We start from the raw sequence: 57,671 nt of genomic DNA on the forward strand, positions 1-57,671 counted from the left end.
TTGCACCTTCATTTTCATCATGAACACCATGCTTATAATAATCAATATATTGTGGCTCTAAAGGCTTTCTGCCACGTATAATGTCTGCTGCTTTTTCAGCTAACATTAAAACAGGTGCGTGTATATTGCCATTTGTCGTACGTGGCATAGCTGATGCATCAACTACACGTAAATTTTCCATACCGTGGACTTTCATTGTTAACGGGTCAACTACTGCCATTGGATCTGAAGCAGGACCCATTTTAGCACTACAAGATGGGTGTAATGCTGTTTCACCATCTCTACGAACCCAATCAAGAATTTCTTCGTCTGTTTGCACTTCTGGTCCTGGTGAAATTTCTCCACCATTGAATGGATCCATTGCTTTTTGAGATAAGATATTTCTTGCTACACGAATTGCTTCTACCCATTCTTTTTTATCTTCTTCTGTTGATAAATAATTAAAGCGGATACTTGGTTTTTCGAATGGATCTTTAGATTTGATTTTCAAGCTACCACGAGAGTTTGAATACATTGGTCCTACGTGAACTTGATAACCATGTGCGACCGCTGCCTTTTGACCATCATATCTTACAGCTATTGGTAAGAAATGGAACATTAAGTTAGGATAATCAACTTCGTTATTTGAACGTACAAATCCGCCACCTTCAAAATGGTTAGATGCTGCTGCACCTGTACGTGTGAAAATCCATTGTAAACCAATAAATGGCATGCGCTTGATATCTAAGCTTGGCTGTAATGATACAGGTTCCTTACATTTATGTTGAATGTATACCTCTAAGTGATCTTCAAAGTTTTCACCCACACCAGGTAAATGAACACGTGGCTCAATGCCTTTTGATTTTAGGAACTCTGAATCACCGACACCAGATAATTGTAGTAATTGTGGCGTATTGAATGCCCCACCAGACAAAATGACTTCATTAGCATCGATGGTATGTAGTTTGCCATTTTTCTTATACGTAACACCAGTTGCTCTTCTACCTTCATAATGAATTTCAGTTACAAAGGCACGTGTTTCAACGGTTAAGTTTTTACGCTTCATCGCTGGATGTAAATATGCTCTTGAAGCTGACATTCGGCGACCACGATGTACTTGACTATCGAACGGTCCAAAACCTTCTTGTCTAAATCCATTCACATCAGGTGTTTTATGATAGCCTGCTTCAACACCTGCATCAAAGAATGACTGGAATAAAGGATTCGTTGCTGGCCCTCGTTTTAACTTAATTGGTCCATCATGGCCTCTAAATTTATCATAAGGCGCTGCACCGTATGTTTTTTCTAATTTTTTAAAATACGGTAAACAGTGCGCAAAATCCCAAGTTTCCATACCTTCTGGTTCTGCCCAGCCTTCATAGTCCATTGGATTACCACGTTGATAAATCATGCCATTAATCGAACTTGATCCACCTAAAACTTTACCTCGGGCATGTGCTACTTTACGACCGCCCATATGTGGTTCTTCATCTGTTGAATAAATCCAATCGTAAAATTTATTGCCTGAAGGGAACATTAACGCAGCAGGCATTTGGATAAATAAATCCCAAAAATAATCACTGCGACCCGCTTCTAATACTAAGACTTCTTTATCTTTATCTTCACTCAGACGATTACCTAGTACAGAACCTGCACTGCCTCCTCCAATGATGACATAATCATATGATTTGTTTTTGTTACTCATCGTTATGACCTCCAAAGTTTGTTGTATTTCAAAGTGAGTATTGCATGAAATATTTGTTAGTGGCTGATTGGTTATCGTTGAATTGCTAAACTTAGCTAACCAAAACACTCGCTTTTCCTTTTACGATTGTTACTAACAGTAATGAAATAATCTATGATTCATTTTGCGTTTAGTCCAAATTATCAATCAACATTTCGCCACTTATACAAAACAAAGTGAGTGTCTTGTGTTCTTACAATGGCACTCACCTTATCTAATTTTTATTTGCTAAACCAATTCACTAATTGTGGATTTGTATTTGTTAAAATGTGTTTTGAAACAAGGTACTCTTCTAAGCCTTCTTTGCCTAATTCTCTACCGATACCTGATTGTTTGTATCCACCCCATGGCGCTTGTGCAAAATATGGATGGAAATCATTAATCCACACCGTTCCAAGTTTCAACTTGTTAGCAACGCGTTGTGCTTTTCCAATATCTTTAGAAAATACAGCACCTGCTAAACCATATATAGAATCATTCGCTAATTGAATCGCTTCTTGTTCAGTTTCAAAGCCTTCTACAGTAACGACAGGTCCGAAAACCTCTTCTTGTACAATACGCATTGACGTATCACAATTTGTAATGACTGTTGGCTCGAAGAATAGACCATCTTTTAAATCATCTCTATCTGGACGTTTACCACCAACAGCAATTGTTGCGCCTTCTGCTTTAGCTACATCCATATAAGATTCGATCTTATTACGATGTTCTGTTGAAATCACTGGTCCCATTTCAGTATCAGCATCAAAACCATTACCTAATTTGATTTTTTTCACGCGATCAATAAGTGCTTGCTCAAATTTGTCTTTAATACTGTTTTGTACTAATATTCTTGATCCTGCTGAACAAACTTGACCTGCATGGAAATATCCACCATTTAACGCTTGGTCTACTGCCAATTCAAAATCAGCATCATCAAAGATAATGTTTGGATTTTTACCGCCAAGTTCCAAGGCAATATTCGTAACATTATTAGCAGCATTTTTCATAATATGCTTACCAGTCTCAATGCCACCTGTAAATGATACAAGGTCAACCTCTTTATGACCTGACATTACGTCACCAACTTCAGAACCTGCACCTAGAATAAGATTAATTGTTCCTTTAGGGAAACCAACTTCTTCCATTAATTCAAAAACACGTATTGTTGTTAATGGTGTAATTTCACTTGGTTTCATAACTAGTGAACAACCCGTAGCAAGCGCTGGCGCAATTTTCCATGATGCTTGTAATAACGGATAATTCCAAGGTGTAATTTGTGTAACTACACCTACTGGTTCTTTAACAATTTTGCTTTCTGTATCTGGAATTGGTGAATCAATCATTTCGCCACCGTCTTTATCTGCTAATCCAGCAAAATACATAAACACATTATGAATATCATCCATATCTGCATATGATTCTTCTAACGTTTTTCCAGTATCTAATGTTTCTAATCGTGCTAACGCTTCGCGATGTTCTTTAATCTTGTCCGCGATGGCACGTACTTTTTTACCTCTTGTTTCAGCAGTTTCTTGCGACCATTCACCAGACTCAAACGCACGTCTTGCAGCTAAGATTGCACGTTCTGCATCCTCTTTTGTCCCTTCAGAAACCGTAAATATCACTTCTTGATTGTAAGGATTGATAATATCTCTTGTATTTTTATTCGCGCTTTCAACCCACTCACCATCAATATATTGACGCTGAGATAAATGTTTTAAAAGTTCCATTCAACAACCTCCGTTAAATTTGTTAAATTTTTATTTAACGAATTTTACAAACTTATGTTAGCATAGAAATGAAAAATGTGTCAATTTACAAAACAACTCAAGAATTAAGTTTTGTAAGTTCGTTAGATTTTTATTTAACGAAACATTTAACTTTAATGCTTTAAATATTTTTAATGTCTTTTTTTAGAAAAGGTTTTATAATGTATTAGTATTTATTTTAACGTGACCAAAATGATGTACGGAGGTGCAATGATGACTCGTTCTCAGAACAAACAGCAACAATTAGAACAAGCAAAAGATATTGTAATTAATTCAATTGGACAGACAATGGATTTGTATGGCACTAATAGAAGTGTAGGAAACTTATATGGCACAATGGTGTTTGAAGGCAGTATGACGCTTGATGAAATGCGTCATCAATTGCAAATGAGCAAACCAAGTATGAGTGCTGGCGTTAAGAAATTGCAGGAATTTGATATTGTTAAACAACAATTTACGAGAGGAAGCCGCAAACAACATTTTATCGCCGAGAAAGACTTTTTCATCTTTTTCCGAAACTTTTTCACTAAAAAATTCCAGCGTGAAATTGACATCAATGTCGAAGCAGTAAAAGATGCTCAAGCTATTATCAATCCATTACTTGAAAGCAGTGATTTAACTGAAGCTGAAACACAAGAGGCACAAAAAATTAAAGCTCAGCTTGATCATACACATGTTTATTACGAATGGTTAGAACAGTTAACCGAAGCGATTGAAAGCGGTGAAATTTTCAAATATTTCCCAATTCCAGAACAGCCTTCTGATTCTGAAAATTAAAATTGACTCAAACAACGACAATGATGATTATGCATGATAAAAACAATGCAATAGGTCCACGAAATAAACGGTAATTTCTATCTCAATAAATAGAAATTACCGTTTTTGTTTTATATGACAATCAATTATGGAGGTATTTTCTAGGGCTTTCTTAGATTCGTTACATTGCTTCGCCAATATATTTCAATTAGCTATTCTCGCCCTCACGTACTCTATCAATAATATTTTGTATTTGTTCACGTTTTTCATATTCATTTTCTACAAAATAAACTAACGGTTCATCTTTGATAGTAACCCAAGGTACAAGTACATCAAAATCTAATTCTTTAACCATCTCTAAACTTTGAATAGATTTTTCTCTATCACTTGAACCTAATATAACTGTACGCCATCTCTTCCCTTCAAAACATATAAAATCTCCAGTAAATAAGTAACGGTGATGACCATCATCCCATAAAAATAGTGTCGTCCCTGGTGTATGTCCAGGCGCGGGAATAACTTCTAAATCCTTATCCAACATTACACGATTACTAAATTGTTTTTGAACAGAAATCTTATGTTTCAGTGCAGCCACATCATTTTCATGTATAAAGTAAGGGGCTTCAACTTGATTAGAACCTCCTATAGATTCATGATCATGATTCATCAATACTTTTGAAACACCACCTAATGATGCAATGTCTTGTTGGGAGTCACCTAAGTGTCCGGAATGATAGATAACAATATTACCTGTTTCACGTTTTAAAATAAAAGATTTAAATAGAAATCGATTATCAAAAGGCAGTTCCGAAGTAGGTGTCGCATATAAGTTTTTTGTGATGGATTCTAAACTGTCATGTAATTTGGACTGTTTATTTTTAAATTGATTAGTCATTTTATTTCATCCTTCGATTAATTTGAATTGTACATACGCAGTACCCTTTATTTAATTTAATAATCAATGAGAGTCTTTCAAACTTCGATTTAGAATATGCTTCATACAATAAATAAGTACTTGGAGCACTAAAAAATTAAATCTTTTAGTACAACATTAATGAAAACCTAAAAGTTCATCCTACAATGCTACTAAAAAAAGGGGAATGGAACAGAAATGATATTTTCACAAAATTCATTTCGTCGTCCCAGACCCGCTTTGAATTATAAATTATCGTCTTGTTCTTCTTCTGATACTTGAACGATTCGCAATGAACGACGTTCAACTTCTTTTAATTTTTCAGCACGCGTTTCAAGTTTAATTCTATCGCGCCCTAAAATGATTAAAAATGATATCATCATGAAAATAAAAATAACAATTAATGGCACACTTGCCAGTATTGAAGCAGTTTTCAATACTTCTAATGCACGTTCACCACCAACTAGCATCAATGAAAATGGCAATAAGCACAATGCAAATGCCCAGAATAAACGATTGGCACGTAATGGTTCGCCTACCACTTTTTTCTGAGATGCTGCCGCTAAAATATATGAACCCGAATCAAATGTTGTTGCTAAGAATAAGAAAGCAGATACTAAGAATAGTACAATCATCAATGATGGGAATGGTAAATGATGCACCACTTCAATAATGGTTGCCTCTGTACCATGTGTATTTAAATATTGTGTTACATTAAACTGTCCAGAAATTTGTAAATACACAGCATAGTTACCAAAAATACCAAAGAATAATACGCATCCAAGCGTTCCATAAATAATTGTTCCTAGCACGACTTCTTTAAGGCGTCGACCTTTTGAAATTCTAGCGATAAATAAACCGATAAATGGCGCATATACTAACCACCATGACCAGTAGAATATTGTCCAGTCTTGTGGGAAATTCGTTTCTTTTCGACCTTTAATACCACCGAATGGTTCTAACCATGTTGCCATATGAAAGAAATCTCTCAACATATTTCCGAACCCTGTCACTGTCGTTTCCATAATAAAAACAGTCGGTCCAATAATAAATATAAAGGCTAAAAGTACAAAGGATAGCCAAACGTTGATATCACTTAACTTTTGAATACCTTTTTTCAATCCTGTATATGAACTAATGGCAAATATAACCGTGATTGTTAATAAAATGGCCGAACGTAAAATCATATTTTTACCATCTAAACCAGTTAATCTTTCTATGCCTGCAGAAATTAATGGCACACCTAACGCTAGTGATGTTGCCGCACCACCTAGCAATCCAAAGATAAATAAGATATCTACAACTTTACCTACAAATTTATCTGTTTGACCTTTTAAAATCGGACGACAAGCTTGACTAATTTTATACACCGGTTGTTTTTTAACAAATACTAAATAACCAATTGGTAATGCTGGTAGAACATAAATAGCCCAAGCAATTGGCCCCCAGTGGAACATACCATATTGCGTCGCATATTGGAGTGCTTCATCACTCATACTTTTCGCGCCATTTGGTGGAACTTGATAGTAAAAAGCCCATTCAATAACGCCCCAGTATAAAATATCAGAGCCTATGCCTGCACAAAACAGCATTGCCGCCCATGTAAATGTATTAAATTCTGGTTTATCACTTGCTTTACCAAGTGTGACATTACCATATTTACCAAATGCGATATACATTACAAAGCAAAAAATCGCCAGCCCCATAAATAAATATATCGAACCAATTGAATCAGAAATGGCACTATTAATACCAGTGATGATATCTTCACTTGCTTTTGGAAAAGCCATCATAGGTATAACTGCAAAAAGAAGTACAGCTACTGTCCCTATAAAGGTCGTCCAGTCCATAACTTTCTCTTTTTTCAATTGTGCTCCCCCTAATTATTAATTTTATGAATCCTGTTTCGATTTATCTCAAAATGTAATAATTATATTGATTCACAAAATTGACAATAACTAACATTTAATAATAATGCAAATTTCATACAATTTGAAACTTGGCAATTATTGAATATTTATATAATTTTTCCCGTAATAAACAAAACCTTAATAGCGCTAAAATAACAGTGTTAAGTTACGATTTAACGAATTTAACAAATTTTACTAGAATGGCATTTAAGAATATTTATACGTTATTAACGAATATTTATTTATTGTAAAACGCTACCAAAAAGTTAGACTTCCTTCCCACTAAAATACCACTTTTCTCTTTCAACTTTTTTAAAAAACGGATATGCAACTTTTAGTATTGGTATCAAAATGATTGTTAGGTCATATTCTATCAATATATTTTTATAAAGAATTGCTTTTATTAACTTTCAATTATGTACCTAACCTAAAAAGAAGCCAAGGCAACGAATGTTACCTTGACTTCTAATACATATTCAACTAACTATATATTCAATCATACGCGCATGCGAGAGTGATTGTTGTACATCTATAATGCGTTGATTTAAAGAACCTTTATATGGTAAATCAGGTTTGAATAAGTGTTGTATAAATAGACCATCTACTAAAACGTCAATGTATGATAATAACTCTCGACGTTCTGTACAATCATTTGCTAAATATTCATATAAAAATCCAGTCCATACCCAAATTGTCTTTGTATTTCCAAAACGTGCTCGAAATGCTTTGACAAGATTTAATGTAATATCCAAATTACAAAATGGTTCGCCACCTAATAGACTTAGCCCAGATATATAATCATGATCGCAATCATCTAATATTTCTGCTAATATTTCATCAGTGTATTTCTCGCCATATCTGAACTTTTGTGAGGCTTTGTTATAACATCCAACACAATTAAATGGACATCCTGATACATAAACACTGCATCTTACTCCTTCACCGTCAACAAAGCTATTTGATTCTATTTTAGCAATATAACCTTGTCCTTGTTTAATGTCTAAAAGTATCATTCTTTAGGCGCTTTCATATGTTTTACTCGTGCGCAAATTTCTTTATGACGGCCTTTAATTACTGGACGTTGAACTGGATTGCCTAGGTAACCACATGTTCGTTTAACGACATCAACTGTTTTAGGATTATCATTGCCACAGTTCGGGCATTTAAATCCTTTTTCAGTTGCTTCAAAATCTCCATCGTAATCACATTCATAACAATGATCAATCGGAATATTTGTACCTAAGTAACCAACTTTGTCATAAGAGTAGTCCCATACCGCTTCTAGTGCTTTCAAATTGTGTTGCAATTTCGGATACTCACAATAGTGAATGAAACCACCACTCGCATAATAAGGATAATCTTTTTCAAAATCTAACTTTTCAAAAGGTGTAACATCTTTACGTACATCATAATGGAAAGAGTTTTGATAATATCCTTTATCTGTAATGTCTTTAATATCTCCAAATCTCTCTTGGTCTAAACGACAAAAACGATCCGTTAGCGATTCACTCGGCGTACTGTAAATACTGAACCAAATGTCATATAATTCTGTCCATTTCGTTTGATAACGTTTCATTTCTTTAAGAATTTCAAGCGTAAATGCTTTTGCTTCTTGAGATGTTTCCCAGTCTGGACCATAGAAAACAGTAGCTGTTTCATACAACCCTATATAGCCCATTGAAATCGTTGCACGTTTATTTTTAAATAACTCAGCAACATCATCTGTTTCTTTTAATTTATAGTTAAATGCGCCACTTTTATATAAAATCGGTGCGTTATTCGGTACAGCATCTTTCAAACGATTTATACGATAAAGTAATGCATCATGTAACACATCGATACGTTCATAAAAGATTTCCCAGAATTTCGTCATATTACCGGCAGATTCTAATGCCATTCTAGGTAAATTAAGTGTAACAACACCAAGATTACAACGACCATTATTTTCAAAATGACCTTCCGCATCTTTCCAACTTGGTAAAAATGAACGACAACCCATTGGCGCTTTGAAATCACCTAATATTTCTACGAGTTTGTCATAATTTAAAATATCTGGATACATACGTTTCGTTGAACACTTTAATGCTAGTTGTTTAATGTCATAGTTCGGATCTTGCGGACTAAAGTTGGTTCCTTTTTTAATTGAAAATACAAGTTTCGGGAAAATCGCTGTCGTGCGGTCTTTTCCTAAGCCTTTGATACGAGTATTTAAGATAGCTTGTTGAATTTTGCGACTTAAATGATCTGTACCTAAGCCGAATCCTAATGTTACAAAAGGTGTCTGTCCATTAGATGTATATAAGGTATTAATTTCATATTCTAAACTTTCAATCGCATCATTGATGTCTTTAGTGACTTGTTGATCAACATAACGATCAATTTCAGATTCTTTGACAAATTGCTTTGCGATATTCCTATGTTGTTCTTCATTATGTCGTGCATATGTACTAAGTAATTCGTCAACGCGGTCAACCGTACAGCCACCATATTGACTGCTAGAAACATTGGCTATAATTTGTACAAGCTGCGCTGATGCAGTTTGTATTGATTTTGGTGAAGTTACATTCGCGTTGCCTATTTCAAATCCATTATGTAGCATATTTTTAGCATCTATTAAACAACAGTTAGTTAACGGTTGGAATGGATGATAATCTAAGTCGTGAAAATGTATGTCCCCTCTTTGATGTGCATCTGCAACGTGCTTTGGTAATAAATGATTTAATGCGTAAGATTTAGAAACGATACCTGCTGTTAAATCTCTCATTGTTGAAAATGTATCACTATCTTTGTTAGCATTTTCGTTAACAATAGCAGGATCTTTAGAAATCAAACCCGTTAATGCTTCTTCGATTTGATTCATTTTACCCCTTCTTCCTATATATTGTGTCTACTCATTACGTTATACCACTATATATAGTATTTTCAAATTTTTATTAGTCTGTTAACTAAAACGTCACAAAGTTATTAACATTTAGTGAAATTCATATTTCTACACAATTATTTCATTAATTTTTAAAATTGTTTAAAGATTCGTCCGTCATTTCGACATGTTTATGCAACTATTATTTCATTTTGCAACGTGACCATAGTTTCTATTTTTTCATACTTAAATCGTCACAATGCCCATCAACATTGCAATTACTAACATAACGATAGCGAATCCCCAAATCCAAAAGAATGCATACTTAATATACGTGCCCATGTTTGCCTCTGCTAAACCAATTGCCAACCATAAGGCTGGTGAAAATGGGCTGACAAATGTACCTATAATATTCCCTATGACCATTGAATAAGCTGTTGATACAGACGGTACACCAAATTGCCCTGCTGTTTGTTCGACAATCGGTAACACAGCAAAATAATAAGCGTCTGTGCTAGTTAGTAAATCTAATGGTACGCCAAGTAAACCTACAATAATATGCAAGTATGGTCCTACTTCTGCAGGAATCACTTTGATTAAATTGGTCGCAATCGCTTTAAGCATACCGGTTTCATTTAGTACACCTAAAAACATACCTGCTGCAATAATCACTGCAGCCATCATTAATGCATTCGGCGCATGCGCTCTTAATCGTTCCATTTGTTCATCCACTGATTTAAAATTAATAACAAGTGCCAACGAAACACCTATCATGAATGCAAATTCAGGTGGCGCAATATTTATTAACATCGATAGAATAACAGCTAAAGTTAAAGCTGTATTCACCCATTTTATCCATGATTTTGTTCTTGCACGTCCTTTTACAGGAAACCTTACATCTTGATCTCGTTCATATACTTCAACTAATTTATGTACATCTATATCTTGTGTTTGCGGTAATTCATTTCTCTCTATTGCTTTTTTGATACGTTTCTGTTCTTTAAATCCAAGATATACCGCAAACAACATAACAAGAATGAAACCTATTATTTGAATAGGTATTAATCCATACCATAATTCATTGACACTTTTGGCTTTTAACACTGCAGCTACACGAGCCATTGGACCTCCCCAAGGTACCATGTTCATAATCGCCGCGCTTAATGCTAATAGTAAAATCAATAAATATTTATTCATATTTAACGCTTTATATAAAGGTAATAATGCAGGAATAGAAAGCAAAAATGTTACCGCACCGGCCCCATCTAATTGGGCTATTGTGCCAATTAAAGCTGTCATTGCACAGACAATGACGACATTGCCTCGTGTCATTAATATTAAGCGTTTGACAAGCGGCTTGAATAAACCACTATCGTTCATGATGCCAAAGAAAATAATGGCAAAGATAAACATAATAACAACGTTGATGACTTGATCTAACCCTTTAGCAAAAAATCCAACCAAATCTGTCACACTATATCCTAAAATCATTGCCCCTAAGCAAGGTATGATTGTCATACCTACAACTGGATTTATCTTTTTGGCAATGAGTAAACCTACAATTGAAATAATAATAATGAGCCCCATTACTGTTAACCACATATTATCACTATTCATATTATTTTCTCCCTCCACTTTTAATACAATTTACATAATCCCCCTCTTTAACTTAAATATTATAATTAATATAATTTTTTATATTTAAGTTATCTCATTTTATCAAAAAAATCTTTTTTGCGTAACTATCAATAGTGAAGTTTGATTTTCCTACTTGATAACATGGCATGACTAATCCTTGTATATCCTGTCCTGTATTTCATTTTGATCTATCATTTTTATTATTGCTTTCTATTGCACAAAAAATCTGGCTAAAGGTCGCTATGATAGTAACGACTTCAACCAGATTTCAATTTATCCACCTATTTTATTAAGTTTGTTCTACGTATCTTTTTCTCTATTGTAATATTCATATTTAAAACGCATATCATTATCGCTTAAATCCTTCATTATTAGACTATTCACAAAGCCGCCCATGTCTTAATTTCAATGATTAAGCGTTAAAGTTAAAATAAGAAGACTTACCTTAGACGGTTAGACGGTCCGCTATTATTATCTTACATCCAACCACGCTAAAAATTGAGCTTGTTTGTCATGATTTAAATATTCTTGTGACACAATTTGTGACAGTAACTGTTGCTTTTCGTTATATGTTATATCAAGTACTTTTATTTTCTGTCGGCAAGTATATAAAAAGTCGATATACGAACTGTATGATGGTGGATATAACGCCTCAAGCTCTGCCATAATTGATTTTGTCAACTTAGGACTCGCACCATCAGTTGATACACTGATAGTTAGCTTGTCGCGGTGTAGTGCACTTGGAAATACAACATTGCCATTTGATGCATCTCCAACATTATTAAAAAGGGCATGCTCAGGTAAGGCTTTTTTTACCGCTTCATTGACACGTGGCTCATTGGTTGCTGCAATAACTAGATACGCGTCTACAATATCGCTTGGTTCAAATTCTTTTTCTTTCCATATGACGACACCGTTATCTACCATATTTTGAAGTTTTTCAGTGATTGTCGGACTGATGACCGTCATATGTTCAACGTATTGATTTAATGTTTGTGCCCGACGACTTGCAACGACGCCTCCACCAACTATGACGACATTTTTATTTGTTAAATCTATCATTAATGGCATATTCATGTTGAGCAACATCCTTTATATCTTTTTACATCATTACACCTTAAAATATTTAACACCAATCGCTAATAAACATCACGTTGATAGCGTTGTTGTTGTTTCATTTGTCGCAATAATAACTCTGCTTCTTCTTGAGAAATATGACGTTCTTTTACCAATACATCTTTAATGGCTTGATGGACATCTTTCGCCATACATTTTTCATCGCCACAAATATAGATTGCTGCGCCTTGCTCAATCCATTCATTGAAACGTTTACTTTCTTCCATTATACGATGCTGTACATATTCTTTGTGTTCTTGGTCTCTTGAAAATGCTAAATCTACGCGTGTTAAGTTTCCATTTTCAAGCCATTCTTCTATTTCTTCTTCATATAAAAAGTCAGAACTACGGTGTTGATCACCAAAGAACAACCATGTTTTTCCAGTCATACCAAGTTCTTCACGTTCTTGTAAATATGCTCTAAAAGGAGCAATTCCAGTACCTGGTCCAATCATAATAACCGGTATATCTTGCTTCATCGGAAATTTGAAGTTCGGATTTTTCTTCAAATAAATTGGTACTATATCGCCTGGTTTAATTCGCTCAGCAAAATGAACCGAGCATACACCTTTTCTCTCACGTCCATGTGCTTGATAACGAACCGTACCAACGGTAATATGCACTTCATCTGGCGTTGCCATAAAACTACTAGAAATCGAATACTCTCTTGGTGGTAATTTTCTAAGGATTTGATACATATTCTCAGGTTGTAATTCTATAGTTGGAAAATCTGTTATTAAATCTATAAAGTCCCGATTTATAACATATTCACGCGCCCATGACTCATCTTGAATACGTTCAGATAATTCTTCATTGTCAAAATAGATATCTGCATTTTTCAATAATGGCAATGTTAATTTAGTAAATTCAAAATGTGATGTTAGTGCTTCAACAATAGGAACTGTATCACCATGATCATTAATTGGCACCGGAGATTGCGGATCCCAACCTAACATGGATATTAGTTTTTCAACCAATTCAGGGTCGTTTTGCGGTAATGCTACTATACAATCTCCTGGTTCATATGATTCACTAAAATCATCAAGTAAAAATTCTATATGTCGTGTTTCTTTATTTGAATCGGTACCATTTAAATTGATATTCGCTAATACTTCTGCTTGGTATGGATTTGATTTAGAATATTTCTTTTCTTTGGCAGACTTAATTGATTCACTTATCACCGATTCACTTTGAATACCTTCTGATGTGGTATCAATAATATTAATGATGTCTGCCATCCACTTTTCTGCGTCTTCTTCATAATCAATATCACAATCTACACGCTTACATATACGCTCAGCGCCTAGATTTTCTAGTAAAACATCTACATCTTTACCGGCTTGACAGAAAAATTCATATGTTTGATCACCTAAAGCTAGTACTGAATATCTCACATGATTTAAATTAGGTGCGTTATCGTCTTCTAAAAATTCAAAGAAATCCCATGCATTATCAGGCGGTTCTCCTTCACCATGAGTAGACGTAATAATAAATAAATCTTCTAACTGCGCGATGTTTGTCGTATCATATTCATCCATTGACATCAAAACAACTTGATGTCCGATATCACTTAAACGTTCTGAAAAAATTTCAGCTAAACGCATGGCATTACCTGATTCAGAACCATATAGCACTGTAACATGCCGCTGATTAGCTTCGATATGTGGCTCTTTATTTTGTAACATATACGTTGTTGAAGTTGCTTGTTCTTCTGATATTTGTGATTGTTGCCACACTTCTGTCTCTAATTGTTGTTGATTACTATCACTTGTCGTATCGTTACTATTAGCTAGTAAAAAACCACTAAGCCACTGTTGTTGGCTCTCTGTTAATGTTTGCAGCAGATTGTTAATCTCTGTGACTTGTTTTTCTGTAAATGGACTATTAGATGTATTTAATTTCAAATGTTTTCACCTCAATAAACTTGAAATAGATGATTGACTCTTTTTTTATCGATAGTTTAGTCAATTTTTTAATATGTATGGTATAAATTAAAACAAACTTGAGTTGTGTCTGATAGTTATACTTGCAAATATTTACAACCTTCATGTTGCTTGAATGACATTATCAGTAATTCAGACAAAACTTTGATTATGTCGTGTCAGTTATTAATGCATACAGTAATGCATCGTTGTTATTTTTTATTTATTTACTATTTATTATGTACCAAATCAGCCTTTCAGTAAAATAGGTCAAATTACTGATTTTCTAAATATAAAATGCCTCCTAATAACATACTATTAGTACATCATTAAGAGGCTCTTGTGTTATTTGCATACTAAGCGCTCAAATTTAAATTTAAGATGAAGATTCTTGCAATAATATTTCTATATTTGTCGATATATCCAATGGATCTTCCATTGGCAAGAATCGATTTACAACATTTCCTTGTCGATCGATTATAAATTTTGTGAAATTCCATTTTATTGGGGACCCAAAGATTCCTGGTTGTTCATTCTTTAAATGCGTAAATAACGGATGTTCATCGTTCCCGTTCACAGATATTTTAGCTAACACTGGAAATGTTACACCAAATTTCTCACGACTAATTTTCAAGATTTCTTCATTAGAACCTGGTTGTCGATTGTCAAAATTATTATTCGGAAAACTCAACACTACAAACCCACGATCCTTATATTTTTGAAATAAAGTCTCTAGTTTTTTCAATTGTTCGCTATATATACATTCTGTTGCAGTATTAACAACTAAAATCACTTTACCTCTAAATGCTTCTAATTTATAAGTTAAGCCTTTATAATCACTTACTTCGATATCATACACATTTCTATTATTCATAAGACACCCCTACACAGCCTTTTTTATATTGAATATGTTCTTTTTAGAATGTTCTGATAAAATAAGTGCGCGTTTACACCGTGAACACACATTATATAGCGTGATACATTTTTCGAGCACACGATAAATAATGTTCGAGTTTATGTTGTTGCTCAACCTATCCGATTTACCGTCTTTTTTCACCTGTCTTACTTTATTAAAATAATCACATTGTATAGCTGTATTAGTCCAGCTACAATATCTTCCGTTATAACCCCTCATTATAATCATCCTTATTTTCTATTTTTAAAAAGACAATTAGACCGCTCTTTAAACTATAGATTAATACTTAAGTTAAACTCATACATACTGATACCATACGTTAGATCTAACAATTTAAAATTCGTTATAACTATGGATTAAAGAGCTGCCCAACTCATATAATCCTTAAAAACTTCACATGTGATTGTTTATTAAGCCCTCCTTTATCTTATTAAATATCCTTATAACCCTTTTAAAATTAAACTGACACACTCATACATTGTTACACGCGACGATAAACGTCATATTATTGCATATCATTAAAACAAGTCACTTTGTATCGTGTGCGACCGAATACATATTAAATCATCAATAATGATTATTCAATTATTAAAAATAAAAACGAACATTCTATATAGAGTTTCTACTTATTGTTTTTTCAGCATTGTCTACATTACTTAACATTCGTGTTTGTAAGTAATATTGACCGCCAATATTTAGACACTTTATAAGTATGCCATTCATCATTTTTAATCATATTATTTTTCTTATTGATATTTCTATTCATATATTTCTGATTGTATATTTAGATATAATAATTTGTTATTGGAAAATATATGAAACAAATTTGACTCATCTTTTTCAATATCTAAATGACACGATGCATGATTTTTTAATTTTGTAATTAACTTCCTTTTAAATTAGACTGAATTGTGACAATTTTCAAACATTTTAATGTGTAAATCATTGGCAAAATATACGAATTGCATTTAAATCGTCAATTTACATATATTTTTGCGTAGTAATCAATCGTTATCATTGTTATTTATCGTTACATTATTTCGAGTATCAGTATGTATTTCGGGCTTCGTTTGATAACGACATTTCTTTGTGACATCGCTTCATCAGTGTAACAACAAATACAATGATTTCGTGATGTTAGTTACCCATTTTATGTGTTGCATAAAATATGTTGTTATAAAACATTTTAAATCATTTTATATAAACAATCTATATATTTTTGGCATTTCCAAAATATCACTTGTTATATTAAAAACCGACAAGACATTTTATCTTATCGGTTGAAATTTGTTATTGTTATTTGTAATGTTTTTAGGTTTCTTTTTAATATAATATATTTCAGTGAAAATACATGATTGATTGTGATTTCACTGAAACATGGTTAATTGCGTTGTTGATGAATAACTTTAGCATAAATATAGGAAGTTATTTTGTACATCGCCATATATAGAAACGAAATTATAATGACAGCTAGTACGTAACTTGTTAAAAATATATGATGGTTATTAATACCTATCATATTTAGTAACGTATATACAATGTTACTAGAAATTAATGTGTGAATCAGTGCTACTGTTATTGGTATTGCGAACAAGAAAGTCATTTGATTTCGTGTTATCTTTGCTATTCTTCCATTATCTAAACCAAGTTTTTTCATAATGTCATAATTGTGCTGATTTGCATAGGCTTCTGAGACTTGTTTATAATACATCATTAGAAATATTCCAATGACAAGTACAATTGATACTACGCCACCTACAAATATTAGTCCACCTGTCAAACGATCCCAAACCATTAGCATTTCTGATTTAGAATTTATTGACGCATCGTATTTTTTCGATAGCTTTTGTATTTGTGATGTTGTTAATTTCGTCTTTCCAAATACATTAAAGTTTATCGATATTGTCGAATTCTTTTGTTCATGTGCATAAAATCCTTTTACTTTTTGTAATTGATTGTTATCTTTAACAATTAAAACCATACTATCTTGAATCATCATCAAATTTAACGCATGTGCGTCAAGTTGTTTCACTTTAAAGACTTCATTATTAAGACCGACCTTAGACTGCTTTTTAAAAATAGGTACATTCGTAATCATACCTATACTTTGATTGTCTAAGTGTAATTTGTTTTGGTGATATCGATTATAATCTTGTGCAGTAAAAGCTGTAATCATTACTGATTGTCTTGAAAATATCGCGCCTTCATTACCAATGAAGTCTATTGGAATATCATCACTAGCCTGTTTTAACTTGTAATAAGCACGATTCTTTTCTAAAGAAGCTCTAAATAATGTCGTTTCATATACTTTGAAGTCTTTTGCATTAACCGAACCCTGTATATCACGTTTAATATTCTCAATTGTTTGTTGACGTTCTATTTGTGACTTAGAATTGTCGCTAAATGACAAATCATAATCATTCGTAATCAATTTCGTAATGGTATGATTCATATCACGATAGGTTGTTAATGTCATTGTGAGCGTTACAATCAAAAATGTACACAGCAAAGTGATTGTTGCAAGACTGACTGCATTCATTTTAAGACGTACACGCATCCCAACTACCACAAAAAAATACCGTGGATGATAGTAAACTTTTGATACCTGCTGCAATATACTAATAATTATTTCACTTATACCTACAAAAAATGCATAAGTACCGATAATAACTAATCCTATGACAATCCATATTTTAAAAAAGGCACCAAACGTCGTATCTTGTTGTAATGCAATAAAGTAACCTAAATATAGTGCTGCGCTTCCTATAACAATTAAAACGTAACGCAACCATCGTGATATGACACTAGAATCGGAACGATGTTGATAAGTTATCGGCCGTTGAAAATTAATACTAAACAAGTTGAATATAAGTAGCATGCCCATTAATACAGCAATGATAATCAAAGTAATAAACATCGCTACAGAGTCAAATGGATAATACCTTAACGTCGCAACTTCACTGCCCATTATTTTCTGTATAAACAAGAAAAATATCGCACCAAGTAAGTATCCGCCGGCAATACTAACGACTGAAATTATCACAAATTGTAAGATAGTTTCCATCACTACAATTAAACGCATACTTTTCTTGGTCATGCCCAATGTCATAAAAATGCTAAACTCTTTTCGTCTTTGTGACATCATAAAGTGATTTGCATAGAAAATAAAAATAAAAGTTAAAAGCGCCATAAAAAAATTAGCTATGATAATAAATGGTACTAGGAAGTCATTCTTCTGTTTTATGTAGCTATTTAACCCAATTGACACAAGCGTATATTCAATCATGAATAGTACACTTACCGCTAAAATGAATGGAATGATTACAAGTCGCTGCGTAATAAATTGACGTCGCACTATGTGCCATAACAATCTTAACTTCATATATTGACACTTCCTCCATTCACAAGTGCTAAGCTATCTGTTATTCGTTGTTGAAAAGCTAATTGACTTTCTTCACCACGATATATTTCATGATATAGACGCCCATCTTTAATAAAAATGACTCGCTCTGCATAAGACGCATCGATATTTGAATGAGTTACCATTAAAATTGTCTGTTCCAATTGATGAATCTCTTGAAATAACATCATCAATGCCTTTGATGTTTTTGAATCAAGTGCACCTGTAGGTTCATCGGCTAGTAAAATCGTCGGCTTAGTAACTAATGCACGTGCAATGGCAATGCGTTGCTTCTGACCCCCAGAGATTTCAGAAGGATACTTGTTTAAGAATCCCTCTAAATGTAATTGTACTGCCAACTGATGTACCCTTTGTTCTATATCTTTTCGTTTAGCACCAGCTAAAATTAATGGCATCATTATATTTTCTTTATTCGTCATTGTTGGTAAAAGATTAAAATCTTGAAAAACAAAACCTACCATTTGTTGACGATACAATGCTTTACTTTTATTTTTCATATTATTTAAATGTGCGCCATCCACAATAATGTCACCTTCAGTTAGTCCATCAAAAGAAGCAATTAAATTTAGTAGTGTAGACTTCCCTGACCCAGACTCACCCATAATTGCAACAAATTCACCAGCTCCAACTGATAAATTCATTTGATTAAGTGCTGTCGTAGCATTCAAACCTTTACCATAAACCTTTTTTACATGTTTCACTTCTAGCAACATGGCATGCACCTCATTTCTTTGTTAGTTCTATATTAAAACAAAAAAATACTAATAACATTTAAATTAGTAAAAAAATGTTACTAGTATACTTACAATATTGAAAGTTTTTATTCATCTGGAAATTGAATCGTAAATGTTGTACCCTCATTTTGTTTAGATACGACTGAAACAGGATGGTTTGTGTGTGTTGAAATTTGTTTTACGATAAATAAACCAATCCCACTTGAGTTACTTTGGCGCTGGCCATTATAACCTGAATAGCCCTTATCAAATATTTTAGGCAAGTCCGCTTCACTAATACCGATACCATTATCTTTTACGTGTAATTGATTGGATTGCTCATCAAATTCAATCCATATATCTTTACCTCTCGCATACTTAAGTGCATTATTTATTAATTGTTCTATCATTAAAGAGGTCCATCTAACGTCAGTTAATACTTCGTGATGACAAGGTTCATAATGGATTTTTGTTTTTTGATCAATAAACTGTATTGAATATTTCATAATAATTGGGCGAATGATATTATTAATCGAAATTTTAGTGACAGAAATATCAGAAGTTTCATTTAATAACTTTAAATAACTAAGTGCTAAACTTGTATAGTTATCAATTTGAATAACCTCTTGACGAACACGATTAACAACATTAGGCTCATCTCTTTCAAGTAACAGTTGTGCTGCAGTAATGGGTGTTTTCATTTGATGTACCCATGTTAAAAAGTAGCTCTCTACATCATTTTTATATTCAATTTGTTCATTTTTAAGCTGATACAACGCATTTTCTAAGTTTTCAATTTGTTGTTGTTGGCTTATAGTTTTTACAAAACTTAAATATTTAATACCTATGAATATGAGTAATAATAATAAAATAACGCCAAGTGCTAGTAAATATGCTTCTAATGGCAAATGATACAGGTAAAACATTAAGCCAAACAAAGCAAAAATAACTATGACTATTGCTATTTCCTGAGTAATACTTTTAAGAAAGGTCATTGCATTCACCCTATACTTTATATCCGACATTTTTCTTTGTAATGATAAAATCATTAACGCCAATAGTATTTAATTTTTTACGCAGGCGCGTCATGTTAACAGCTAATGTGTTATCATCTATGAAGTTTTCTGATTCCCAACATTTTTCAATTAAAGCAGTTCTACTTACATATTTATCTTCATTTTGAAATAATAACTTTAATATTTGTAATTCAGTCAAAGATAGCTGTATGTTTTGTTCTTGATACACGACTTTTGCTTCATCTAATATTAATGTACAACCTTTAACCGTCAATGAATCATTAGCTACTGACAAGTCATAAGTTCGTCTCAATAATGCTTGAATTTTGGCAATCGTTAATGACAAGTTAAATGGCTTTTCGATAAAATCATCTCCCCCCATTTGTATTGCCATAATTTGGTCCATATTATCAATACGGGAACTAATAAATATAATTGGCACATTAGATGTTTTTCGGATTTCTTGACACCAATGAAAACCATTTAACGTTGGCAAATTAATATCTAGCAATACAAGCTGAGGTTGATTTTGGTTAAAGATAGACAGTATATCATCAAATTGTTCAACGACAATAACACCGTAATTCCATTTTTTAAGTTCAGATGCTAAACTCTCTGCTATAACAAAATCATCTTCAACAATTAATATTTTCATCTATAATCTTCTTCCTTCAATTGAATTATCCTTTGTTATCTTTTTGTTCTTTATCCTGCTGCAATGACGGCTCTTGATTTGAACTTTCCGTGTCATTTGTATTTTGATTTAGTGTATTTGCTTTTTCTTTCTCGAGTTGCTTTTTCTTCGTACGTTTACGCTCTTCTAAAATAGACAACACTATAAAGAATATGATTAATAATGGAGATAACATTACTAGTATCATTTTTCCACCTCAAATTATATTTAATTCTATATTTTCACACGCTTCTATTCTAACGCTTTCTATAACAAATTGTCATATATATTCATTTTTTGTTATTCTAAATCACTCTGTTTACATATTTTTAACTAAAACTACATAATTGCTCAAAATTCCTCTTTTACACTGAAGACATAGTCATATACTCAGGAGGATGTCTTATGTTATCAGTTAAAAAAGCCACAAAATTTGCAGTTGCTAACCTTATTATCGTGTCAACGGTTTTTAGTTCTGTCACACCTGCAATTGCGCAATCCGATAAAAGTTCTAAAGATGAAAGTTTCGCGGTTGGTAATACTAAAAATCCAAAAAATGTTATCTTTTTAGTTGGCGATGGCATGGGTCCATCATTTAACACAGCTTATCGTTATTATAAAAATGATCCGCATGCTAAAGAAATGACCCCTACTGCTTTTGATTCATATTTAAAAGGCACAAATCGTACATATTCAAATGACCCAAAACAGAATATTACTGATTCTGCAGCTGGCGGAACAGCCTTTAGTTCTGGTCATAAGACATATAATGGTGCCATCGGTGTTGACAGTAACAAGCAGAAAGTAAAGACGGTGCTTGAACGTGCAAAAGAAAAAGGTAAGTCGACTGGTCTTGTTTCAACAGCTGAATTAACAGATGCAACACCAGCAGCATATGCTGCACACGTGACTTCTAGAGATGATAAAAACGAAATCGCTAAACAATTTTATAAAGATAAAATCAACGGAAAGCATAAAGTTGATGTTTTATTAGGCGGCGGCGCTAAATATTTCGGTAAAAGTAATGGCAATTTAGATAAAAAATTCAAAAAAGATGGTTACGACCTTGCCACGAACAGTAAGGAGTTATCAAAATCTGATAAAGATAAAGTTCTTGGTTTGTTTGCAGATAAAAATATGCCACTTGCAATAGATGCTTCTAAAGACGAACCATCATTAGCTGATATGCAACAAAGTGCACTTAGTAAGCTTGAGCGCAATAAAAAAGGATTCTTTTTAATGGTCGAAGGTGCTTCTATAGATAAATCAGCGCATTCCAACGATATTACAGGCGTTATGTCTGAAATGGAAGGTTTTGAAAAAGCATTCGATGACGCCATTCAATATGCTAAGAAACATAAAGATACACTTGTCGTTGCAACAGCAGATCACTCTACTGGTGGTCTAACAATTGGTAAAGATAAAGGATACGAATGGAATCCTCAACCGATTAAATCTATGAAACACTCTGGATCATATATGACAGAAAAAATGGCTAAAGGTGAAGACCCTGAAAAAGTTATTAATGAAGGTTATGGATTTGAATTTTCACAAGATGATATGAAAAAGGTTAAAAAAGAGAATAAAAAGCTAAAAAGACTACTTAAAAAAGAAAAAGACGAAAAATCCGCAGAAGTAGAAACGCAAACAAAAGCCCTACAACACGCTATTCAGAAGCCAGTAAATGATAAATCTTATACAGGGTGGACTTCCGATGGACATACAGGCGAGGATGTTAATACCTACGCTTACGGACCTAGATCAGAATCATTTAGTGGTAATATCGAAAATACAGAAAGCGCAAAAATAATATTTGATATATTCAAGTAAAGCATAAAAAAATTCCCGAGCACTATAACAAGGTGTTCGGGAATTTTTTATGGTTTAATTTAGTACTCAATGTTAGGTGCTTGGTTAACACGTTCTTGGTATTTTTTAAATGCGAAGTATAAACCGCCAACTAATGTTAAAATAACTGCTAATTTTTTCATCATTCAAACTCCTTTCTAAGATGTGTTGAAACTGAGTTCAATTAAATTATATGTTTTTATTATACACTTTTTGACATATTTTTTAAATTTAAGAATGCGAAGATTTTTAACATTTCTGATGCTAGCTTTCTTTTTCATCTTTCAAATGCTTAATAAAATCAAAGCCAGGTCGCCCTTTAGCCAATGCTTCCATCACATCATACCAATCCGAACCGACTTGTTGATATATATTTTGCAATAATTCATCTTGCGCCTTGTTCAATTCAGCAATGAGTTGATCGCCTTTATCCGTCGAATATAATTTTTTGACACGTCGATCAGTCTCTAAAACTTTTTCAATAATGAGACCTTGCTCTTTTAATTTTTGAAGTGTTGCATGTGATCCTTGTTTAGAAATTTCTAATATTTCTAGTAATGATTTAATAGTAATACCAGGTAATTTATTGATAAAAAACAAAAAACGATGATGCTGACGACTCATACCATACTTCTCTATAATTTCATCAGCGGTAGTAATAAAGGTTTTATATGCAAAATAAAACAACATATGCTCATAATCGTTTTTATTGGTCGACATGATGATGACTCCTTTCAAAGCGTTAACCTCATTATAATAAAATTTATAATGTAAGTCATACAAATGATGATAAAACTATAAGCTAAATCTAAGTTTCACGAGAAACATTTTTGTGTATCAGCAAATTGCGCCAATCATATTAATACAAAAATAATTTAAACACTTAGAAATGTTAGTCGTGCGTAAATAGTTTGTATCTCTCACTCTGTGTATTTAATGCAGCCACATATTTTCCAAGAAATAATTAATCATTCACCATCCATGTTATAGCACGCTTAATCGCTTGATCCCAATATGCATAATCATGATCTCCTGGTCCATCTTCAAATTGATAAGGAACATTTATGCGTGATAAATAATCGATAAAATCTAAGTTGTCTTGATATAAAAAGTCTTGTTTACCACACATAATGAGCAATTTTGGAATTTGTTTATCTTCAGCTACAGCTTTGTCTAGCAAGTAATACGGATCATGTTCAGTTCCTTTAACACTTGAAAGATTGCCAATTATGGCCTCTTTTGAAAAATCATTCCACTCTAGATCCATTAAATTTTGCGCTTCAAACACAGCAGATAATGGTACAGCTTTGGCAAATTTATCCCCTTGTGTTAATGCAAATTTAATTGTGCCATATCCTCCCATAGAGTGACCTGCTATAAAATTGTCATCACGCTTTTTGGAAAGTGGAAATATTTGATGAACATAATCATACACTTCCAAAATATAATCATAATAGCTATGACCATATGCCATGTTAGCATATGCGCTATGATCCACATTGGGCATAATCACAGCTAATTTGTGTTCATTCGCATACCTTTCTATGCTTGTATATCTCATATATGTCGTTTCATCACTTGATAATCCATGTAACAACATTAAAGTTTTTAATGGTTTAACAGTTGTATCGCTATTAAAGAAGCTTTGATCTTCCGGTAAAATGACTGTCAAATTTTGATGCATACCAATTGTTGGTGAATGATAGTTTAATGAAATATAAGCCATACGTCATGACCCCTTTCTAATTCTACTTTATCAACATTTTACGCTTAATCAATTCACTTTAAAATCATTTTCAACAAAAAAACCGAATACAAATGTATTCGGCCTAAAAAAGTATTTACGCTTTTTCTTTATGATCTTGCTTGCGTTTTCTAAACAATAGTAATGATCCTAATAATGCCATCATTGCACCAAATAAAGTTGCATTTGTGTTTTCGCTCTTATCTCCTGTTTCTGGTAAAGCATCAGTTTTGTGTTGTTTTGATACCTTATTAGAATGGTTTACTTCACCTTTAGGATTTGATGGTGCTTTCTGTTCATTATTTGGTGGTGTAACTCTTGAATCGGAGTCACTATCTGAGTCTGAGTCGCTATCTGAATCCGAGTCGCTATCCGAGTCTGAGTCGCTATCTGAGTCTGAATCGCTGTCTGAGTCTGAGTCGCTATCCGAGTCTGAGTCGCTGTCTGAATCTGAATCACTGTCTGAATCCGAATCGCTATCTGAATCTGAATCGCTATCCGAGTCTGAGTCGCTGTCTGAATCTGAATCGCTGTCTGAGTCCGAATCGCTATCTGAATCTGAGTCGCTGTCTGAGTCTGAATCGCTATCTGAATCTGAGTCGCTATCTGAGTCTGAGTCGCTGTCTGAGTCTGAGTCGCTGTCTGAGTCTGAATCGCTATCTGAATCTGAGTCGCTGTCTGAGTCTGAGTCGCTATCTGAGTCTGAGTCGCTGTCTGAATCTGAGTCGCTGTCTGAATCTGAATCGCTGTCTGAGTCTGAATCGCTATCTGAGTCTGAATCGCTATCTGAGTCTGAATCACTGTCTGAGTCCGAGTCACTGTCTGAATCTGACTCACTATCTGATTCTGAGTCGCTATCTGATTCTGAGTCGCTGTCTGAATCTGAATCACTGTCTGAATCCGAATCGCTATCTGATTCTGAGTCGCTATCTGAACCTGAGTCGCTGTCTGAGCCTGAGTCACTGTCTGAATCCGAATCCGGATCCGGGTCTGGGCTTGGTTCCGGTTCTGGGTCTGGACTTGGTTCTGGATCTGGCGTTGGTTCTGGTTCTGGGTCTGGACTTGGTTCTGGGTCAACCGGCGGCCCTGGAGTTGGGTCTTTCGGATTTACTGCTGAATCACCATCAGCACTTCCACCACCATAACGTACAACATTCTCATTATTCCAACCGAAAATACTGTAGTCTCTATTTGTTACAGGATCAACATTTTCTTGAATAACCTGAGTTTTTAAGTTCTTACCTGTATTGTCGTAATGCCCTTCTACTAATACTACATATGTTTTAGTAATATCACCAAATTTAATACTAGCTACATTTGGATGCTCATAATAGATTCTATTTTTAAATTGGTCTGTTACTTCTTTAAGGTTAGAGTCATTTGGATCTGCATAGTAGCTATCTGATAATTTAGATGTATCATTCACTTCAAAAATTCTCAGTTTTGTATCTGTAGCACTTACTTTACCGCTACTTTCTTCGATTTTATCTTGGTAGCCTTTAATATACACCCACGTATTACCTAAAACTCGTTGCTTAGGGTTAACAAATACTGTTTGCTTGTATGTGTTTTGACCTGAAGCTGTATCTACACCAATAATTTGAGAAGAAATGTTCGCGCCATTTGGTTTATCAATTCCTGCAATTGGCGAACTATAGTTATAAGTAATTTTATTATTAAACATTTCATCCGCAATATTAATATTCGCATCATATGTTCCTGATTTAGGTGCCTTTGCTCGGTCTGTAAATAAAGGTAATGAAAATTGTCCGTTAATATTTTCTTTATTATTTACATAATCTGTAAAGACAAATGTATACGTCTTAGTCAAGATATCATATGTTGCTTTAGCTACAACATCGCCATTCGTACTTTTAATGTCTGCAATTGGCATCGTATTATTTGAATTAGAATAATCCACGTCTCCATTACCAGTTAAACTATCTGGTAACTTCGCTGTAAAATAATCCCCTGATTTCACTTTATCTGTCACTGTAAAATTTGCCGCCATAAATGTGTTACCACTTTGATTAGGGTCAAATGTAGTCTTTTCTAACTTGAAATTACTTGCCGTAACTTTATCATTTACATTTGTACCTTTAGCATCAGCAGCATTTACTACCGGTTCAGCAACAGCTAAACTACGTACAGCTCTCGTTCTAACACTTGGTTTACTAGTTCCTTGCGCATTGGAAATCGTTTGTGGTGATGATTGTGGTAAATCTAATGTTTGAGAATTTTTAAGCTCACTGTTTGTTGCTATGCTATTAGCATCATTCGTTGTTTTATTATCTACTTGAGAATTTGCTTCTTGAGGAACAGTTTGATCTTGCATTTTTGCAGCAGTTGCTTGATTTTTAATTGCCGTCGGTTGAGGTGTTTCATTTGTTGAAGCTGGCTCTGTTGTAGTGGTATTGCTCGTTTGTGTAGACATTGGTTTTGTTGTGCTATCTACATTCGCACTGTTTGTGTTTGCACTAATATCAGATGTATCATTAGCCGTTGTATTTAATTGAGGTGTTTCTATCATATTGTTTTTTTCGGAATCTGCACTTGCATTATTTTTCGAAGATTGCGTTGTATCGTTCGATTGTTCTGAAGCTTGTGCTTGATGATTGCCTATCCCAAATAGTATAGTTGCCCCTACTATTACTGATGTGGTACCTACTGTAAAACGTCTAATCGAATACTTATTCTGCTTATTCGACAAATAATCAATTCTTTTTTTCAAAAATATTACTCCATTTCAATTTCTAGATTAGTCTAAATTGTATAATGAAATAAGAATTATATCAATTGCTTTTCGAAAAAAATTACGTAAAATTTGTTTTCTTCCTATTTATATAACTTAAAATTTTCTGTTAACTAGCAAAAATCAATATACTATTTTTACACTATTACAAATTTTTTACTTTTCAAAAACTTAGAAGTTCTAAATTTTTCATCACCTTAAATTTTACTGTAATTTCAACAATCAAATTTAACTAACATTTTAAATTATTCATCATGCTAGCAAAAAAGGCCTAACGTATAAATGTACGTTAGACCTCATGTTCAACTTATTCATTTTACATTGTATATTAAACACATACATCATTGAATAAATGTTTGCTTACTAACCAATTTTTATGATCTTTAACAACAAGTTTTTCATCTTTAAGTTCATGAATAATATGACCAGCTGTTTCCCGGGAAATCCCAGCCATATCACTCATGAGTTGAATAGTTAAAAACTGTTTGATTTCATAAAATTCATCTTGATCGTATCCTACTGTCTGACATAGATGGCATATCAATTTGATAATTCGATCTTTAGCAAATTTACTTGTTAATGCCATGTTATAGTTCATGTGTTGCTGCTCATTATCATTTATTAATGCAAAAAGTGTCAAAAATATATCATCATTAGCTTTGCACAAAAAGGCCATCAATTCTCTAGGCAATCCAAGAACTGTACAATCGGTTAATGCTGTACACAATTCGTTAACCTCTTTCGGATGAAATAAGTTACTGATTGGAAATAATACTTGCTCTTTATTAAAATAACGATATACATCTCCATTTTGATTGTAATGTTCTCTAATAATGTTACCTTCAATTAAAAAGTAAATATTGCTACTTTCTTGTGGCGAAAAATAAATAACTTGGCCTTTCGTATAATGTCTGACAAAACATTCACTTTGATATGGTTGTAATATACTATATGGTATATTAATGTAATCTGCTAATGCCTTTAGTTCATGTTCTAATTTATTATTTCTACCCAAAATAAAGTTTTCTGTCATAAGTTAAACTCCTTCAAACCTTGCAAAGTGTCAGCAGACAACTTTTTCATTTGAATCAACGGAGAAACATATTTAATGTTTTGTCGCGTGATAAAGTGCTACATGTGAATGTGTGTACCTTTATTACCAATCAAAGCTTCGTATGCCTGCTCTAAATTGGTAATGATAACTTTTTTGTTTTCCCCACTTTCAACAAATCGTATCGCAGCTTCTATTTTTGGCAACATCGATCCTTCCACAAACTTACCTTGTGCCGCGTATTTTTTCAGTGTTGCTACATCAATATCATCGATTTGTTGTTGATTAGGTTCATTAAAGTTAATAAATACATTTTCTACATTCGTAAGAATCATTAAGGTATCTGCTTCAATCAGCGTTGCTAATTTCTCACTAGCAAAATCTTTATCTATAACCGCTTCAACACCTTCATAGGTATTTTCTTTTTTTATAACTGGAATACCGCCACCACCGCATGCAATGACAATATTTTTACCGTCTGCTAAAGTTCGAATTAACTGGTGTTCTAGTATAGATTGAGGTAGTGGTGACGCAACTACTTTTCTATAACCACGTCCTGCATCTTCTTTAAAGACTGAGTCTGGCTGTTCTTTTTGTAATTCTTCAACTTCTTCTTTCGTATAAAAAGGACCAATTGGTTTAGTTGGGTTATCAAATCGTGGATCATCTTTATCTACTTCCACACGTGTAACGATTGTGCCTACAGTTCTATCACTATTCATTTCAGTTAAAATGCGATTGATTTCAGTTTCCAACCAATAGCCTATCATACCCTGTGACATTGCACCACAAGTATCCAATGGCATTGCCGGCGTTGTGTCACTGTTCGATTTAGCTTGTTGGATTAATAAACTTCCAATTTGTGGACCATTACCATGTGAAATGACAATACGCGCTGGTGAATCAAATAAAGGTTTAAGGTTTTGCATCGCACATCTAATAGCTGTTTGTTGTGCTTCAGCTGTTGCTTCTGTTGTCTGTATCGCATTACCGCCTAATGCAATGACAATTTTCTCTTTCATATTTTTGTCGCTCCTTTTAAAAAACATTTATCGTTCCCATCAATAACTTAATTAACCCGATAACTGCAAGTACGATAATAATCATAAAAAGAATATAGTCTGATTTAATCAAACGTGTCTGATTATTCTTTTGAACGATTGTATAAACAAGAAGAGCTGGAATATAAAGTAACATCGTCAATAATAAGTAATTGATACCTGCTGCATATATAAGCCATATAGCATAAATTGAGGCTATGATACCAATCGTCCATTGTTTAGTAGTTGCTTGCTGTCGATGCTCTAAAGTGTATTTAACTTGGTAAAATGCACTGAACATGTAAGGGTATAAAATAGCACTTGATGCTAGTGAAAATGCAAATTGATACGCACTCTGTGTAAATAGCATACTTATTAAAAATAATTGTACTAATATATTGGTAATAAGCAGTGCATTTACAGGTGCTCCATTTTTATTTTCTTTAGCAAACCATTTTGGAAATAATCCATCTTTTGCAACAATGAAAGGTAATTCACCAGCAAGCAGTGTCCATCCTAACCATGCACCTAGTACCGAAATAATTAAACCAATATTTACAAGTGTAGATCCCCAACCACCTACAATAGTTGCAAGCACCTGTGCCATACTTGGCGAATCTAATTGCGAAATATGATTTTGCAAAATCACGCCTTGAGCTAATACAGTTAATAAGAAATAGATAATTAAAACTGATATAAGTCCTATAACCGTGGCACTACCTACATCTTTTTTATTTTTAGCTCTACTAGAAAAAATTACTGCACCTTCGATACCGATAAACACCCAAACTGTCACTAGCATCGTACTTTTAACTTGGCTCATTGTGCTCGCCCAACTAAATGGCAATACACCCTCTGACGTCATACTGAAAAAGCCTGTTTTAAAAGTGTCAAAATTGAATGCAATTATCATGCATATGATTACAAGTAAAATCGGTATTAACTTTGCAACAGTAACAATACTATTGATAAATGCTGCTGTTTCAACGCCTTTTAAAATCAAGAAATGGACACCCCAGAGTAGTAACGAGGCGACAATAACACTTGGTAATGTGTTGCCTCCTTTAAAAATCGGGAAAAAGTTACCTACTGCTGACATCAATAGTGTTGCATAGGCAACATTGCCTAAAAACGCTGAGAACCAATATCCCCAAGCACTGATAAATCCTACAAAATCGCCAAATCCTGCTTGAGCATAACTATAAATACCACCGTCTAGCTCCGGCCGTTCATTGGTTAAATTTTGAAATACGAACGCTAATGAAATCATTCCTATAGCTGTAATAATCCAACCAATAATAATGGCTAATCCACCGGCTTTACCGCCCATATCAGACATTATATTGAACGCACCGCCACCAATCATGGATCCTATAACTAGTCCAATTAAAGAAGATTTACTGAGTTTGTTATCTCCTGATTCGTTCATATTCATTTCTCCTTTAATACCAATATGAGGTGTCTGTACATGACACTTATATCATCAGACACATCATATTCATATCGTTCCATTTAGTGATTAACTCCCCAATGTTGCTGCCATTACTGCCTTAATTGTATGCATTCTATTTTCAGCTTGATCAAACACTTTTGAATGTTCACTTCTAAAGATTTGGTCTGTAACTTCCATTTCAGCTAATCCATATTTTTCATAAATTTCTTGTCCATAAAGTGTATTTGTATCATGGAATGCTGGTAAACAATGTAAGAATATCGTTGAATCTTTACCTGTTAAATCAAACATCTGTTGATTCACTTGATAGTCTTTTAATAAATTAATACGTTGTTCAAATTCACTTTCTTCACCCATCGATACCCAAACATCTGTATATATAGCATCTGTATTTTCAACTGCTTCTGCAATATTATCCGTAATCATGACTGAACCACCATATTGACTCGCTTTTTCTTTTGCAATATCAACATATGCCTCTTTTGGATTTAATGATTTAGGTGTACAAATTCTTACATTAACACCTAACATAGCACCTGCTACCATTAATGAATGCGCAATATTATTACGTCCATCTCCAACGTAAGTTAAGTTTATTCCTTCTAGATATCCAAAATTCTCTTTTATTGTCATAAAATCAGCTAACATTTGTGTAGGATGCCAATCGTCTGTTAATCCATTCCACACCGGTACACCAGAGAACTTCGCTAAATCTTCAACAGCTTGTTGTGAAAAACCACGGAATTCAATACCATCGAACATTCTACCTAATACTTTCGCAGTATCCTCTACAGATTCTTTTTTGCCTAATTGAATATCATTTTTTCCTAAAAATTCTGGATGCGCACCTAAATCAATAGACGCAACTGTAAACGCAGCACGCGTTCTCGTCGAATTCTTTTCGAATAGTAGTGCAATATTTTTTCCAGATAAGTAGTGATGCTTAATACCGTTTTTCTTATACTCTTTTAATGTAATTGCAAAATCAATAAGTCCTTCGAATTCTGCTTTGGTAAAATCACTTTCTTTTAATAATGATCTGCCTTTTAAATCATACGGTTTTTGAATTTCTGTCATTATTTTCACCCTCGTTTCTATAATTTATTACGTTAAATGTCCTCTCTGAATAATGGTTGACTCATACATCTAGGGCCCCCACGTCCACGTACCAACTCGCTACCAGATATTTCAATGACTTTAATGCCTTTTTGTCTCAATAAATCATTCGATACATAGTTTCTATCGTAAGTCACTACAACGCCTGGTCTTATACATAATGTATTTGAGCCATCATTCCATTGCTCTCTAGCACCATCAATGACATCACCATTTCCTGTTGGAATGAATTGGATATCATCTATACCTAGTACGTCTTCTAAAGTATCTTTTAAATGACTAGATTGTTTGATGGCAATATCTTTATTTACGTCATCATATTCAATAATAAATATATTCATATTGCCTTCTGCCTTTAAAATGGCTGAATGCATTGTAAATTTGTCATAATCTATCATTGTAAATACTGTATCTAAGTGCATAAAAGTTCGACTAGTTGGAATTTCAATTGCTACTACTTTTTTAAACGTCGCCTGCGGATTTTCAAAAATACGTCGCGCTAACTTTTCAATAGCTTGTGCAGATGTACGTTCTGAAACGCCTATAGCCAAGACATCTTTAGATAAAACAAGTTCATCGCCGCCTTCAATATTGAATGGGCAATCTCGATCTAACCAGATTGGAATATTCGCATCTTTAAATCTAGGATGATGCTTTACAATATATTGAATAAATATTGATTCTCGTCGTCGTGCTCTCCAGAACATCCGATTGATTGTTATACCGTGTCCTATTGAGGCTTGTGGATCTCTAGTAAAATAAAGGTTTGGCATTGGATCTAAATAGAATGGATACTTATCATCCATATACTCTACTAGATGTGTACATTTCGGATTAATTTCTTCCTTACGTACCCCTGACATTATTTTATCTACAAGTTCTTGATTAGAAAGTGTCGCAAATAATGCCTTAATTTCTTCTTCATGACCTAATATTGTTTTTTTAGACTCTGCTAATACATCATCAATAAATTCACTTCTTACTTGAGGATTTTCAATACTTTCAGCTGCTAACTTCTCAAGGTAAAGTACTTCAACACCCTCTTCTCTTAGCACCTGCGCAAAATGGTCATGCTCTTTTTGAGCTACTTCTAAATATGGAATATCATCAAATAGTAATCCATCTAAATAATCAGGTACTAAATTTTCTAATTCTTTTCCAGGACGCTTAAGTAACACAGTTTTTAAAGCTCCAATTTCGCTATTTACTTTAATTGGACCATCTGTCATGTCTATTTCCTCCTTTTATCTTTGAATTCATTTAGAGTATAGACAATCTTCAAACGCTTACATGTGATTATATTCACATAAAGAAAGTCGAAAATTTCATATCTTTTTGTTATACAATACATAATAATGGATTTTTATACATAAATAAAGGTATTTTGGGTCAAAATATACATTTTTTATTCAAAAATACCCATAAAAACATGTTGTATAAAGTTTTTTATACAGTCAATTGAATGACTATGAATTCTTTCTTTCCATAAAAAAACGCGTACACAAGTTAATATTTGGTAACTAACTTGAGTACACGTGATACGAAACAAATTTTTATTATTCATTTGATACATGTCTATTTAAATAATTTTGCATATACGTATTCTGCCATATCATTTGAGGCAGTTAAGATTAATGTAGTGTCATTTCCACTCACCGTACCTAATATCTCTTCTATATTTAGCTGATCGATAAAATAGTTTATGCCTTGGGCGAAACCAGGTGAGGTTTTGACGATAATGTATGAACCATTGATGATTGAACTTAGAACTTCATGTTCACAATAGTGTCTAAACTTTTCTCTCATCTCTTGTTCTGTTTGATTATTAATAGCTTTATAAATCCATGTCTCACAATCGATAGGGACACGATATATATTTAGTTCCTTCAAGTCTTTAGCAATTGTTGTTGCACTATATCTTACACCAAAATATTCTTCAATATATGAAATGATTTGTTCTTTTTTATAAATCTTATGCTTTTTAACTATTGTAGAAACAATTTCTAATCGTTTACTTTTCTTCATATTGTAAACTCCTTTGGTAGTTACGTTTCTTGTATTAAAAAATAAATTCATGCATGTTTCATTTATAATTTAACACTTTGTTTTGCAAAAGATAATAAAAATACATGTAAATTTTTTGTGACAACTTTTAAAATGAATTTTGTATTCTAAGTCAGCATTTAATTATCACATATCTACTACTTGTAATGATTTTAGACTGCCGAGTAGTCTTTCGGCAGACAACCCTCACACTCCTCTCATCTAATTACAAAGAGAGGGTATACCTACAAAGTCAATTATCAATGTAGGTATACCCCATATATAAGCTGTATTTAAAATTTAATTATTTATAAGTGTTTAACATTACTTCTTCTTGTTTATATATTTTTACTCCACGCCTACTTCATTCCATGCTTCATACACCTGTTCAGCTGTTTGCTCGTCATATAAATCTTTAGCCGCTTGGTATAATGCATCTTTACAATCTTTGAAGTTTGAATTACTTGTTAAGTATTCCGTTAATGCTCGGTAGTAAATTTGTTCTGATTTAGATTTCCCTATTGCTTGAATCACGTTATAAGCTGCTTTATTTGGAATTCCAGAATTCGTATGTACGCCACCATTATCTTTTTCAGTGAATACATAGTCTTTCATATGAGCTGGTTGACCAAATTGTTCTGGGTTTGACATGCTGCGTAAAGCGTCTCCCTCTTTTCCAGGTGTGTAGACATCTTCACCCATTAAGAAATCCTCGTCATCTACAAAGTATCCAAAAACATCTGAAAAGCTTTCATTTAGAGCGCCTGACTGGTCCTTATATTCTAAGTTCGCTGTCTCTTGTGTCACACCGTGTGTTAATTCGTGTGCTACTACGTCATTTGCACCCGATAAACTTGTGAATGTGCGACCATCACCATCACCATAGATCATTTTGTCACCGATCCATGCGGCATTATTTCTGTTATCTTGACCACCGTAGTTATTAACATGCGTTAATGAAACAATTGGACTACCTTGGTTGTCATATGATTCACGACCAAATGTGTCTTTGTAATAATCATATGTTTGTTTAGCGTAATAATTTGCATCTACGCCAGCACGTTGCTCATCTTTTACGAAGTTTTCATCTTCATTAGTAATCAATGTTGCTTGACCTGTTTGATCATTAAAGCTAAATGCTGATAATTTACCTTGATGCGTTAAATCTTCTAGGCTAAATCCACCGTCAATACTATTGATATTGATATCTTTTGTATCGCCAAGTACACCTTTTCCTTTACCAGTTTCTGCAGCTTCTTTAACTAAGTTCATTTTTTCTAAAATTTCGCCAGTTTGAGCATCAATTTTAACTTTCCAATGTGAAATTTCTGGTGTCACTGTAATTAACTCAACATTATAAACGTATTTATTACTGTCACCATCGATTTCAACTTTGTTTTCTTTAATGACTTTATCTTTAAGATTTTTCGCTTTATTCTTATCAATCTTAACTGCTTTAAATGCTTTGTCGGCTGCGTCATCTTTACTTAATGTCACTTTATTCGTTGGCTTTACTTTCTTCGCATCAGTATCCCCATTGATTAAAACGACTTTTCCTGATTTGTCTGCGTGTACTTTCACTTCTTTGTCAGGTGCATGAACACCATCAACACTCGGTTGCAATGTATAATGCGTAAATCCTTTTTTATCAGTTTTTACATCAGTAACAGCGTAATCTTGATAAATATTTTTTACATTTTCGGATTTAGGCAATTCTTTTAATGCTTTGACCGCATCACTCTTTTGAGTCACCTCAAATTTAATATCAGAATTAGCTGGTTTATTTTTTGAATCAATCGCTAATGCTGCTGGTGATAAAGTGCTCAACAAGGTTAATGCTGCCATACTTGTAAATGCATATCTTGAAAATTTCCTCACATTTCATTCCTCCTGAAATCTTAAAAACAGCTTATAAATAAAATATTAATTTAATTTTTCAGAAAAGTAAATGATTATTTCTATTTATTTCTATACTTTTTGTTCGTTGATTTTATTTATTGATTCTTTTCTTTTTTAAAAATGTTATCTGTAGCTAAATAAAATTTTAAAAATTGAGCTTAATTATATTTTAAAATTTATCAAGGCTTTATTTTTGTGAAAATATTAACAAATACAAAATAGTGCTCTATATACTTAATCAATGCTTGAAATATGTGAGATAACTATTTAAATAATCATAATCAAATAAACATTTTTATCAATTTCAAACAACTATGTAAGACGCAATAATCGTTATTATTTAATAAAAAAGACTAGAATGCGGTATCACTCCTCACACTCTAGCCTTAATATGCCATTATTTTATTTACTTGTTTTGTATGGTGTATGTCCAACTGTTACTTCGACAACTCTATTATGATCAACGACAAACCAGATGCCTAATGTCTTTTTAGCATTTTGATAGTAAAAAATACCGCTATCAGCTTCCTTTGTTTTACCATTTTCTTTTTTCAAGTCCTTGCCATAAGCTTTTTGGATATCTTTTAATGAAATATTATTTTTAACTACAAATTGCAATTGACTTGCTTCGTTTCCTTTTGCAGAAACACCTTTAAAAGTTTGATCATATTTCTCTACTTTTTTTATCGTATTCGTTTTAGCTAATTTAATACCATTGAATTTCACATTATCATACTTAATCGCGTTAATAAAATTCTTATCCAGAATAAAATTAGCATTATTACCAATATAACCATTATAAGTATAATATGGGGTTATTGCTGCCTGTGCCTGTTTACTTGTTGGCGCCGAATTTTCAACAACTGTTACTCCAATCAGTGTGCCCAATGCTAATGTTGCTGCTACACAAACTTTACTGGTTTTATTCATAATTATCTCTCTTTTCCATACAAATATTTTATTCCTTACACTTTTATTATAACTTTTTCAGCCATAAAAATACTAATGATTATATTTATAAATACATAACAGTTTTGTTATACTAATTGAAGTACACAAAAAACAATGAAAATATTAATATCGCCTACTTTTCTAATATTTATTTTTTAAAATGATTATGGCAATATTGAAATAAATTATTTAGCTTCACGTATCAACTACTTTTCATTAACATGGAGGCGTTATATTTGAAAAAACTTCTTATTACCATCGTAATTATCGTATTAATCGGAGCACTTGGGTTCGCAATTTATGCTGCAATAAATCATTCTACATCATCAAGTAATAACCAAGAACAAGAAAATAAATCTACGCATAAAAAGACAGAAACCGAAGAAAATGATCAACAAGATGATAGTGCAGACAAAACAGATAAAAATCAAAATAATGGCAATAACGTTACTAATGACAATCAACCATCTTCACCGTCAAATGTTCCTAACAACCATTCAACAGTACCATCGAATACGCAACCAGCTCAGCCAAAAGACTCAAATTCAAATAAAAATAATACTCACGGTGGTGGCAGTCAATCGTCAACAAACAACCAAAATAATCAACAACAGAACACACCACCTGCTAATAAATCAAATAATACCAATACGCCTTCTAAACAAACACCTCAAGCACAATCACCTAAAAATTAATCATTTGCCTGATACGTCCACAAGTACCAGATGCATAAATTCAGAAAAACAGCAGTGAGATATTTTTCTATTTGAAATATCTTACTGCTGTTCTTTATTTGCATAATTCGCACTCTGTTAAAATCATATAAAAGTTCGCTTTAATGTCATTGACGTATGTATAAGCTCTCATGTTTAATAATATTAATACACCCTTAAAAACGCTTACACGAAAAATTTAGAAAGGAGGTACATGTTAAATGCTTGATAGACACTTAAAACTACTCCAGTTTTTTATTAAAAATCCATCAAAGCACATTAGTTCTAATGAAATTGCTAAACATGTCAATGTTTCAAACCGCACAGTTCGCAATGATATCCATGTTATCAATAGCAATTTTATGGATGATATCATCGTAAGTATTAAATCTAAAGGATATCAATTAAATACATCTCAGTATACCTTAGAAACGATAACTGAACGTTACACGCATATTCAATCATATAAAGAAAAACTATTATTATCTATGGCGTATCAACTGCTAATGCACAATAAATCGCAGACATTGCAACAACTAGAGCAAGATTATCTATTATCTAAAACTGTGCTCAACGACTATTTCGTTCGAATTCAACAATGGTGTCAAAAATTTAATATCGCTTTAACAATCAAGAAAAAACAAGGTATTGTGGTCGATGGAACAGATAATGATATCACTAATGCCATCATCCATTTAAATCAATTATCATCAGGGCATGTACATGTTGAAGACCTAATTTTAAATGAATTACCTGATTCACACCAAAGGATGATTTCGCATATTATACAAGAGACACTTCAACAACATAGTATTGAAACAACTGATATTCAAATACAACAGCTTTTAATTCATCTCATTTTAATCATTAAACGTAAGCAATCTTTAAGTGAGCTAGACACGTTAAACCACGATTCAAAATTGATATCTCAATCTTGCATTAAGCAAATCAACGAAAGATTAGGTTATGACTTGAACGAAAAAGTAATCAATATGTTTTCATTCTTTATTGCTTATCATTTTAATAAACTCGATATTGGCATAGAACGTATATTTATACAAAGTTATATTGATCGCTTAATCGAATTGATGCAGCAACGTATTCATGTACCTTTCAATGAAGATTCGATTTTACAACAAAATTTATATAATCATTTTAGTAAAGCATATTTACGTATCACTCAAAACATTTATTTAAACAATCCTTTAGTTATAGAGATTAAAAAACTCTATCCCTTTGTGTTTAACACACTTTTTGAAGCGATTGATAAATTAGCAATTGATACTGATATAGAGATGAGCGAAGATGAAATTGCATTTTTAACAATTCATTTTCAAGCTGCCATCGAGCGTCGTACCAAAACACAATTAAATGTAGTCATTGCTTGTTATTATGGTCTAGGTGTGTCGAATTTTTTAGAAACTAAAATAAATAACTTATCCGAAGAGTTGTCAGTGATAAATACGATTAAACTAGAAAATATAACACACTATCACTTTGACAATGTAGATTTATTAATAACGACCCATGATATTCCTAAACAAACGCTAAACATACTTCCTAAGCACCTGACGACTATCAAGGTTGCACCATTATTTTCTGAAGATGATCGTCACAAAATCAGACACGTTGTGAAGCAAAAGCAAAATCCGGTTCAAGCACATCATCATATGGACACTGTCAATTTCCTTGTCGTAAATACTGAACAAAAATCACGGCATACTGTGCAAATTTTTGAAGAAGCTCAAAAAATATTACAAGCACATCATGCGATTGTAGAAGGATATATCGAATCAGCTTTAGAGCGTGAGAAATCATCTTCTACATACATAGGTAATTTTATGGCGATTCCTCATGGAGATCCTGAAAAAGTTTTACAATCACATGTGCTTATTTTTCGCACAAAAGATGTTTTTCCTTGGCGACAACACGATGTCAAACTTGTCTTTTTCTTAGCGATTTCGCATAAAGACAAAGCTTTTACAAAACAAATGATGCAATTAATTGCTAACTTGGATGATGATTCAGTGAACCATTTATGTAGTTTAGATGATCATAGTTTAAAGCAACAGTTATTTGAATACTTACAAGAATAATTGCCACTAGTAACGGTAATTATTCTTTTTTTTAGTATCGAGAATACGCTTACAATATAGAAAAGGAGATGATTTTATGAAAATTGTAGCTATTACCTCATGCCCAAATGGCATTGCACATACATATATGGCTCAAGAAAAGCTTGAGCAGGTAGCAAAAGAAATGGGTGTGGATATTAAAGTAGAGACACAGGGCGGTGTTGGTGCTGAAAATGTTTTAACTACGCAAGACATCGAAGAAGCTGACGGTGTCATAATTGCAGCTGATAAACAAGTTGATCTGTCCCGATTTGTTGGTAAACGGTTGATTAATGAAAATGTTCGCGAAGGGATTCATAATCCGAGAGGTCTAATTCAACGTATCATTAATCAAGATGCGCCTATTTATCAATCTGAAACAAATTATCATTCGAAAGATCGCGGTAAGTCTAAAAATGGTATTCAAATGGTGTATCAACATTTAATGAACGGTGTATCGTTTATGGTTCCTTTTATCGTAGTTGGTGGACTCCTTATCGCCATCGCGCTGACTCTAGGCGGTGAAACGACATCAAAAGGATTAGTCATCCCAGATGATTCATTTTGGAAATCCATTGAAAACATTGGTAGTTTAGCCTTTAAATTTATGGTTCCAATACTAGCTGGATATATCGCTGTTAGTATCGCTGACAAGCCCGGTCTTGTTCCTGGTATGATTGGCGGCGCTATCGCTGCTGACGGTAGTTTTTATGGCAGTGATGCAGGCGCAGGATTTTTAGGTGGTATTGTTGCTGGTTTCTTAGCAGGTTATATCGCAAAGTGGATTAAAGATATTAAAGTTCCAAAAGCAATGGCACCAATTATGCCTATCATTATTATTCCCATTATTTCATCGGTCGTTGTAGGATTGATATTTATATTTTTAATCGGTGCACCAATTTCTAATATTTTTGAGGCATTAACAACCTGGTTAAAAAGTATGCAAGGTGCTAATATTATTATACTTGCGATGATTATAGGTGCGATGATTGCCTTCGATATGGGCGGTCCAGTAAACAAGGTAGCATTTTTATTTGGCTCAGCACTTATTGCTGAAGGTAATTACGCCGTTATGGGTATGGTCGCAGTTGCTGTATGTACACCACCAATCGGTTTAGGTTTAGCAACGTTTGTTCAAAAGTATAAATTCAATCATTCCGAAAGAGAAATGGGTAAGGCTTCCTTCACTATGGGACTATTTGGTATTACTGAAGGTGCTATTCCTTTCGCAGCCCAAGATCCATTGCGCATTATACCTGCAAACATCATTGGTGCAATGATTGCATCAGTCATTGCAGCCATTGGTGGTGTCGGCGATAGAGTCGCACATGGAGGTCCAATCGTGGCTGTATTAGGTGGTATTGATCATGTATTATGGTTTATCTTTGCAGTGATAGTAGGTAGTCTTGTCACAATGACTACTGTACTATTATTAAAACGCAATACACCAGTTATAGCAGTAGATGCACCAGCGCAACACACGCAACTTCATGATACAGATATTACACAACATGATACAGAGGTTGACAATGTAGATAACACCGCGAAACATTCACATCTCAATAAACCTTCTCATGTTTTTGATCAACAAACTATGATAATTACTGATCACGACATGTCTCGAAACGAAGCAATTGATATGTTGATTCATAAACTTAAAATTTGCCGTTATGTAGAGCACACATCGCATTTAAAAAATGCAATACTAGAACGTGAAATGGAGTCTACGACAGCTATTGGCATGAACGTGGCCATTCCACATGCAAAGTCTGATGTTGTAAAACAACCGATTGTAGCTGTTATGAAAAATAATCATGGTGTTAAATGGGACAGTCTAGATGGTAGTCTACCTCAATTGATATTCTTAATTGCCGTACCAAACAACAGTCAGGATACACATTTAAAAATACTTCAGCGCTTATCTAAAGCGTTAATGAATGATGAGACACGCCAATCACTAATTAATGCAAACAGTACTACAGAAATTTATAACTTATTAATGAAAATATAGAGGAGTTTTAACTATGGCATTATTTTTACAACCCGTTTTTAAAGACAGAATTTGGGGCGGTCATGCATTAAAAGCATTTAACTATGATATCCCTAATGAAACAACTGGTGAATGCTGGGCAATTTCTGCACATCCAAATGGTCCTAATACAATTATCAATGGTCCATACAAGGATATGACCCTAGATCAACTTTGGTCACAACATCGTGAATTATTCGATAATGATTCACGAGATAGTTTCCCTCTGCTAACTAAAGTATTAGATGCCAATGATAAATTATCTGTTCAAGTTCACCCAGATGATGACTACGCTTTAAAACACGAAGGCGAACTAGGTAAAACAGAATGTTGGTATATTTTAGATGCAGCCCCAGGTGCTGAAATTATATATGGCGTACATGCACATAATAAACAGACGTTAATAGACATGATTGATAATCATGAATTTGACAGTCTTTTCAAACGTATACCTGTTAAGCCCGGTGACTTTTATTATGTTCCTGCTGGCACTGTCCATGCCATTGGTTCGGGTATTTTAATTTTAGAGACACAACAATCCTCCGATACGACATACCGTATTTATGACTATGATAGACGAGATCAAAATGGTCAATTGCGTGATTTGCACTTAGAGCAAAGTAAAGATGTGATTGAATTAGGCAATCATGAACCAAATACTACTCCTATAACAACTCACATCGACACACACACTGTAACTCAATTTGTAGATAATCAATATTTTGCAGTATATAAATGGGATATTCATGGAGATTTAAAATTCAATAAACCACATGCTTATTGCTTAGTTACAATTATCGATGGTACTGGTACTTTAACAGTAAACGATAAGCACTATGACATCCAAAAAGGTTCTAGCTTTATTTTAACTACGGAAGACGAGGATATTCACTTTGTCGGTAATATTAGTGCTATAGTAAGTCATCCTGGATAATAGCAATGATAACAACCGTCCCATAAAAGACAGAAATTACTATCTCTTCTGTCTAAAAACATAAAAATCCACACATTAAGGAGCTATAACCCTAATGTGTGGATTTAATTTTTATTCTGTAACGTTACTTTGGTCAACTTTTTCAGATACGCGCTTCATCAATGGATCTGTTACAGGTTTTAAAATTAAACCTACAACGAAGAATCCTATACCAAATAACGTTAATATAATTAATTTTGTAATTAGGATTTCCGGAACAATACCGCCTACTGTTTCACGTAATGAATCAATTGCATACGTAAATGGTAAGTATGGCGAAATGTTTTGGAAAAATTGTGGCGTAGTTTGAATTGGGAATGTTCCCCCACCACCTGCAATTTGTAATACAAGCAATACGATTGCAATGGCTTTACCTGGGTTACCAAGTAATGATACGCACGTATATACGATTGAGTTGAAAATAATCGAACAGAAAATCGTTATAAGTACAAATAATACAGGTGACTCAACTCCTGCTTTTAGGATTAACAAATCTCCAACCGATACAATGAGTGCTTGCAACATACCAAGCATTATAAAGAATCCTGCCTTACCTAAGAACACTTGTCTTGTCGTTAAGACTGACTCTAGACTCTTATGTTTATTATCAACCGTTAATAAACTTACCATCAAGAGTGCACCTACCCATACTGACAGTGCAGTATAGAATGGTGTCATACCTGAACCATAATCCTTAACTGGGAAAACATCAACAGTCTTCTTATTAATAGGATTTGCAATAATACCCGCTTGCTTTTTCAAATCATTCTTAAGTGTGTCGATTAATTTGTCGACTGCATCATCTTTGTCTAATTTCTTGAAAATTTTATTCGCTTTTTTCAAATCTTTTTCAACATCAGGCAATTTATTTTGAGAAAAATCAGCTAAATCTGATAAAGCCTTTTTCGCTTGTGGCTGATTTTTATTTAGTAATCCTACCGCTTGATCATAACCATTTAATAACGTTGGTAAATTTTTATTCACACTTGCTGTCGCATTAGTTAATCGCTGTTCTAACTGTGGTAAGTCATTGCGCACAAAGTTAGCAGCTTTAGCTACATCACTTTTCACTTTCGAGAAGTTTGCTTGAGCATTTTTAACAGCACTAATGTATTGTTGTTCAATACTTGGTAATACTGTTTGTAAGCGATCAATACGTGTTTTACCATTTTTTAAAATAGCTTGTCCACTGTTAATGACTTGATCAATTGTATTTAATTTAGACTGAACATTGGATAATGCAGTTTGCCCTTTGTTCAATTCATCCATAATACGTTGTGATATTGATACTAAAGAGCTGTTAAGATCTTTTTTAACATAATCTCTAAATGATGATAATGATGAATCTAGTTTTGAAAGTTGATCTAGTAATTTAGTAGCTTCAGCAGTTCCTGAACTACCATTCTTTAATGCATTGCTTAATTGATTAACTAACCTTAATGATTCATTAATTCGATTATTAGCTGCTTTTACCTTATCAATTTCTTTTGATAAATCAACATTTTCATTCTTCTCAATCTCTTTTAATGTATCGATAAATTGTTGATTATATTGCGTTGTGTATTCTAAACCGGACTTAACATTATCTAAAGACTCTCTAAAATCAGAAGGCTTGTCCGATGCTAAAATCCCATACGAAATATTACGTAATGCCTGACTATCTTTTTGTGCGGCTTTCGCTTGGGTATCTAAATTATTTGATAATGATAATAAAGAGCCCGTTAATGCCGCTTCCATTGATTTAACATCTTTATCTGTAATGTTTTGTGTGTTCTCGTTAGCTGTGCTGACTTGTGTTGTTGTTATATCTACAAAACTTTGACCATCTTTTTTCCCGCTTGTACTTTGTGGTGTAGTCGATACAGGCGCATTATTACTATTTGGTGCGGTATTTTGCGTAACATTATTATTTGGTGCAGTATCGCCACTTGGTGCACTTGGTGGCGTTGATGCTACACCATTACCAGCTGCAGGTGCACTATTTGATGTTTCGTTGTTCGCCGCGCTATTTTGAGGAATCTGTTGCTGGTTTCTTCGATTTAAATCTTGCGCGCGTCGAATTGCATCTTGATAATCACCGACTCTACTTCTAACTTGTGTGACGAAGCCTTTGGCATCATTTAACTGTCCATTAGCTTGATCAATACCTTGACTCGCAATGTTAAGTCCTTGATTAATTTTAGGGAACTGCGCTGGCACGTCATCAGCTGCAAAATTTAACGCTTTTTCAATTTTCGGCATATAATTATTTAAAGCTAATATCAACTTAGCCTTTTCATTAAGTTGCGGAATAGCACCATTGACTTCGTTTAATTTTTTCTGAGCATCTAAAATATCACCTTTATAATTTCCTAGTTTTCTAAAATCATTGGCATATTTATCTAAATCCGCTTGGTGGTTATTCAAATATACAATTTTATTCGCAAAGTCATTAATCTTAGGTAAAGCTTTATCTGCTGAATATACCGCATTTTTTATCTTGTTAATTGTCGGCACATTTTCTTCAATAGTTAAACCTGCTTTGTTAGCTTCTTCTAATAATGCTCGAGTTACTGTTTTATTAAATTGTTCATTCGCTTTTTCAACGACAACTGACGAACCAGTATCTGTTAGCTTAGACGCAACAGCGTTAATCTTCTGATTCACCTTAAATTCTACATCTGCTTTTTGAGGCTGCTTACGTAGTGTCCCTGTAATTTCATGTGTAAACTTAGATGGGATGTAAATACCTGCAAAATATTTACCCATTTTTATCTCATGATCAGCTTTCTCTCTACTTACAAACTGCCAATCAAAACTTTTATTTTTCTTGAGTGTATTAACCATCGTATTACCGACATTAACTTTTTTCCCTCTGATTGTGTCGCCTTTATCTTCATTAACGACTGCGACCTTGATGTGTCCCGTGTTGCCATATGGATCCCACATTGCCCATAAGTTAAACCAAGCGTAGAACGATGGCAAAATAGCTAAGCCTGCTAAGATAATCCACACAGCTGGCGTCTTAGCTACTTTCTTCAGATCCATTTTAAATAATTTAAATGCGTTCTTCATTGTCACACTCCTATGTAGGAATTATTCATATTTTTTATATATTTTTTGTAAATTAATTTATTTTTGCGTTGTGAATTAGTATAATCAATTTACTGGAAGATATTTAGTCGATTGATACCTATCAACTATTTTCAGCATACGATAAATTATAACAAATCATAGTTTATTATCACACTTAATTATTATATTTTTCAAGGGAGAATACGAAATATGCCTAAAAATAAAATTTTAATTTATTTGCTATCAACTACGCTCGTATTACCTACTTTAGTTTCACCTACCGCTTATGCTGATACACCTCAAAAAGATACTACAGCTAAGACAACATCTCATGATTCAAAAAAATCTAATGACGATGAAACTTCTAAGGATACTACAAGTAAAGATATTGATAAAGCAGACAAAAATAATACAAGTAACCAAGACAATAACGACAAAAAATTTAAAACTATAGACGACAGCACTTCAGACTCTAACAATATCATTGATTTTATTTATAAGAATTTACCACAAACCAATATAAACCAATTGCTAACCAAAAATAAATACGATGATAATTACTCATTAACAACTTTAATCCAAAACTTATTCAATTTAAATTCGGATATTTCTGATTACGAACAACCTCGTAATGGCGAAAAGTCAACAAATGATTCGAATAAAAACAGTGACAATAGCATCAAAAATGACACTGATACGCAATCATCTAAACAAGATAAAGCAGACAATCAAAAAGCACCTAAATCAAACAATACAAAACCAAGTACATCTAATAAGCAACCAAATTCGCCAAAGCCAACACAACCTAATCAATCAAATAGTCAACCAGCAAGTGACGATAAAGCAAATCAAAAATCTTCATCGAAAGATAATCAATCAATGTCAGATTCGGCTTTAGACTCTATTTTGGATCAATACAGTGAAGATGCAAAGAAAACACAAAAAGATTATGCATCTCAATCTAAAAAAGACAAAAATGAAAAATCTAATACAAAGAATCCACAGTTACCAACACAAGATGAATTGAAACATAAATCTAAACCTGCTCAATCATTCAATAACGATGTTAATCAAAAGGATACACGTGCAACATCATTATTCGAAACAGATCCTAGTATATCTAACAATGATGATAGCGGACAATTTAACGTTGTTGACTCAAAAGATACACGTCAATTTGTCAAATCAATTGCTAAAGATGCACATCGCATTGGTCAAGATAACGATATTTATGCGTCTGTCATGATTGCCCAAGCAATCTTAGAATCTGACTCAGGTCGTAGTGCTTTAGCTAAGTCACCAAACCATAATTTATTCGGTATCAAAGGTGCTTTTGAAGGGAATTCTGTTCCTTTTAACACATTAGAAGCTGATGGTAATCAATTGTATAGTATTAATGCTGGATTCCGAAAATATCCAAGCACGAAAGAATCACTAAAAGATTACTCTGACCTTATTAAAAATGGTATTGATGGCAATCGAACAATTTATAAACCAACATGGAAATCGGAAGCCGATTCTTATAAAGATGCAACATCACACTTATCTAAAACATATGCTACAGATCCAAACTATGCTAAGAAATTAAACAGTATTATTAAACACTATCAATTAACTCAGTTTGACGATGAACGCATGCCAGATTTAGATAAATATGAACGTTCTATCAAGGATTATGATGATTCATCAGATGAATTCAAACCTTTCCGTGAGGTATCTGATAGTATGCCATATCCACATGGCCAATGTACTTGGTACGTATATAACCGTATGAAACAATTTGGTACATCTATCTCAGGTGATTTAGGTGATGCACATAATTGGAATAATCGAGCTCAATACCGTGATTATCAAGTAAGTCATACACCAAAACGTCATGCTGCTGTTGTATTTGAGGCTGGACAATTTGGTGCAGATCAACATTACGGTCATGTAGCATTTGTTGAAAAAGTTAACAGTGATGGTTCTATCGTTATTTCAGAATCCAATGTTAAAGGATTAGGTATCATTTCTCATAGAACTATCAACGCAGCTGCCGCTGAAGAATTATCATATATTACAGGTAAATAAGTATTATATTAAACCCGTAAAATTTATAAGTATAAACAAGGAGTTCGGACTTAAACATATTTCTGTTCATAAGTCCGATTTCTTATTCAATTAAACCCGAGGCATTCAGTTCGAACGCCTCGGGTCGTTTTATATAAATATATTATTTTATGTTCAAATGTTCCTCATCATATCCGTTTCAATTGCCATCTCACACATTTTATAAATATGAGCAAATGTACTTATTCTCAAACATTACTGCCGAGCTTTAATTGACGTTATATTAACTATAAACTACTTTTCCATGACTCTACGGATTCAATGTCACATGAGCGTGATAAAATTTGTTCAATAATAAAGTCATGTTTATCATCTGATCTATCACCAACAGCATCTTCTAAAACAGTAATATAATAGTCTTTATCTACACTTTCTAATGCCGTGCTCAATACAGCTCCACTTGTAGAGACACCCGTTAATACTAAATGATTAATATCATTTGCACGTAAATAAACTTCCAAGTAACTACCTGTAAATGCGCTAAAGCGTCGCTTAGAAATAATCGGCTCATCTTCTAGTGGTGCTAAATCTTCAAGTATTCGTGTAGATGCATCTGCTTCAGTAATCGCATATCCTTGAGCTTTAATTGTTGAAAACACTTTATTACTCGAGGAGACATCATTAAAATGCTTATCTAACACTAAACGTATGAAAATGACTGGTATTCGATGTTGTCTTGCTGCTTCAATTGCTCTCTGATTCGCTTTAATAATATTTTTTATTCTAGGTACACTACTCGCTATACCTTCTTGCATATCCAAAACTAATAGCGCCGTTTTTCGAGACATCTTCATTCTCCTTTACTTGTGTAGTTCTAAGTCGTTAAATTCATTATAACGTTAAAATGATGGACAATCTATTCATTGCATTTTGCATATACTTCACAATAAATTAAGGGGAAATAAGACGTCTTATATACTTAAAAAAATATATAGATGCTCTTCCCCCAATATAATTATGCTTTATTTTTCAACTTATTGCGTCGTGATAACCAAATCATTAGTACACCCATTGCACCAACAATTACAGATATCGGCAACCAATGTTCTTTTATCGTTTCCCCCGCTTTAGGCAAAGATACATTACCATCAGCATTTAATAATCCACTTAACAATCCATTACCTTTACCAAGTGTTAACGTCTTTTCTGGCTTTGGTGTGGGTATATCTGGAATACTGTCTAATAAATCTGATCCTTGATTCATTAAATTTGCTAACTTATTTAAATCTGTCGTTTTCCCATTTTTATTCAATCGATCTAGTAAACTTGGACGATTTACTATTGGTGATAAAATATAATCTATATCTTTTTTCGTTTGATTGAGTCTCTTTTGTAAATTCAATAAATCATCCGCTTTACCATTCAATGCCGATTTAACTAAATTAAAAATTTTATTTTGATCTGTTTCTATTTTAGTAATTAAATCTGCCAGTAATTTTGCCTTTTGTCTTTCTATACGTGTTGCTAAAATCGTTTCAATTGCTTGTTTTTTATCTTTGGCATTATTCAAAATTGCTTTTAATATATCATCTGAAGACGTGTCGCCAGTTGATGCAAAATGTTTCTTCAATTGGTCAACGATTTGGCGATTTGATAATCCTTTATTCGTCCAATCTTTAGCCAATTTATCTGCTTCAGCTTTTCCTAATTTCGTTTGTAAAATTTGAGAAATCAATAGCGACTTATCTTGTGATTGATCAATCAATGACGTTAATAAATCATCACTCGTTGTCAGAGATAATTGATCAATATGACGAGTAATTTGATCTGCAATTTGTTGATCTGTTTTACCATCAACACGTATATCTTTTAGAATTTTAACTGCCTCGTCTTTATTAAATATACTTTCTAAAATGCTTTGTGTAGCATACTTTTTATCATCAGTACGTGCAAGTTCTTCCAAAATAATATTTCGTTGACTTTTTATACGCTCTTTCGTCTTATTTACTTCGCTCATTAAGTCTGATTTTTGATTTTTAGGAAGTTGCGTATTTGCAATACGTTGATCTAAAGATTGTAACGTATTCAGTTTATGATATGTGTAATGTTGCGTTGAGGCATTACTTTTAGCTAATTTTTCAATCATAGCATGATTAATTTTATCGCTTCCTTGTAATTTATCAGTGAGTCGATTACTATGGCTTTGATTCTCTTCATTTGAAAGGAATTTATTTAACACAACATGTCCAGAACCATCATTATTTGGCGTTTTAGCTACTTCATGATTATTATCTGTTGTAGACACTGCTGGATCTTCCGATGTATCTTTCGATGCATCTTTCGATTTGTGTATTTGCTGATTCAAATGGTCTAGGTCTTCTAACGCCTTATTTACCATTGCTTCATCATTTTTATCATCTTTTTCTCCATGTTTTGTTGTAGCCGTTTGTGACATATCATTTTTCATTGCATTAAGATCGTCCTCGCCACTTTGTTGACCCCTATCAACATTTGAAGAAACCTCATTTAAATCTTTAAGCAATTGATCTAATTTACTGTCTATATCACTTTGACCGTTCATTTCAGTGTGAGAACTTTTATTGTCTTTGCTATCCAACTCATTAGCTCGTTTTATGATTTCATCTATTTGCGATGCTGTTTTCGCTTCATTTAGTTGTGCTTTATAATGTTCTTTAGATGAAGCCGATAACTGTTTTAATTGCTCAATTTGACGAATTGCCTTGTCAACTTTGTCTAATAAATCTTGCTTAGATAATATCTCTTTTGTAATTTCAGTATCCTTTTCAGATGCAGCTTGGGCATCGTACGGCAAGATATTCGTTAAAATGATACTTGTCGCCATCATTGTCGAACACGATAACTTTACATATAATTGAAACGGTTTCCCTCGATATTTAGCCATCAACATACTCCTTCCTCACTTACTTCCTTCAAAGAATTACATACTATTATATACCTGTTTACAAGAAATTTACACTTATCTATCTAGTTATTGTTGTTAGTAATTATCTACTTATTACTTAGCTTATATTTAAGTAAACAAAACAAGCATGACGTAATATCATATTGTCCATGTCGCTAACATCATATTACGTCAAATCTTTTATATTAAATGATGTTTTATTTTAGACTGCTTTTTCCTTTTAGCTTTCGAGCGCCTGTTTAAAAACTTGCTCGAATTGTTCACGCGAGATTTCGTGTGCATGTGCTTTTTGTGCTAATAAAGCATCTCGAAACTGTTGTTGATCTTTCAAACTTTCTAACATTTGTATTAATTGGTCTTTACTTTCCATTGTTATCTCATCATTATGCTCAAATAAGTGCTCTGATAATGTTACTTTAGCATGGTGTGCGGTTTGACGATAACCTAAAATCAACAACTCATAGTCAAACGCTTGTTCCACCGCATTTAAAATTTCATTACCCTCATTGATATCAAGATAAATATCACATAACTGGTATAGTTCATTTACCCTGTCAATATTAATAGATGGGTATAAATGCACATTAGCATATTGATCAAGTTGCATTAGCTTATCAGACATCTCTGTAATAGCAGCGATGTGAAACTTAAAATCTGGTAAAGTTTCAACCAATACCTTGATGTTACGAAGTTGATCCGAGTTAGTTAATATTACAATTTCTTTAGTATATCTATTACGACTACGATAGTTATATAGATATCCGCCTTGTAAAATACGAGATTGAACCTTTGCGTCTGCTATATTGAGCATCGTTTCATATTCGTTTTTATCTGGAATAATAATATTACAATGTCGTTTCATATCACCTTTACACATCAATTGCATATTTCCCGGGACATTACCATTACAGTGTTCTTGCCATACCAAAACATCACTACCTTTTGATGGCAAATTATATAACACTGAAAATGGTAGGGCTAGTGAGTTAATAACGAAATGATGTTCCGTAATTTCAAGTTGCTTGATAAAAAATAATGCGAATGCGAGCTTTGAAGGGAAAAAGTAAGACTTCCCTTGCCAATCCAATATGACATCAGATGTTACAAAATTTTCATAAATCACTTCTTTACCTTCTGCTGTCATATATTTCTTCAAGATCGCTTTACGATTTAAATCGTAAACAGTTTGTGCAAATTTAATACCATTCTTAGAATAATAATCGACAAATCGGACACGTTGTTGGTCATCAAACCATTCGACACGACTAACAATTCTAGGGCGCTCTCCACTTTGATAAAATATTTTACCTCGTAGACGTCCCATATCATTAATTGTAGCCGAATTGTTGTTACCTTTAATTTCCCAAAAAGCTGGTACAGTAACCTGATTAAAAAATCGTGGTTTCATATTTTCTGTATTATGATTATCTGCAAAAAATTGATACGGTGATATAACATCGTCCGGTAAAAAGCCATTGTCATTGAGTACAATTGTTAAATCTTCTTCCAACTTACTGGCTTTAAAAGACTCATATAACTTTCGTGAATGATCGTTAAAGTAATCAAATAATTTAATCATGTAGCACCTCTTGAACTAATGTTTCCCATTTTAAAATAATATCTTGAGTCATAAATTGCTGTGCCACTTCATAAGAGATGTCATGTGGTGTCTGGGGACCATTGTTAAAATACATTACAATGGCATGAGCTAGTTTTGCGATAACATCATCCACACTATCTTCGTCGGTATCAAAAGGTACCAAGTAGCCATTTTCCCCATCTCGAATAAAGGTTGGGTTACCATAATTCACATTTAATCCAATCATACCTAGTCCTGAGCCTACCGCTTCCATTAGTGTTAACCCAAAACCTTCGCTAGTTGATGCAGAAAGAAATAACTCATAATCATTATAAATTTCATCAAGTTTAACATGCCCTAGTAAACGAATATAATCTTGTGCGCGGTGTGTATCAATAATTTTACGCAGTCGCGTCTTCTCGCTACCTTCTCCATAAATATCAAATGTTAATTCTGGCACTTGTCGTTTAGCCACGATAACCGCTTTGACAAGCCAATCAATATGTTTCTCATTCGCTAAACGAGATGCACTAATCATCGCATATGGCTTTCTTGATAATGTTGGATATGATAATGCATCAATGCTTCCCACAGGAATAGTATAAACACGTGGGCGATAACCTTGATATTGCTCAAATTGTCGACAAACCATATGATTTTGAATATCTGTTGCTGTAATAAAGAAATCAATGTATTTAGCTTTTGAAAATTGATATTCATAATAATTGTTCCATAGTATATGCTGCTCACTCATCATATTATTACTATAATGATCAGCATGAATCACAACACCAACTTTACTATCACCTTTATGCTGCAAAACAGCCTGACCAATATCAGAAGCGCGGTCTAATATGACAATATCGTCTCGGGTTAAATTCAATCGTTGTAAAAAGTATGCAATAAATTCCGTTTTGTTATACAACACCGCATCTTCAAACACATATATAGAGCTGTCTCCATCAATATATTCGTTATAAGCGATGGAACCATCTTGATTATAAAATTGTCGCATATATAATTTCGCTTTATTATCAGCTGGTGCATAATACTCAGAAAATATGCGCGTATAACTATAAAAATCTTTACGTACTAACATACTATTAATTACAAATTCTGCACGATCCACAATATCTTTTTGTTCATTTTGCAGATAACATGTTACAAATGATGATTTCCCATTAAAATATAGGCGGACTATCTTACCATTTCTTTCTCTAAAACTAATGTCATGACCAAGCTCACGTTCAATGTCATCTAACGTGTACGTTGTTGGTGCTAAAGAAATATCACTAAAATACTGATACAACCAAATAACTTCTTGATCTTTAAACCCAATGTTTTGCGTTAATGTCTGTATGTTCTCTGACTGTATAAAATCTAAAAACACAAATTTAGTGTCTTGATTTGTACGTCTCAATAATTTAGCACGGTAAGCTTGTGCATATTCAACACCGCTACTCGCCCAGCCTATACCAAAGTTTATATTATATATTGTCATGCGCTACCCCTTTTCATTTATGGAAAATGTATAACTGGCATACCCTCTTTATCAAATGTAATCATGCTTTGACAAATATTTTTCACCATTCTTTTTTTGATATTTCGTGTCATAACTTCAAATGAATCTAAGGCAACTCTATGGTATTCAAAAATAGCGTTACGTTGCCCATTTTGTCGTTGATTAACGCTTGCTTTTAATTGTTGTAAATAGTCGACTTGTTCTAACCAACATGAATCAATTGCTTTCAAAAAGACTTTTTGAACGAAAATATTATAATAATATGCACTTTGCATGTTTTTACGATTCAAAGCTAATTGCTTTTCAAATTGCTCTAATAAAAATGTCACTACTGCTTGCTTATCTTTAAAATTAACACAAGCCACATCTTTATTAAATTGGAAACTTAAATTTTGATAAATATACTCGACAACACGCGATTTTGTTAGCACCTTTTCCTCATTTACAAACATTTCAAATACATCTTTAGCTAACGCTTTAAAATCTTGATTCTCAGCATCATCTATTTCTAAAACTCGATTGCGTTCCTCGTATACAAGATCTCGCTGTATACTAATGCTTTTTTCAAATTCATTAGCCATTTCACGAGCTTTAACCCCTTGTTCTTCCGAGATACGCTGCGCTTTAACTACAATTTGCTTAACTTTGCGATTAAACAAATTACTTTGCGATAATCGTTGTGCATCTAATGAATATAATTGATTATTTTCCGCTAAATTACTATCGCTCCATCGCTTAACTAAATAATCATCTAGTGAAATATATATACAAGATGATCCCGGATCCCCTTGTCTACCAGAACGACCACGTAATTGCCTGTCTACACGGCTATTTTCCATATGTTCATGAATAATAACAGCTAATCCACCTAATGCTTCGACACCTTCACCAAGTTTAATATCTGTGCCTCGACCTGCCATACTAGTCGCAACAGTCATGGAACCAATTTGCCCTGCTTCAGCTATCATCTGCGCTTCTTTTGCAACATTTTGCGCAATGAGTAAATTATTAGGAATATCCATTTGGAATAATACTTTCGAAAAGTATTCAGCCGCTTCAGCAGTTCTCGTTATGAGTAAAACCGGTCGCCCCGTTTCATGAAGTTCAACTATATCATGAATCATCGCGATGTTTTTCTCATCAACTGAACGAAACACTTTATCTGGTTCATCGATACGTTGAATCGCTTTATCAGTTGGTACTTGTACGACTATTTTTGAATACAAATCAAAGAACTCTGATTCGCCTAATTTTCCTGTAGCTGTCATACCTGAAAATGATTCAAAAAGTTTAAATAAATTCTGGAAGGTAATTGTTGCCATAACACTTTTATCTGTTGAAACCTCCATACCTTCTTTCGCTTCAATAGCTTGGTGAAGTCCAGCTTGCAACTTAGTTCCCGGTAACATACGACCTGTAATACGGTCAATTAAAACAATATCACCATTATATACAAAGTAATCGACATTAGATTCAAACAAATATTGTGCGCGCAGTGCTAAATTAATATTACGCACTAGGACCATCGCTTGTTCGCTATATAAATCTTCAACATTAAAGTATGATTGTGCCGCTTCAATACCTTGATTTAACAGCCATATTTCTTTTTTGGTCTTCTTCATTTTAAAATGCACGTCTTCAATCAATGTATCTACAAACTCTTTCACAATATGAAATAGATTTGATTGTAATCTTGGTGCACCCGAAATAACTAATGGTGTTTGAGCAGCATCTAAAATGATTGAATCCACTTCATCAATAATACCGTAATTTAATTGTGGTAAAAATTTCCCTTCCGCACTATCAGCCAAATTATCAATTAAATAATCAAAACCGAGACGTCCATTAGTTGTATATATAATATCATGTTCATATATATTACGTTTTTCCCCTTTTTGATACTCATAATCCACAATATCAACAAAACCTAATGAAGCAGTTAAACCTAACCATTCATATAATGGTTGCATCTCTTCAAAATCTCGCTTCGCTAAATAATCATTCGTTGTAATTAAATATGTTCCTTTTCCCGAAAGAGCATTTAAATATAAAGGCATCGTTGCCGTTAATGTTTTACCTTCGCCTGTTTGCATCTCCGCAATGTTACCTTCATGCAATACAATCGCTCCGATTAACTGAACTTCTTTAGGATACATACCTAATACTCTCCAGCTCGCTTCACGTGCCACTGCATAAGCTTCAGGTAACAATGTATCTAGTGTATCAACTCCTGATGCTAAACGTTCTTTAAATTCTATTGTCTTTTGTTTTAACGCATCATCAGAATATGATTTAACTTCATCGCTCCATGTATTGATGCGTTTCACTATTTTTCTAATCGACTTTAGTCTTAATTCGTTTATCGTAACATCTAGTTTATGTTTCATTTACTTCCCCACCATTCAGTTTCGATACATCTAAGTAATCTAAAAATCGTACTGGATTCATTAAACGTGACATATAATTTAGATGTTTGTCTTGCTCTTCTTTAAAATAAACCTCGACATTTGTATCTTTTAGTTCATGATTTCCTGGGACATGTTCTGTAAGCCATCCTTTTAAATCATCATCTTCATGGCTTGTACGATACACTTTGCAACCCAAATGCTGAGCGACATAAGTTGCAAAAACATTTGACTTTGACCCATAACTAATCAAATTAATAGCCTTTAGGGTATCTTGACTTTGCAAATCATTCTTTAGTTGCTTAATATTTCCCTCGATATTGTCGTCCATCCAACGTTCAACGAGCCAAACATGACCAAACAGTTTCAAAAAATCATTCGAAATAGTTGGATAGGTGTCAGATGGTTCTGCAATAATGACATTGATCATATCATTTCCATATTGGTCATCGCCTATCTTCGTCACCCGCATGCTTTTATACTCTAAATCATATTGATGCGTCATCTCTGTGATTGTTAAACATCTAAATATAAGACTCGTCGATGCTGCATTCATCATTTTTATTTTATAAGCATAGGCTTCATCAGGATATTGAATCGTAATACTATTTGACTTTACAATCTCAGTACTTAGTTTTGTGCCATTTTTATTATAAAAAATGATGATAAAATACACTGAACCAGCAGGCGTTGCATCAAAATCAAAATGCAATTTATAATGCTGTCCTCTACGCAAAATTGGTAAACTTGGCGCACTTTTATATTTTGAAAATTGCTTTAACATCAACCACTCATGAATCGGTAATCCAGAGGGCATCAAAGGATTTATAAAAGTCACTTCACCATTTGAAAATGATACTTTAGAGCCATACATAAATGTAGTTTGTGAAATATAATTCCAAGTAACTTTAAATGTTTTGTTTTTCAGCATGTTGAACTCTCCCAAACTTGTCTTCCAAAATAATGTTGTAAAAATTAACAAACCAACTTGCAATGGTAGGTGAATCATCATTATGTCGCCCAGGAATACTGCGATTCATCACTCTTGCTTGGTGTGCTGTCAA

General features: G+C 33.3%; 50 protein-coding genes (2 of these 50 running past the window's edge). 10 read left to right on the forward strand and 40 right to left on the reverse strand.

Annotated features, from left to right (window positions below; genetic code table 11):
• Together betA and betB are read right to left on the reverse strand one after the other, a co-directional pair.
• On the reverse strand, positions 1-1,684 hold the 5' portion of the coding sequence (betA, locus tag JG553_RS10325; protein WP_202106763.1) for a choline dehydrogenase. 26 nt of this gene lie to the left of the window's left edge; only the first 1,684 of its 1,710 coding nucleotides appear in the window; the start codon lies at positions 1,682-1,684; its stop codon lies off the left edge, out of view.
• Between the two features lie 260 nt (positions 1,685-1,944).
• On the reverse strand, positions 1,945-3,435 hold the full coding sequence (gene betB / locus JG553_RS10330; protein ID WP_000421701.1) for a betaine-aldehyde dehydrogenase: 1,491 nt from the start codon (positions 3,433-3,435) through the stop codon (positions 1,945-1,947).
• A 68-nt stretch (positions 3,436-3,503) separates the two neighbouring features.
• On the opposite strand from betB, the gene JG553_RS10335 reads away from it, so the two are divergent.
• Both JG553_RS10335 and cudC read left to right on the forward strand, forming a co-directional pair.
• The gene (locus JG553_RS10335) at positions 3,504-3,599 is read left to right on the forward strand and encodes a hypothetical protein (RefSeq protein WP_001789908.1); all 96 of its coding nucleotides are present in this window, start codon (positions 3,504-3,506) and stop codon (positions 3,597-3,599) included.
• Positions 3,600-3,687: 88 nt separating this feature from the next.
• Positions 3,688-4,251 carry a choline uptake/conversion transcriptional regulator CudC gene (cudC, locus tag JG553_RS10340; protein WP_000198598.1) on the forward strand — a complete coding sequence of 188 codons (564 nt, stop codon included), beginning with the start codon at positions 3,688-3,690 and terminating at the stop codon, positions 4,249-4,251.
• Positions 4,252-4,438: 187 nt separating this feature from the next.
• Here the strand turns inward: cudC and JG553_RS10345 are convergent, their stop codons facing one another.
• Together JG553_RS10345 and JG553_RS10350 are read right to left on the reverse strand one after the other, a co-directional pair.
• On the reverse strand, positions 4,439-5,125 hold the full coding sequence (locus JG553_RS10345; protein WP_000184398.1) for an MBL fold metallo-hydrolase: 687 nt from the start codon (positions 5,123-5,125) through the stop codon (positions 4,439-4,441).
• A gap of 263 nt (positions 5,126-5,388) precedes the next feature.
• Positions 5,389-7,011, reverse strand: coding sequence for a BCCT family transporter (locus JG553_RS10350; RefSeq protein WP_000711870.1), 1,623 nt, complete (start codon positions 7,009-7,011; stop codon positions 5,389-5,391).
• Between the two features lie 131 nt (positions 7,012-7,142).
• Here JG553_RS10350 and JG553_RS10355 point away from each other — a divergent pair, with 131 nt between their 5' ends.
• Positions 7,143-7,304 (forward strand): hypothetical protein, encoded by a 162-nt coding sequence (locus JG553_RS10355; RefSeq protein ID WP_001789911.1) that lies wholly within the window; start codon positions 7,143-7,145, stop codon positions 7,302-7,304.
• Between the two features lie 15 nt (positions 7,305-7,319).
• Here JG553_RS10355 and JG553_RS10360 read toward each other — a convergent pair whose 3' ends face one another.
• The 7 genes from JG553_RS10360 to JG553_RS10390 form a co-directional block, all read right to left on the reverse strand.
• Positions 7,320-7,430 carry a hypothetical protein gene (locus tag JG553_RS10360; protein ID WP_001790600.1) on the reverse strand — a complete coding sequence of 37 codons (111 nt, stop codon included), beginning with the start codon at positions 7,428-7,430 and terminating at the stop codon, positions 7,320-7,322.
• 99 nt (positions 7,431-7,529) lie between these two features.
• Positions 7,530-8,066 carry an anaerobic ribonucleoside-triphosphate reductase activating protein gene (gene nrdG, locus JG553_RS10365; RefSeq protein ID WP_000601724.1) on the reverse strand — a complete coding sequence of 179 codons (537 nt, stop codon included), beginning with the start codon at positions 8,064-8,066 and terminating at the stop codon, positions 7,530-7,532.
• Positions 8,063-9,913: an anaerobic ribonucleoside-triphosphate reductase gene (gene nrdD / locus JG553_RS10370; RefSeq protein ID WP_001071717.1), complete on the reverse strand. Its 1,851-nt coding sequence runs from the start codon at positions 9,911-9,913 to the stop codon at positions 8,063-8,065. The genes nrdG and nrdD overlap by 4 nt, the downstream gene beginning before the upstream one ends.
• A 246-nt stretch (positions 9,914-10,159) precedes the next feature.
• A complete protein-coding gene (locus JG553_RS10375) occupies positions 10,160-11,530 on the reverse strand; it encodes a CitMHS family transporter (RefSeq protein WP_001083499.1) in 1,371 nt (456 codons plus the stop codon).
• A 321-nt stretch (positions 11,531-11,851) separates the two neighbouring features.
• Positions 11,852-11,947, reverse strand: a complete 96-nt coding sequence (locus tag JG553_RS10380) for a hypothetical protein (protein WP_001789304.1) — start codon at positions 11,945-11,947, stop codon at positions 11,852-11,854.
• A gap of 75 nt (positions 11,948-12,022) precedes the next feature.
• Positions 12,023-12,628, reverse strand: coding sequence for an NAD(P)-binding protein (locus JG553_RS10385; protein ID WP_001057051.1), 606 nt, complete (start codon positions 12,626-12,628; stop codon positions 12,023-12,025).
• A 62-nt stretch (positions 12,629-12,690) separates the two neighbouring features.
• Positions 12,691-14,571, reverse strand: coding sequence for an assimilatory sulfite reductase (NADPH) flavoprotein subunit (locus tag JG553_RS10390; RefSeq protein ID WP_000775155.1), 1,881 nt, complete (start codon positions 14,569-14,571; stop codon positions 12,691-12,693).
• Between the two features lie 194 nt (positions 14,572-14,765).
• Here JG553_RS10390 and JG553_RS10395 point away from each other — a divergent pair, with 194 nt between their 5' ends.
• Positions 14,766-14,858 carry a hypothetical protein gene (locus JG553_RS10395; protein WP_010956583.1) on the forward strand — a complete coding sequence of 31 codons (93 nt, stop codon included), beginning with the start codon at positions 14,766-14,768 and terminating at the stop codon, positions 14,856-14,858.
• Between the two features lie 107 nt (positions 14,859-14,965).
• On the opposite strand, the gene JG553_RS10400 is transcribed toward JG553_RS10395, so the two are convergent.
• From JG553_RS10400 to JG553_RS10435, 8 genes are all read right to left on the reverse strand, one after another.
• Complete coding sequence (locus JG553_RS10400) at positions 14,966-15,463, reverse strand: glutathione peroxidase (RefSeq protein ID WP_001065268.1); 498 nt, start codon at positions 15,461-15,463, stop codon at positions 14,966-14,968.
• 9 nt (positions 15,464-15,472) lie between these two features.
• The gene (locus JG553_RS10405) at positions 15,473-15,733 is read right to left on the reverse strand and encodes a hypothetical protein (protein ID WP_001789910.1); all 261 of its coding nucleotides are present in this window, start codon (positions 15,731-15,733) and stop codon (positions 15,473-15,475) included.
• Between the two features lie 381 nt (positions 15,734-16,114).
• Positions 16,115-16,228, reverse strand: a complete 114-nt coding sequence (locus tag JG553_RS10410; RefSeq protein WP_011447078.1) for a hypothetical protein — start codon at positions 16,226-16,228, stop codon at positions 16,115-16,117.
• Between the two features lie 658 nt (positions 16,229-16,886).
• The gene (locus JG553_RS10415; protein WP_000776751.1) at positions 16,887-18,887 is read right to left on the reverse strand and encodes an ABC transporter permease; all 2,001 of its coding nucleotides are present in this window, start codon (positions 18,885-18,887) and stop codon (positions 16,887-16,889) included.
• Positions 18,884-19,639: an ABC transporter ATP-binding protein gene (locus JG553_RS10420; protein ID WP_000923760.1), complete on the reverse strand. Its 756-nt coding sequence runs from the start codon at positions 19,637-19,639 to the stop codon at positions 18,884-18,886. The genes JG553_RS10415 and JG553_RS10420 overlap by 4 nt, the downstream gene beginning before the upstream one ends.
• Positions 19,640-19,746: 107 nt before the next feature.
• On the reverse strand, positions 19,747-20,634 hold the full coding sequence (gene nsaS, locus JG553_RS10425; protein ID WP_000143419.1) for a nisin susceptibility-associated two-component system sensor histidine kinase NsaS: 888 nt from the start codon (positions 20,632-20,634) through the stop codon (positions 19,747-19,749).
• 10 nt (positions 20,635-20,644) lie between these two features.
• The gene (gene nsaR / locus JG553_RS10430) at positions 20,645-21,310 is read right to left on the reverse strand and encodes a nisin susceptibility-associated two-component system response regulator NsaR (RefSeq protein ID WP_000697886.1); all 666 of its coding nucleotides are present in this window, start codon (positions 21,308-21,310) and stop codon (positions 20,645-20,647) included.
• A 25-nt stretch (positions 21,311-21,335) separates the two neighbouring features.
• Entirely contained in the window at positions 21,336-21,536 is a 201-nt protein-coding gene (locus JG553_RS10435; protein WP_000604728.1) for a hypothetical protein, read from the reverse strand.
• Between the two features lie 197 nt (positions 21,537-21,733).
• Here JG553_RS10435 and JG553_RS10440 point away from each other — a divergent pair, with 197 nt between their 5' ends.
• On the forward strand, positions 21,734-23,158 hold the full coding sequence (locus JG553_RS10440; protein ID WP_000953744.1) for an alkaline phosphatase: 1,425 nt from the start codon (positions 21,734-21,736) through the stop codon (positions 23,156-23,158).
• Between the two features lie 59 nt (positions 23,159-23,217).
• Here the strand turns inward: JG553_RS10440 and JG553_RS13405 are convergent, their stop codons facing one another.
• The 13 genes from JG553_RS13405 to isaB all read right to left on the reverse strand — a co-directional run bounded on the left by JG553_RS13405 (position 23,218) and on the right by isaB (position 37,204).
• The gene (locus JG553_RS13405; RefSeq protein WP_000731972.1) at positions 23,218-23,319 is read right to left on the reverse strand and encodes an SE2200 family small protein; all 102 of its coding nucleotides are present in this window, start codon (positions 23,317-23,319) and stop codon (positions 23,218-23,220) included.
• 121 nt (positions 23,320-23,440) lie between these two features.
• Positions 23,441-23,896 (reverse strand): MarR family winged helix-turn-helix transcriptional regulator, encoded by a 456-nt coding sequence (locus JG553_RS10450; protein ID WP_000106185.1) that lies wholly within the window; start codon positions 23,894-23,896, stop codon positions 23,441-23,443.
• A 244-nt stretch (positions 23,897-24,140) separates the two neighbouring features.
• Positions 24,141-24,902 (reverse strand): alpha/beta hydrolase, encoded by a 762-nt coding sequence (locus tag JG553_RS10455; protein WP_000323455.1) that lies wholly within the window; start codon positions 24,900-24,902, stop codon positions 24,141-24,143.
• A 115-nt stretch (positions 24,903-25,017) separates the two neighbouring features.
• On the reverse strand, positions 25,018-27,651 hold the full coding sequence (clfB, locus tag JG553_RS10460; RefSeq protein ID WP_000745896.1) for an MSCRAMM family adhesin clumping factor ClfB: 2,634 nt from the start codon (positions 27,649-27,651) through the stop codon (positions 25,018-25,020).
• 349 nt (positions 27,652-28,000) lie between these two features.
• Positions 28,001-28,705 carry a Crp/Fnr family transcriptional regulator gene (locus tag JG553_RS10465; protein ID WP_000138214.1) on the reverse strand — a complete coding sequence of 235 codons (705 nt, stop codon included), beginning with the start codon at positions 28,703-28,705 and terminating at the stop codon, positions 28,001-28,003.
• Between the two features lie 98 nt (positions 28,706-28,803).
• The gene (arcC, locus tag JG553_RS10470; protein WP_000660034.1) at positions 28,804-29,745 is read right to left on the reverse strand and encodes a carbamate kinase; all 942 of its coding nucleotides are present in this window, start codon (positions 29,743-29,745) and stop codon (positions 28,804-28,806) included.
• Positions 29,746-29,761: 16 nt separating this feature from the next.
• Positions 29,762-31,192, reverse strand: a complete 1,431-nt coding sequence (arcD, locus tag JG553_RS10475; protein WP_001005842.1) for an arginine-ornithine antiporter — start codon at positions 31,190-31,192, stop codon at positions 29,762-29,764.
• Positions 31,193-31,282: 90 nt separating this feature from the next.
• Complete coding sequence (gene argF, locus JG553_RS10480) at positions 31,283-32,293, reverse strand: ornithine carbamoyltransferase (RefSeq protein ID WP_000136166.1); 1,011 nt, start codon at positions 32,291-32,293, stop codon at positions 31,283-31,285.
• Between the two features lie 32 nt (positions 32,294-32,325).
• Positions 32,326-33,561 (reverse strand): arginine deiminase, encoded by a 1,236-nt coding sequence (arcA, locus tag JG553_RS10485; RefSeq protein WP_000129411.1) that lies wholly within the window; start codon positions 33,559-33,561, stop codon positions 32,326-32,328.
• Positions 33,562-33,737: 176 nt separating this feature from the next.
• The gene (locus JG553_RS10490) at positions 33,738-33,905 is read right to left on the reverse strand and encodes a hypothetical protein (RefSeq protein WP_001792441.1); all 168 of its coding nucleotides are present in this window, start codon (positions 33,903-33,905) and stop codon (positions 33,738-33,740) included.
• A gap of 2 nt (positions 33,906-33,907) precedes the next feature.
• Complete coding sequence (locus JG553_RS10495) at positions 33,908-34,357, reverse strand: arginine repressor (RefSeq protein ID WP_000748760.1); 450 nt, start codon at positions 34,355-34,357, stop codon at positions 33,908-33,910.
• Between the two features lie 366 nt (positions 34,358-34,723).
• Positions 34,724-36,253 carry a zinc metalloproteinase aureolysin gene (aur, locus tag JG553_RS10500; protein ID WP_001225019.1) on the reverse strand — a complete coding sequence of 510 codons (1,530 nt, stop codon included), beginning with the start codon at positions 36,251-36,253 and terminating at the stop codon, positions 34,724-34,726.
• Positions 36,254-36,676: 423 nt separating this feature from the next.
• Positions 36,677-37,204, reverse strand: coding sequence for an immunodominant staphylococcal antigen IsaB (isaB, locus tag JG553_RS10505; protein WP_001044560.1), 528 nt, complete (start codon positions 37,202-37,204; stop codon positions 36,677-36,679).
• A gap of 257 nt (positions 37,205-37,461) precedes the next feature.
• Here isaB and JG553_RS10510 point away from each other — a divergent pair, with 257 nt between their 5' ends.
• The 4 genes from JG553_RS10510 to manA all read left to right on the forward strand — a co-directional run bounded on the left by JG553_RS10510 (position 37,462) and on the right by manA (position 43,015).
• Positions 37,462-37,920, forward strand: coding sequence for a hypothetical protein (locus JG553_RS10510; protein WP_000734803.1), 459 nt, complete (start codon positions 37,462-37,464; stop codon positions 37,918-37,920).
• A gap of 239 nt (positions 37,921-38,159) precedes the next feature.
• Positions 38,160-40,034: a BglG family transcription antiterminator gene (locus JG553_RS10515; RefSeq protein WP_000887026.1), complete on the forward strand. Its 1,875-nt coding sequence runs from the start codon at positions 38,160-38,162 to the stop codon at positions 40,032-40,034.
• Positions 40,035-40,110: 76 nt separating this feature from the next.
• Positions 40,111-42,063 carry a PTS fructose transporter subunit IIABC gene (locus JG553_RS10520; RefSeq protein ID WP_000706108.1) on the forward strand — a complete coding sequence of 651 codons (1,953 nt, stop codon included), beginning with the start codon at positions 40,111-40,113 and terminating at the stop codon, positions 42,061-42,063.
• 13 nt (positions 42,064-42,076) lie between these two features.
• Positions 42,077-43,015, forward strand: a complete 939-nt coding sequence (gene manA, locus JG553_RS10525) for a mannose-6-phosphate isomerase, class I (protein ID WP_001173201.1) — start codon at positions 42,077-42,079, stop codon at positions 43,013-43,015.
• Between the two features lie 111 nt (positions 43,016-43,126).
• Here the strand turns inward: manA and JG553_RS10530 are convergent, their stop codons facing one another.
• Positions 43,127-46,108, reverse strand: a complete 2,982-nt coding sequence (locus JG553_RS10530) for a YhgE/Pip family protein (protein WP_000785110.1) — start codon at positions 46,106-46,108, stop codon at positions 43,127-43,129.
• 210 nt (positions 46,109-46,318) lie between these two features.
• Here JG553_RS10530 and JG553_RS10535 point away from each other — a divergent pair, with 210 nt between their 5' ends.
• On the forward strand, positions 46,319-48,178 hold the full coding sequence (locus JG553_RS10535; protein WP_001125611.1) for an amidase domain-containing protein: 1,860 nt from the start codon (positions 46,319-46,321) through the stop codon (positions 48,176-48,178).
• A gap of 266 nt (positions 48,179-48,444) precedes the next feature.
• On the opposite strand, the gene JG553_RS10540 is transcribed toward JG553_RS10535, so the two are convergent.
• The 7 genes from JG553_RS10540 to asp2 all read right to left on the reverse strand — a co-directional run.
• Positions 48,445-49,005: a cysteine hydrolase family protein gene (locus JG553_RS10540; protein WP_000088195.1), complete on the reverse strand. Its 561-nt coding sequence runs from the start codon at positions 49,003-49,005 to the stop codon at positions 48,445-48,447.
• 167 nt (positions 49,006-49,172) lie between these two features.
• Positions 49,173-51,080 carry a cell-wall-anchored protein SasF gene (gene sasF / locus JG553_RS10545; protein WP_001151900.1) on the reverse strand — a complete coding sequence of 636 codons (1,908 nt, stop codon included), beginning with the start codon at positions 51,078-51,080 and terminating at the stop codon, positions 49,173-49,175.
• 241 nt (positions 51,081-51,321) lie between these two features.
• Positions 51,322-52,680 carry an accessory Sec system glycosylation chaperone GtfB gene (gtfB, locus tag JG553_RS10550; RefSeq protein ID WP_000593153.1) on the reverse strand — a complete coding sequence of 453 codons (1,359 nt, stop codon included), beginning with the start codon at positions 52,678-52,680 and terminating at the stop codon, positions 51,322-51,324.
• Positions 52,673-54,181 (reverse strand): accessory Sec system glycosyltransferase GtfA, encoded by a 1,509-nt coding sequence (gene gtfA / locus JG553_RS10555; protein ID WP_000158433.1) that lies wholly within the window; start codon positions 54,179-54,181, stop codon positions 52,673-52,675. The genes gtfB and gtfA overlap by 8 nt, the downstream gene beginning before the upstream one ends.
• 17 nt (positions 54,182-54,198) lie before the next feature.
• The gene (secA2, locus tag JG553_RS10560) at positions 54,199-56,589 is read right to left on the reverse strand and encodes an accessory Sec system translocase SecA2 (RefSeq protein WP_000680947.1); all 2,391 of its coding nucleotides are present in this window, start codon (positions 56,587-56,589) and stop codon (positions 54,199-54,201) included.
• Positions 56,579-57,538, reverse strand: a complete 960-nt coding sequence (gene asp3, locus JG553_RS10565; RefSeq protein ID WP_000916742.1) for an accessory Sec system protein Asp3 — start codon at positions 57,536-57,538, stop codon at positions 56,579-56,581. Before asp3 ends, secA2 begins: the two co-directional genes overlap by 11 nt.
• Positions 57,516-57,671: the final stretch of an accessory Sec system protein Asp2 gene (gene asp2, locus JG553_RS10570; RefSeq protein ID WP_001137474.1), read on the reverse strand. Its footprint extends 1,413 nt past the window's final position; only the last 156 of its 1,569 coding nucleotides appear in the window; its start codon lies beyond the right edge, outside the window — the gene reads right to left on this strand; the stop codon is at positions 57,516-57,518. Before asp2 ends, asp3 begins: the two co-directional genes overlap by 23 nt.

This window comes from Staphylococcus sp. T93, assembly GCF_016743875.1.
Lineage (GTDB): Bacteria > Bacillota > Bacilli > Staphylococcales > Staphylococcaceae > Staphylococcus > Staphylococcus aureus.

Excerpts from the sequence above, each read along its gene's own strand:
- betB (WP_000421701.1), bottom strand. The coding sequence starts at position 3,435 with ATGGAACTTTTAAAACATTTATCTCAGCGTCAATATATTGATGGTGAG.
- JG553_RS10335 (WP_001789908.1), top strand. The coding sequence starts at position 3,504 with ATGAAAAATGTGTCAATTTACAAAACAACTCAAGAATTAAGTTTTGTA.
- cudC (WP_000198598.1), top strand. The coding sequence starts at position 3,688 with ATGACTCGTTCTCAGAACAAACAGCAACAATTAGAACAAGCAAAAGAT.
- JG553_RS10345 (WP_000184398.1), bottom strand. The coding sequence starts at position 5,125 with ATGACTAATCAATTTAAAAATAAACAGTCCAAATTACATGACAGTTTA.
- nrdG (WP_000601724.1), bottom strand. The coding sequence starts at position 8,066 with ATGATACTTTTAGACATTAAACAAGGACAAGGTTATATTGCTAAAATA.
- nrdD (WP_001071717.1), bottom strand. The coding sequence starts at position 9,913 with ATGAATCAAATCGAAGAAGCATTAACGGGTTTGATTTCTAAAGATCCT.
- JG553_RS10375 (WP_001083499.1), bottom strand. The coding sequence starts at position 11,530 with ATGAATAGTGATAATATGTGGTTAACAGTAATGGGGCTCATTATTATT.
- JG553_RS10380 (WP_001789304.1), bottom strand. The coding sequence starts at position 11,947 with ATGGGCGGCTTTGTGAATAGTCTAATAATGAAGGATTTAAGCGATAAT.
- JG553_RS10385 (WP_001057051.1), bottom strand. The coding sequence starts at position 12,628 with ATGAATATGCCATTAATGATAGATTTAACAAATAAAAATGTCGTCATA.
- JG553_RS10400 (WP_001065268.1), bottom strand. The coding sequence starts at position 15,463 with ATGAATAATAGAAATGTGTATGATATCGAAGTAAGTGATTATAAAGGC.
- JG553_RS10405 (WP_001789910.1), bottom strand. The coding sequence starts at position 15,733 with ATGATTATAATGAGGGGTTATAACGGAAGATATTGTAGCTGGACTAAT.
- JG553_RS10410 (WP_011447078.1), bottom strand. The coding sequence starts at position 16,228 with ATGAATGGCATACTTATAAAGTGTCTAAATATTGGCGGTCAATATTAC.
- JG553_RS10415 (WP_000776751.1), bottom strand. The coding sequence starts at position 18,887 with ATGAAGTTAAGATTGTTATGGCACATAGTGCGACGTCAATTTATTACG.
- JG553_RS10420 (WP_000923760.1), bottom strand. The coding sequence starts at position 19,639 with ATGTTGCTAGAAGTGAAACATGTAAAAAAGGTTTATGGTAAAGGTTTG.
- nsaS (WP_000143419.1), bottom strand. The coding sequence starts at position 20,634 with ATGACCTTTCTTAAAAGTATTACTCAGGAAATAGCAATAGTCATAGTT.
- nsaR (WP_000697886.1), bottom strand. The coding sequence starts at position 21,310 with ATGAAAATATTAATTGTTGAAGATGATTTTGTTATAGCAGAGAGTTTA.
- JG553_RS10435 (WP_000604728.1), bottom strand. The coding sequence starts at position 21,536 with ATGATACTAGTAATGTTATCTCCATTATTAATCATATTCTTTATAGTG.
- JG553_RS10440 (WP_000953744.1), top strand. The coding sequence starts at position 21,734 with ATGTTATCAGTTAAAAAAGCCACAAAATTTGCAGTTGCTAACCTTATT.
- JG553_RS13405 (WP_000731972.1), bottom strand. The coding sequence starts at position 23,319 with ATGAAAAAATTAGCAGTTATTTTAACATTAGTTGGCGGTTTATACTTC.
- JG553_RS10450 (WP_000106185.1), bottom strand. The coding sequence starts at position 23,896 with ATGTCGACCAATAAAAACGATTATGAGCATATGTTGTTTTATTTTGCA.
- JG553_RS10455 (WP_000323455.1), bottom strand. The coding sequence starts at position 24,902 with ATGGCTTATATTTCATTAAACTATCATTCACCAACAATTGGTATGCAT.
- JG553_RS10465 (WP_000138214.1), bottom strand. The coding sequence starts at position 28,705 with ATGACAGAAAACTTTATTTTGGGTAGAAATAATAAATTAGAACATGAA.
- arcC (WP_000660034.1), bottom strand. The coding sequence starts at position 29,745 with ATGAAAGAGAAAATTGTCATTGCATTAGGCGGTAATGCGATACAGACA.
- arcD (WP_001005842.1), bottom strand. The coding sequence starts at position 31,192 with ATGAACGAATCAGGAGATAACAAACTCAGTAAATCTTCTTTAATTGGA.
- argF (WP_000136166.1), bottom strand. The coding sequence starts at position 32,293 with ATGACAGAAATTCAAAAACCGTATGATTTAAAAGGCAGATCATTATTA.
- arcA (WP_000129411.1), bottom strand. The coding sequence starts at position 33,561 with ATGACAGATGGTCCAATTAAAGTAAATAGCGAAATTGGAGCTTTAAAA.
- JG553_RS10490 (WP_001792441.1), bottom strand. The coding sequence starts at position 33,905 with ATGTATCAAATGAATAATAAAAATTTGTTTCGTATCACGTGTACTCAA.
- JG553_RS10495 (WP_000748760.1), bottom strand. The coding sequence starts at position 34,357 with ATGAAGAAAAGTAAACGATTAGAAATTGTTTCTACAATAGTTAAAAAG.
- isaB (WP_001044560.1), bottom strand. The coding sequence starts at position 37,204 with ATGAATAAAACCAGTAAAGTTTGTGTAGCAGCAACATTAGCATTGGGC.
- JG553_RS10515 (WP_000887026.1), top strand. The coding sequence starts at position 38,160 with ATGCTTGATAGACACTTAAAACTACTCCAGTTTTTTATTAAAAATCCA.
- JG553_RS10520 (WP_000706108.1), top strand. The coding sequence starts at position 40,111 with ATGAAAATTGTAGCTATTACCTCATGCCCAAATGGCATTGCACATACA.
- manA (WP_001173201.1), top strand. The coding sequence starts at position 42,077 with ATGGCATTATTTTTACAACCCGTTTTTAAAGACAGAATTTGGGGCGGT.
- JG553_RS10530 (WP_000785110.1), bottom strand. The coding sequence starts at position 46,108 with ATGAAGAACGCATTTAAATTATTTAAAATGGATCTGAAGAAAGTAGCT.
- JG553_RS10535 (WP_001125611.1), top strand. The coding sequence starts at position 46,319 with ATGCCTAAAAATAAAATTTTAATTTATTTGCTATCAACTACGCTCGTA.
- JG553_RS10540 (WP_000088195.1), bottom strand. The coding sequence starts at position 49,005 with ATGTCTCGAAAAACGGCGCTATTAGTTTTGGATATGCAAGAAGGTATA.
- sasF (WP_001151900.1), bottom strand. The coding sequence starts at position 51,080 with ATGGCTAAATATCGAGGGAAACCGTTTCAATTATATGTAAAGTTATCG.
- gtfB (WP_000593153.1), bottom strand. The coding sequence starts at position 52,680 with ATGATTAAATTATTTGATTACTTTAACGATCATTCACGAAAGTTATAT.
- gtfA (WP_000158433.1), bottom strand. The coding sequence starts at position 54,181 with ATGACAATATATAATATAAACTTTGGTATAGGCTGGGCGAGTAGCGGT.
- secA2 (WP_000680947.1), bottom strand. The coding sequence starts at position 56,589 with ATGAAACATAAACTAGATGTTACGATAAACGAATTAAGACTAAAGTCG.
- asp3 (WP_000916742.1), bottom strand. The coding sequence starts at position 57,538 with ATGCTGAAAAACAAAACATTTAAAGTTACTTGGAATTATATTTCACAA.